46 protein-coding genes, 1 pseudogene and 1 riboswitch (1 of these 48 running past the window's edge) are annotated in these 57,671 nt (G+C 49.6%); of the genes and pseudogenes, 40 read left to right on the plus strand and 7 right to left on the minus strand.

Annotated elements, in window-relative coordinates; genetic code table 11:
• Positions 1–88 precede the first annotated feature (88 nt).
• The 7 genes from fdxA to R2103_RS03520 all read left to right on the plus strand — a co-directional run bounded on the left by fdxA (position 89) and on the right by R2103_RS03520 (position 10,778).
• Positions 89–412 (plus strand): ferredoxin FdxA, encoded by a 324-nt coding sequence (fdxA, locus tag R2103_RS03490; RefSeq protein ID WP_090322684.1) that lies wholly within the window; start codon positions 89–91, stop codon positions 410–412.
• 27 nt (positions 413–439) lie between these two features.
• Positions 440–3,205: a PD-(D/E)XK nuclease family protein gene (locus R2103_RS03495; protein WP_317530145.1), complete on the plus strand. Its 2,766-nt coding sequence runs from the start codon at positions 440–442 to the stop codon at positions 3,203–3,205.
• The gene (locus tag R2103_RS03500) at positions 3,198–6,656 is read left to right on the plus strand and encodes a UvrD-helicase domain-containing protein (protein WP_317530146.1); all 3,459 of its coding nucleotides are present in this window, start codon (positions 3,198–3,200) and stop codon (positions 6,654–6,656) included. The genes R2103_RS03495 and R2103_RS03500 overlap by 8 nt, the downstream gene beginning before the upstream one ends.
• 331 nt (positions 6,657–6,987) lie before the next feature.
• Positions 6,988–7,794 (plus strand): methane monooxygenase/ammonia monooxygenase subunit C, encoded by an 807-nt coding sequence (locus R2103_RS03505; RefSeq protein ID WP_090322878.1) that lies wholly within the window; start codon positions 6,988–6,990, stop codon positions 7,792–7,794.
• 168 nt (positions 7,795–7,962) lie between these two features.
• The gene (locus R2103_RS03510; protein WP_090322876.1) at positions 7,963–8,787 is read left to right on the plus strand and encodes a methane monooxygenase/ammonia monooxygenase subunit A; all 825 of its coding nucleotides are present in this window, start codon (positions 7,963–7,965) and stop codon (positions 8,785–8,787) included.
• Complete coding sequence (locus tag R2103_RS03515; RefSeq protein WP_317530147.1) at positions 8,787–10,049, plus strand: methane monooxygenase/ammonia monooxygenase subunit B; 1,263 nt, start codon at positions 8,787–8,789, stop codon at positions 10,047–10,049. The genes R2103_RS03510 and R2103_RS03515 overlap by 1 nt, the downstream gene beginning before the upstream one ends.
• Positions 10,050–10,397: 348 nt before the next feature.
• Positions 10,398–10,778 carry a rhodanese-like domain-containing protein gene (locus R2103_RS03520; RefSeq protein ID WP_317530148.1) on the plus strand — a complete coding sequence of 127 codons (381 nt, stop codon included), beginning with the start codon at positions 10,398–10,400 and terminating at the stop codon, positions 10,776–10,778.
• Positions 10,779–10,896: 118 nt separating this feature from the next.
• Here the strand turns inward: R2103_RS03520 and R2103_RS03525 are convergent, their stop codons facing one another.
• The 3 genes from R2103_RS03525 to R2103_RS03535 all read right to left on the minus strand — a co-directional run bounded on the left by R2103_RS03525 (position 10,897) and on the right by R2103_RS03535 (position 16,288).
• Positions 10,897–12,456 carry an APC family permease gene (locus tag R2103_RS03525; RefSeq protein WP_317530149.1) on the minus strand — a complete coding sequence of 520 codons (1,560 nt, stop codon included), beginning with the start codon at positions 12,454–12,456 and terminating at the stop codon, positions 10,897–10,899.
• Positions 12,457–12,675: 219 nt separating this feature from the next.
• A complete protein-coding gene (locus tag R2103_RS03530; protein WP_317530150.1) occupies positions 12,676–14,511 on the minus strand; it encodes an Ig-like domain-containing protein in 1,836 nt (611 codons plus the stop codon).
• Between the two features lie 235 nt (positions 14,512–14,746).
• Complete coding sequence (locus R2103_RS03535; protein WP_317530151.1) at positions 14,747–16,288, minus strand: M10 family metallopeptidase; 1,542 nt, start codon at positions 16,286–16,288, stop codon at positions 14,747–14,749.
• 270 nt (positions 16,289–16,558) lie between these two features.
• Between R2103_RS03535 and R2103_RS03540 the strand changes: the two genes are divergently transcribed.
• Complete coding sequence (locus R2103_RS03540) at positions 16,559–17,917, plus strand: cytochrome C (protein ID WP_317530152.1); 1,359 nt, start codon at positions 16,559–16,561, stop codon at positions 17,915–17,917.
• A 107-nt stretch (positions 17,918–18,024) separates the two neighbouring features.
• Here the strand turns inward: R2103_RS03540 and phoB are convergent, their stop codons facing one another.
• The gene (gene phoB, locus R2103_RS03545; protein WP_317530153.1) at positions 18,025–18,753 is read right to left on the minus strand and encodes a phosphate regulon transcriptional regulator PhoB; all 729 of its coding nucleotides are present in this window, start codon (positions 18,751–18,753) and stop codon (positions 18,025–18,027) included.
• Positions 18,754–19,006: 253 nt separating this feature from the next.
• Between phoB and R2103_RS03550 the strand changes: the two genes are divergently transcribed.
• Together R2103_RS03550 and R2103_RS03555 are read left to right on the plus strand one after the other, a co-directional pair.
• Positions 19,007–19,195 carry a hypothetical protein gene (locus R2103_RS03550; protein ID WP_317530154.1) on the plus strand — a complete coding sequence of 63 codons (189 nt, stop codon included), beginning with the start codon at positions 19,007–19,009 and terminating at the stop codon, positions 19,193–19,195.
• Positions 19,196–19,431: 236 nt separating this feature from the next.
• On the plus strand, positions 19,432–20,379 hold the full coding sequence (locus tag R2103_RS03555) for a DUF2971 domain-containing protein (RefSeq protein WP_317530155.1): 948 nt from the start codon (positions 19,432–19,434) through the stop codon (positions 20,377–20,379).
• A gap of 128 nt (positions 20,380–20,507) precedes the next feature.
• On the opposite strand, the gene R2103_RS03560 is transcribed toward R2103_RS03555, so the two are convergent.
• Entirely contained in the window at positions 20,508–20,954 is a 447-nt protein-coding gene (locus R2103_RS03560; RefSeq protein WP_317530156.1) for a phosphate-starvation-inducible PsiE family protein, read from the minus strand.
• A 191-nt stretch (positions 20,955–21,145) separates the two neighbouring features.
• Here R2103_RS03560 and R2103_RS03565 point away from each other — a divergent pair, with 191 nt between their 5' ends.
• The 24 genes and pseudogenes from R2103_RS03565 to R2103_RS03680 all read left to right on the plus strand — a co-directional run bounded on the left by R2103_RS03565 (position 21,146) and on the right by R2103_RS03680 (position 48,858).
• A complete protein-coding gene (locus tag R2103_RS03565) occupies positions 21,146–21,913 on the plus strand; it encodes a DUF3450 domain-containing protein (RefSeq protein WP_317530157.1) in 768 nt (255 codons plus the stop codon).
• Complete coding sequence (locus R2103_RS03570; protein ID WP_317530158.1) at positions 21,910–23,403, plus strand: MotA/TolQ/ExbB proton channel family protein; 1,494 nt, start codon at positions 21,910–21,912, stop codon at positions 23,401–23,403. The genes R2103_RS03565 and R2103_RS03570 overlap by 4 nt, the downstream gene beginning before the upstream one ends.
• 1 nt (position 23,404) lies before the next feature.
• A complete protein-coding gene (locus tag R2103_RS03575) occupies positions 23,405–24,019 on the plus strand; it encodes a MotA/TolQ/ExbB proton channel family protein (RefSeq protein ID WP_317530159.1) in 615 nt (204 codons plus the stop codon).
• Position 24,020: 1 nt separating this feature from the next.
• The gene (locus R2103_RS03580) at positions 24,021–24,425 is read left to right on the plus strand and encodes an ExbD/TolR family protein (protein ID WP_108699429.1); all 405 of its coding nucleotides are present in this window, start codon (positions 24,021–24,023) and stop codon (positions 24,423–24,425) included.
• A gap of 9 nt (positions 24,426–24,434) precedes the next feature.
• Complete coding sequence (locus R2103_RS03585; protein WP_317530160.1) at positions 24,435–25,070, plus strand: energy transducer TonB; 636 nt, start codon at positions 24,435–24,437, stop codon at positions 25,068–25,070.
• 8 nt (positions 25,071–25,078) lie between these two features.
• Positions 25,079–26,251, plus strand: coding sequence for a tetratricopeptide repeat protein (locus R2103_RS03590; protein ID WP_317530161.1), 1,173 nt, complete (start codon positions 25,079–25,081; stop codon positions 26,249–26,251).
• Between the two features lie 152 nt (positions 26,252–26,403).
• Positions 26,404–29,604 (plus strand): TonB-dependent receptor, encoded by a 3,201-nt coding sequence (locus R2103_RS03595; RefSeq protein ID WP_317530162.1) that lies wholly within the window; start codon positions 26,404–26,406, stop codon positions 29,602–29,604.
• A 145-nt stretch (positions 29,605–29,749) separates the two neighbouring features.
• Positions 29,750–30,037 (plus strand): hypothetical protein, encoded by a 288-nt coding sequence (locus R2103_RS03600; protein ID WP_317530163.1) that lies wholly within the window; start codon positions 29,750–29,752, stop codon positions 30,035–30,037.
• 151 nt (positions 30,038–30,188) lie between these two features.
• Positions 30,189–31,790: a hypothetical protein gene (locus R2103_RS03605; RefSeq protein ID WP_317530164.1), complete on the plus strand. Its 1,602-nt coding sequence runs from the start codon at positions 30,189–30,191 to the stop codon at positions 31,788–31,790.
• 300 nt (positions 31,791–32,090) lie between these two features.
• A complete protein-coding gene (gene pstS / locus R2103_RS03610; protein WP_317530165.1) occupies positions 32,091–33,125 on the plus strand; it encodes a phosphate ABC transporter substrate-binding protein PstS in 1,035 nt (344 codons plus the stop codon).
• 131 nt (positions 33,126–33,256) lie between these two features.
• Positions 33,257–34,219: a phosphate ABC transporter permease subunit PstC gene (gene pstC / locus R2103_RS03615; RefSeq protein ID WP_317532050.1), complete on the plus strand. Its 963-nt coding sequence runs from the start codon at positions 33,257–33,259 to the stop codon at positions 34,217–34,219.
• A gap of 9 nt (positions 34,220–34,228) precedes the next feature.
• Positions 34,229–35,068, plus strand: a complete 840-nt coding sequence (gene pstA, locus R2103_RS03620) for a phosphate ABC transporter permease PstA (protein WP_317532051.1) — start codon at positions 34,229–34,231, stop codon at positions 35,066–35,068.
• Positions 35,069–35,082: 14 nt separating this feature from the next.
• Entirely contained in the window at positions 35,083–35,862 is a 780-nt protein-coding gene (gene pstB, locus R2103_RS03625) for a phosphate ABC transporter ATP-binding protein PstB (protein WP_317530166.1), read from the plus strand.
• 132 nt (positions 35,863–35,994) lie between these two features.
• Positions 35,995–36,756: pseudogene (locus R2103_RS03630) on the plus strand (IS5 family transposase).
• Positions 36,757–36,976: 220 nt separating this feature from the next.
• Complete coding sequence (locus R2103_RS03635) at positions 36,977–37,855, plus strand: PEP-CTERM sorting domain-containing protein (protein WP_317530167.1); 879 nt, start codon at positions 36,977–36,979, stop codon at positions 37,853–37,855.
• Positions 37,856–38,123: 268 nt separating this feature from the next.
• Positions 38,124–40,562 carry an ATP-binding protein gene (locus R2103_RS03640; RefSeq protein WP_317532052.1) on the plus strand — a complete coding sequence of 813 codons (2,439 nt, stop codon included), beginning with the start codon at positions 38,124–38,126 and terminating at the stop codon, positions 40,560–40,562.
• 2 nt (positions 40,563–40,564) lie between these two features.
• Positions 40,565–41,722 (plus strand): cation diffusion facilitator family transporter, encoded by a 1,158-nt coding sequence (locus tag R2103_RS03645; RefSeq protein WP_317530168.1) that lies wholly within the window; start codon positions 40,565–40,567, stop codon positions 41,720–41,722.
• Between the two features lie 360 nt (positions 41,723–42,082).
• Complete coding sequence (locus R2103_RS03650; RefSeq protein ID WP_317530169.1) at positions 42,083–43,684, plus strand: diguanylate cyclase; 1,602 nt, start codon at positions 42,083–42,085, stop codon at positions 43,682–43,684.
• 145 nt (positions 43,685–43,829) lie between these two features.
• The gene (locus R2103_RS03655) at positions 43,830–44,429 is read left to right on the plus strand and encodes a hypothetical protein (protein WP_317530170.1); all 600 of its coding nucleotides are present in this window, start codon (positions 43,830–43,832) and stop codon (positions 44,427–44,429) included.
• Positions 44,430–44,509: 80 nt separating this feature from the next.
• Positions 44,510–44,713, plus strand: coding sequence for a YjfB family protein (locus R2103_RS03660; RefSeq protein ID WP_317530171.1), 204 nt, complete (start codon positions 44,510–44,512; stop codon positions 44,711–44,713).
• Positions 44,714–44,917: 204 nt separating this feature from the next.
• Positions 44,918–46,435 (plus strand): sensor histidine kinase, encoded by a 1,518-nt coding sequence (locus R2103_RS03665; protein ID WP_317530172.1) that lies wholly within the window; start codon positions 44,918–44,920, stop codon positions 46,433–46,435.
• 7 nt (positions 46,436–46,442) lie between these two features.
• Complete coding sequence (locus tag R2103_RS03670) at positions 46,443–47,117, plus strand: response regulator transcription factor (protein WP_317530173.1); 675 nt, start codon at positions 46,443–46,445, stop codon at positions 47,115–47,117.
• A 255-nt stretch (positions 47,118–47,372) separates the two neighbouring features.
• On the plus strand, positions 47,373–48,182 hold the full coding sequence (locus R2103_RS03675) for a methane monooxygenase/ammonia monooxygenase subunit C (protein WP_090316992.1): 810 nt from the start codon (positions 47,373–47,375) through the stop codon (positions 48,180–48,182).
• A 121-nt stretch (positions 48,183–48,303) separates the two neighbouring features.
• The gene (locus R2103_RS03680; RefSeq protein ID WP_317530174.1) at positions 48,304–48,858 is read left to right on the plus strand and encodes a hypothetical protein; all 555 of its coding nucleotides are present in this window, start codon (positions 48,304–48,306) and stop codon (positions 48,856–48,858) included.
• Positions 48,859–49,028: 170 nt separating this feature from the next.
• Here R2103_RS03680 and R2103_RS03685 read toward each other — a convergent pair whose 3' ends face one another.
• A complete protein-coding gene (locus R2103_RS03685; protein WP_317530175.1) occupies positions 49,029–49,574 on the minus strand; it encodes a YMGG-like glycine zipper-containing protein in 546 nt (181 codons plus the stop codon).
• A gap of 16 nt (positions 49,575–49,590) precedes the next feature.
• Positions 49,591–49,983, minus strand: a complete 393-nt coding sequence (locus R2103_RS03690) for a hypothetical protein (RefSeq protein WP_317530176.1) — start codon at positions 49,981–49,983, stop codon at positions 49,591–49,593.
• Positions 49,984–50,523: 540 nt separating this feature from the next.
• Here R2103_RS03690 and R2103_RS03695 point away from each other — a divergent pair.
• The 6 genes from R2103_RS03695 to gcvPA form a co-directional block, all read left to right on the plus strand.
• Positions 50,524–51,285 (plus strand): retropepsin-like aspartic protease, encoded by a 762-nt coding sequence (locus R2103_RS03695; RefSeq protein WP_317530177.1) that lies wholly within the window; start codon positions 50,524–50,526, stop codon positions 51,283–51,285.
• 253 nt (positions 51,286–51,538) lie between these two features.
• The gene (locus tag R2103_RS03700; protein WP_317530178.1) at positions 51,539–53,560 is read left to right on the plus strand and encodes a CopD family protein; all 2,022 of its coding nucleotides are present in this window, start codon (positions 51,539–51,541) and stop codon (positions 53,558–53,560) included.
• 19 nt (positions 53,561–53,579) lie between these two features.
• A complete protein-coding gene (locus tag R2103_RS03705) occupies positions 53,580–54,431 on the plus strand; it encodes a hypothetical protein (RefSeq protein WP_317530179.1) in 852 nt (283 codons plus the stop codon).
• A 273-nt stretch (positions 54,432–54,704) separates the two neighbouring features.
• A riboswitch (glycine riboswitch) is annotated at positions 54,705–54,807 on the plus strand.
• 43 nt (positions 54,808–54,850) lie between these two features.
• Positions 54,851–55,942 carry a glycine cleavage system aminomethyltransferase GcvT gene (gcvT, locus tag R2103_RS03710; protein ID WP_317530180.1) on the plus strand — a complete coding sequence of 364 codons (1,092 nt, stop codon included), beginning with the start codon at positions 54,851–54,853 and terminating at the stop codon, positions 55,940–55,942.
• 43 nt (positions 55,943–55,985) lie between these two features.
• Positions 55,986–56,375, plus strand: coding sequence for a glycine cleavage system protein GcvH (gcvH, locus tag R2103_RS03715; RefSeq protein WP_108699098.1), 390 nt, complete (start codon positions 55,986–55,988; stop codon positions 56,373–56,375).
• A gap of 58 nt (positions 56,376–56,433) precedes the next feature.
• A protein-coding gene (gcvPA, locus tag R2103_RS03720; protein WP_317530181.1) for an aminomethyl-transferring glycine dehydrogenase subunit GcvPA crosses the window boundary here: on the plus strand, positions 56,434–57,671 show its 5' portion. 115 nt of this gene lie beyond the right edge of the window; the window shows 1,238 of its 1,353 coding nt (coding positions 1–1,238); it begins with the start codon at positions 56,434–56,436; its stop codon lies beyond the right edge, outside the window.

Consider the following 57,671-nt stretch of genomic DNA (forward strand, 5'->3'; position numbering starts at 1 on the left):
TGAACATCGTTTTCGAGGATGGCGTTGTTTATCAGAATTCTGTTAAAATGCGAAATTCTATAAAAGTGTCAAGCAAGGAAGAGTTGTTATGGCTTATGTAGTAACTGAAAATTGCATTAAATGCAAATATACAGATTGTGTGGATGTGTGCCCGGTGGATTGTTTTCGTGAAGGCCCCAATTTTTTAGTTATCGATCCCGATGAGTGTATCGATTGCACATTGTGTGTCGCGGAATGTCCGGTGGAAGCGATTTATGCGGAAGATGACGTGCCTGATGAACAAGTACATTTCATCGATCTGAATGCGGATTTGTCTAAAAAGTGGCGTCCGATTATCGAGAAAAAAGACCCATTGCCTGACGCGGATGATTGGGCTAGTGTTAAAGATAAGCTGGATCATCTGAAGCGCTAAACAGAAATGGCGGTAATCTGATACCGCATGTCTGATTCCTCGCAATTTCCGAAAGTCCCCCTTACTGAGGTTTTTAAGCGCATCGATGCCGGTGCTACGGTTGTTACACCGAACCGGAGGCTTGCATTAGCGCTTAAAGAGAAATTCGATCAAGACCAAATCGGCCGTAACATGGCGGTTTGGTATTCGGTTGATGTCTTGCCTTTGACTGCTTTGATTGAGCGTATTTACCTTGATGCGCTCTATGCCGCGCAATCGCTCAGATTGCCCTTGTTACTGTCGGCCGCGCAGGAACAGGTGCTATGGGAATCGATCATTCGATCCTCAGTAACTGGAAAAACGTTACTGAGGATTGCACAAACAGCGCAATTGGCTCGGGAAGCCTGGCAACTGGCGCATGCCTGGCAAATCACGGATCATCTGGGTGATGGTTATCCCAATGAGGATGGTAGAGCGTTTCTCGATTGGGCTTCGGCGTATCAGGAAATAACGAAGCGTAATGGGCAGACGGATCGCGCGCGCATTACGGATCTGATTACTGAACAGTATGAATCCTTCGATATAAAAAAACCGCCGTCACTCATTTGTTGTGGCTTTGATATTTTTACGCCGCAACAAAATGCTTTTTTAAGAAAACTGGCCGCAGCCGGTTGTGAGATATCAGTTGCCGCTTTACCGGTGCAATCCCCGCAATCTTGTGGCGCAATGCGCCGTATGGAATATCCCGGCAGCCGTGACGAGATTCATCAGGCGGCTCTGTGGGCGCGATCCAAAATAGCCGGAGCGGATCATGCTGTCCGAGTCGGTATCGTCGTACCGGCATTATCCAGTTATCGCAACATGCTGATGCGTACTTTCGCTACGGTGATGCATCCGGATATCCGTTTTGCTTTGCCAGGTGCAACCCGGCCGGTGGCGCCATTCAATGTGTCTTTGGGTTTGGCGCTAACGGCTTATCCATTAATCGATGGGGCTTTGGTGAGTCTGGCTTTGTTGGATCAGTCGCTAGCGTTTCACCGTGTGAGTCACTGGTTGCGATCCCCTTTTCTGGCAGGCGGCAAAGCCGAGATGGAACAGCGTGCATTGCTGGATGCGCGCATTCGCCGCAATGCCGAGCCGATGATCACGTTGGAACGTCTATTCGCGCTTGCGACACAAGCAGGCGGACAAACGAGCTGTCCGGTTTTACTCCGGTGTTTGTCCGCATTGATGGAATTCCGTCAAACCCAGCTACCCCAATCCGGAAGCCACTCCATTTTTGCTCAAGTTTTCCTGAAAGTTCTGGAGATTGTGGGGTTTCCCGGAGAACGCAGCCTGGATTCCATCGAGTATCAGACAGTCGAGAAATGGCATGCGCTCGTCGCAGATTTTGCCATGCTGGATCATGTTGTTGCTAAAACGAGCTACCCTGAAGCGATTGACCGGTTAAAACGAATCGCGGGCGATACTTTGTTTCAGCCTGAAACACCGGATGTGCCGATCCAGATTCTAGGTGTGCTGGAGGCGGCGGGAATGGAATTTGATCATCTATGGGTCATGGGGTTGTCGGACGAGCAATGGCCATTACGTGCTCGTCCGAATCCGTTTCTGCCGTTGGAATTGCAACGCAACGCACAATTGCCGCTGGGCTCCGTGCAGGAATCATTGGCCTATTGCCGGCGATTGACGCAGGGATGGTTGTCCGCGGCTGGAGAAGTCATTCTGAGTTATCCCAAATTCAGTGACGATCGTGACGGGCACGAATTAAAACCCAGCCCGCTGATTCAATCGATAACGGAAAGTAAACCGGTTTTTCTCGCGCTGGAACAGCATCGCGATCGGATTATTCAATCATGTGAGTTGGAGCGGATCGAGGACGATCAGGCGCTGCCGCTGGATACGGAAGTGGCCGGACAGGGCATCAAAGGCGGTACATCGGTGCTCAAGGATTATGCCGCTTGTCCATTTCGCGCCTGGGCCAGGCACCGCTTGCGTATCGTAAATCTGGAGGTGCCGCATACCGGTTTAAACGCAATGGAACGGGGAGTGCTGGTGCATCAAGTTTTGGCGCACCTTTGGCGGCAATTGAAAACCAAGGAAGCGCTGGAGGCCATGGCTGATTATGATCTCGATGGCATGCTGGAGCGCATTGCCAAAGAAGCTGTTGCGGAGATGCAGCAAGCAAGACCGATGGCGCTTTCAAAGCGTTTTGCGCAGATCGAACAACGGCGCTTGGTGCGTTTGGTGCGCGAATGGTTGAACGAAGAAAAAAAACGGGATCATTTCACCGTGATCGCAACCGAGGAAAAACTTTCCATACAGGTAGGCGATCTGGTCTTGAATGCCCGTCTCGACCGGGTTGACGAATTGACCGGCGGTCAACATATCATCATCGATTACAAGACCAGAAAACAGACGGCTCAAAGCATGATTGGCGAACGTCCGGACGAACCGCAACTGCCTTTGTATCTGGTGATGACAAAAGCGCAGCAGGATGCCGTGGGCGTTGCATTTGCCGCAGTGAAGCGAGGTGAAATGGGGTTCGCGGCGATTGTGCGAGATCCGGAGCTGTTGCCTGGTGTGAAAGCTTTTTCGCAAGTGAATGGATGTAAGCAATTTGCCACATGGGAAGATCTGATTGCAGCGTGGCGGCAGCATTTGACGAATCTGGCGGCGGGTTTCTGCAGTGGCGATGCCAAAGTGGACCCCAAACAGTATCCGGTTACATGCGAATACTGCGACCTGCAATTGTTTTGCCGGATTCACGAGCGGTTTGGCGAGCATGCGATTACGCAGGGTAGTGAAAATGACTGATTCCGTACCTATCCCCGATGTCGATGAACGCCTCTGCGCACTGGATCCAGCCCAATCATTTATCGTGCAAGCACCGGCGGGTTCGGGTAAAACCGCGCTGCTGATTCAACGCTATCTCAAATTGCTGGCTTGTGCCGATGCGCCGGAAGAGATCGTAGCGATTACGTTCACCCGGAAAGCAGCGGCGGAAATGCGTGCGCGGGTTCTGGCCGCGCTGGAAATTGGTGATGAACCTCTCGATACCGGAACTGCGCATGAACAACTGAATCGTGAATTGTCGGTAGCCGTGTTGCAACGGAATCGGCAGGCCGGTTGGCATATCGCCGAGAATCCCGAGCGGTTGCGGATACAGACCATTGATTCGCTGTGCGCGGCATTGACACGGCAAATGCCGATATTGTCGGAATTTGGCGCGCAACCCGAGACCAGCGAGGATGCTGCGGATTATTATTTGGAAGCGGCGCGCGCTACGCTGGCTTCCGTTGAGCAAAATCATACGATTGCACACGACGTTGAGCGCTTGCTCGAGCATTTGGACAACGATATGGCGCGGATTGAAGCATTGCTGGCCGATATGCTGGCGCGGCGCGATCATTGGTTGCGCCATTTGCATGGAAAAGCGCGTGAAGAACTGGAATTGTCGCTGCAAAATTCCCGTAATCATGCATTGCAATTTGTTTTCCGGCTATTCCCAGAGGCGCTGCACAATGAGTTGCTGGCATTATTGCGCTATGCCGCCACGAATCTTAACGCATCCGGCAAATCGCCTGAAACCGAACTTTGTGATCAATTGGATGTATTATCAATAGCAGATGTTGAACATTGGCGGAGCATTGCTGAATTATTGCTGACGCAAAAGGGTGATTGGCGTAAAAGAATTTCCGAGAAAGATGGGTTCCCATCGGGTAATACCAAAGCTGAGAAAGATGAAGCCAAGGCATGGAAAAACCGTCTGCAGAATTTGATCAATTCACTGTCACCATATGACGTTCTGCGCGAAGTATTACACGACATACGTCAACTGCCGCCACCGTATTATTCCGGTAAGCAGTGGGAAATACTGGGTGCGATTACGCGATTGTTACCCTTTTCCGTGGCGCAACTTAAAGTTATTTTTCAAATCAATGGCAAAGTCGATTTTGCCGAAGTGGCGCAGCGTGCATTGCTGGCGCTGGGTGATGCCGAATCGCCAACCGATCTTGCATTGGCATTGGATTACCGCATCAAGCACTTAATGATTGACGAATTTCAGGATATTTCCATCAGTCAGTTTGCCTTGATCGAAAAACTTGTTGCCGGGTGGGAAGCGGGTGATGGGCGTAGTTTTTTTGCCGTCGGCGACCCGATGCAATCCATTTACCGTTTCCGTGAAGCGGAAGTAGGGCTCTTTTTGCAAGCGCGAAATGCAGGGATCGGTACGCTGATTTTGCAACCGCTTACACTCAACGCCAATTTCCGCTCGCAACAAGGCATCATGGATTGGGTCAATGCCACTTTTGCCCACATCATGCCGGAATGCGAAGATATTGCGACGGGCGCGGTGGTGTATACGCCTTCAGTTGCTACACGTGGCATGCTGACGGATCATGCGGTGAATATTTATCCTTTTCTGGAAAGAAATGATGCAGCAGAGGCCCAGCAAGTTGTCGAGATTATCCTGCGCACACGGCATGATCATCCGGACGGAACTATTGCAATATTAGTGCGCAATCGTAGCCATTTGACTGAAATAGTTGAGCAAATCAAAGCAGCCGGTCTGCGCTTTCGTGCTATCGATATCGAATTGTTGCGTCATAAGCCTGTAGTACAGGACTTACTGGCGTTAACCCGCGCTTTAATGAATCCGGCCGATTATGTGGCATGGTTCGCACTGTTGCGTGCACCGTGGTGCGGTCTGATGCTCAGGGATATTTCGGCATTGACTGAGAAAAATCTCAATGTCATGAGCAAAGAAATCACCTTGTGGGGATTGATTTGCGATGAGAACCGTTGGCAGGGTATTTCGGCCGATGCAAGTGTGCGCTTGCGCCGAATCAAGGAAATATTGAGTCCTTGCATGATCAACCGGCGGCGCCAGACATTGCGTGTGACAATCGAAGCAGCTTGGCATGTCTTAGGAGGATCGGAGTACATTAATGCGTCATCAACCGGTAGTGCCGGTGTTGCCAATACTCTGGATGATGCAATGATTTATCTGGATTACCTTGAAAGTCAGGAGGTAGCTGGCGATATCCAGGATCTGGCAAGCTTCGAGAAAGGATTGGTTGCATTGTATGCATCACCTGATCTGGAGGCTGATGAGACTTTGCAGATTATGACAATTCATAAAGCCAAGGGGTTGGAGTTTGATACGGTGATTGTGCCTGGTTTGGGTCGAACCTCCCGTAATCATGACAAACAGCTGTTGAGGTGGATCGAACAACCGCACAGTCAAATCGCAGGAGAAAAGAGCGCGGCGATACCGGATTTATTGCTTGCACCGATTCAGGAAACGGGCTTAGGCGTTGATCCGATCTATACGTGGGTGGAGAAACTGGATCGGGACAAGGCGCAATTTGAAACCGATCGCTTATTGTACGTAGCTGCTACGCGCGCCAAAAAATTTTTACACCTGCTCGGTCATGTCAATGGGGCTTCGGATGATCATGGCAATGCGGCGCCATTGAAACCACTGCAAGGTTCATTGCTGCAGCGGTTGTGGCCGATTGTGCAGCCGATCTATAGCGCTGCGGCAACGGATGATGCCATGTCATTGAATCATCAATCAGAAAATAGAACAAACAATACGATTAGTGCAACCGTCGTCAGCCAGAGTATTTTGCGATTGAAAACAAACTGGGTATTGCCGGATGCGCCGGAATCGGTTACATGGCAAGAATTCCGCGATAAAAAACAAATTCAGGAAGAAATAGAATTTTCTTGGGCTAGCGAAATGGCCAGGCATGTGGGTAATGTGGTGCACCGTTGGCTGCAGAAAATTGCCGAAGATGAAATGTATAACTGGAATGCGGCGCGTATTCAGGGAATGCGTGAACAATTCACATGGAATTTAATTGCGAGCGGGATAAGTGGAGATGATCAGGCCACGGTTTGTGCGGTTGAACGGATTATTCTGGCCTTAACGAATGCAATTCAAGACGAGCGTGGACAATGGATTTTGGGGTCTCAGCCATTCGCACAGAATGAATTGAGAATCAGCGGTATCGTCAACGATAAAGTAATGAGCTGGATAATTGATAGAACATTCTGTGATGCCAACGGTACTCGCTGGATTATAGATTACAAAACAAGCAGTCATGAAGGCTCGGCATTAGCGGATTTCCTTGATCGCGAACAAATGCGTTACCAGCATCAGCTCAATCAATACGCCAAACTGATGCGTCAAATCGATTCACGTCCCATAAAATTGGGAATTTATTTTCCTCTTATGTGCGGTTGGCGCGAGTGGTGAAAATTGACAATAACTTGGCATGACCCCGGTCGAAAGCCAAGAAATTTTTCTAAAATCTTCAGTGTGTGGGGTACTGATAATTAATCCTTGTAGATAAAGGGGAAATGAGAGGGGTAGGGGATTAAATCCCTTGGGGGAGGGAGGAGATTTTATGACAAATGACTTGACTTTGAGGGGTAAGGTCGACTAGCCTGAGAGGTGTGGTTAAATTAAGGGTAGAAAATAGGTTAATTTAACTGCCGAGATAAAAGCAGTACTAATTAATTAGTATTAGAAGTAGAAGAGTAAAAGAACGAGAAGTAGTTTTGATTAACAGTTAGGAGGTAGAAACATGGCAACAACTTACGGCACGTCAAGTGCATCAAGCGCAAGCTATGACATGTCACTGTGGTACGACTCGAAGTACTACAAACTGGGCATGTTAACAATGCTGTTGGTAGCGATATTCTGGATCTGGTACCAAAGAACGTTTGCATACTCACACGGTATGGACTCGATGGAACCGGAATTTGACAAAGTATGGATGGGCCTGTGGCGCGTACACATGACCCTGATGCCTTTGTTTGCGTTAGTAACCTGGGGTTGGATCCTGAAAACCCGTGACACCAAAGAACAACTGGACAACTTAGACACCAAGCTGGAAATCAAACGTTATTTCTACTGGATGATGTGGCTGGGCGTGTATCTGTTTGGTGTTTACTGGGGCGGCAGCTTCTTCACCGAACAAGACGCATCCTGGCACCAAGTGATTATTCGTGACACCAGTTTCACCCCAAGTCACGTAGTCGTGTTCTACGGTTCATTCCCAATGTACATCGTGTGTGGCGTAGCATCATACCTGTACGCGATGACCCGTCTGCCACTGTACAGCCGCGGCACATCGTTCCCATTGGTCATGGCAATTGCTGGCCCATTGATGATTCTGCCAAACGTAGGTTTGAACGAATGGGGTCACGCATTCTGGTTCATGGAAGAACTGTTCAGCGCGCCACTGCACTGGGGCTTTGTGATTCTGGGCTGGGCAGGTTTATTCTCGGGTGGTATTGCAGCACAAATCATCACCCGTTACTCGAACCTGACTGATGTAACCTGGAACGGCTCAAGCAGAGACATTCTGAACAACCGTATCGTTCCTTAATTCTGAATGCAGCACATCCTTCCCGCCTGTGATACGGGCGGAAGGATAAGAAGACTTAAGTTACTATGCAGTAATGAAAACGAGCAATAAGCAGACGACAAAAAGAAGCAAGGGAATCGTCAAGTTTTCATAATTTAATATCACACGAAATGAAGAAGGGAGGGTCTAGTGAGTAGAACAGACGAAATTTTAGCAGCGGCCAAGATGGTGCCGGAAGCGGTCAAGATGTCCAGATACATAGATGCGGTATATTTTCCGATTCTGTGTATATTGCTGGTAGGAACCTATCACATGCACTTCATGCTGTTAGCAGGAGACTGGGATTTCTGGTTGGATTGGAAAGACCGTCAATGGTGGCCTGTAGTAACACCGATTGTAGGTATCATGTACTGTGCAGCACTGATGTATTACCTGTGGGTAAACTATCGCCTGCCATTTGGCGCGACACTCTGTATCGTATGCCTGTTAGTAGGTGAATGGCTGACCCGTTACTGGGGCTTCTACTGGTGGTCACACTATCCGATCAACTTTGTACTGCCATCGACCATGATTCCAGGTGCATTGATGATGGATACAATCATGTTGCTGACCGGTAATTGGCTGATCACAGCACTGTTAGGCGGCGGCTTCTTTGGATTATTCTTCTACCCAGGCAACTGGCCGATATTTGGCCCAACCCACTTACCAGTGGTTGTAGAAGGCGTACTGTTATCAGTAGCTGACTACACAGGTTTCCTGTACGTACGTACCGGTACACCTGAATATGTTCGCCTGATTGAGCAAGGCTCACTGCGCACCTTTGGTGGACACACCACAGTGATTGCAGCGTTCTTCGCAGCGTTCGTATCCATGCTGATGTTCTGCGTATGGTGGTACTTTGGCAAACTGTACTGCACCGCTTTCTACTATGTTAAAGGAGAAAGAGGACGCATCTCAATGAAGAACGACGTAACCGCGTTTGGTGAAAAAGGCTTTGCACAGGGGATTAGATAATGAATATAAGAAGCATATTTAAACTGGGCGTATTAGGCCTGTATGGAGCAGCGATTGGAGCGGCATCGCTGGCGATGACGCTGACGTTAGATGTTAAGACAGCAGCGGCACACGGTGAACGCTCACAAGAACCGTTCCTGCGTATGCGTAGTATTCAATGGTACGACTTGAAATGGCAACCGAAAGTCACCAAAGTCAACGACATTGCGACGATGACTGGTAACTTTCACTTAGCTGAAGACTGGCCACGTGCGGTAGGTAAACCAACCCGCGCCTTCTTTAACGTAGGTAGCCCAAGCCCGGTGTTTGTACGTTTAAGCACCAAACTGAACGGCGAACCAACGTTTATTTCAGGTCCTCTGGAAATTGGCCGTGACTATGCATTTGAAGTCAGACTGAAAGCCCGTATTCCAGGACGTCACCACATGCACGCGATGGTAAACATCAAAGATGCAGGTCCTATTGCAGGTCCAGCCTCATGGATGAACATCTCCGGCAGCTGGGATGACTTTACCAACCCAGTAACCACACTGACTGGTAAAACCATCGACCTGGAAACATTCAACTTCAGCAACGGTATATTCTGGCACATCGTATGGTTAGGCTTAGGCTGCTTCTGGATTGGCTACTTTGTAGCGAAACCGATGTTCCTGCCACGTAGCCGCGTATTGCTGGCGTATGGTGACGAACTGTTAACCTCCCCAACGGACAGAAAAGTAGGTCTGGCAGTTGCAATACTGACCTGCGCGATTGTTTGGGGCGGCTATCGTTACACCGAAAGCGTACACCCATACACAGTACCGATCCAAGCTGGCGAATCGAAAGTAGCACCGTTACCGATTGCACCGAACCCAGTTGCAATCAAAGTAACACATGCTAACTACGACGTACCTGGCCGTGCACTGCGTGTAACGATGGAAATCACCAACAACGGTGACACAGCGGTTAACATTGGTGAATTCACGACAGCGGGCGTACGCTTTGTGAACGAACTGGGTCGCAAACACCTGGATCCTGACTATCCAAGAGAACTGGTAGCAACCGGCTTATCGATGGATGATGACAGAGGCGTTCAACCTGGAGAAACCCGTGAAGTTAAGATGGAAGCCAAAGATGCGTTGTGGGAAGTGCAACGTTTGATGGCACTGTTGGGTGACCCTGAAAGCCGTTTTGGCGGATTGTTGATGACCTGGGATCAAGCAGGCAATCGTTATATCAACAGTATTGCTGGCGCGGTAATTCCAGTCTTTACCAAACTGTAAGAGAAGTTAAGTATCAACACCGGTACACCACTGTCGAAAGACAGCCGGTGTACCGGTTTTTTATTTCCTTTTTTCTGTTTCAGTGCCTTGTATTTTGCACTCATGTCAATGTAGTGCTGTGATCGTCAAAAATCGCGCTTGCGATCGCTCATAGTTTATAGTTGCAACGGATTAAGTTGTTGTGTCCAAATTTCTCGTTGCAAAGTGGCTAGGAGCAAAAGAATCAATCGTTAGTGCGGATTCTAGTATTTCGTCTATCGCGTTTTGACCCGGAATAAGAACTTTGATACATTCATTCACCGAGTAAATTCGGTTACGATTGGGTATATCAATAAAAAAGGGGAGCGCATGCAGCATAATCCAGGATTCTTACAATTAGTGGAACAAGCCAGGCAGCGAGTGAAGGAATGTACTGTAGCCGATGTTCAAGCACGGTTGGCACGTGGCGAACAATTTCATTTTATCGATGTGCGGGAAGATCATGAATTCTGGATCGATCATGCTGCCGGTGCTCGTCATCTTGGAAAAGGGATTATCGAACGTGATATTGAAACTGTGGTACCGGATAAGCAGGCACATATTGTGTTGTATTGCGGAGGCGGTTATCGTTCGATCTTGGTGGCGGATGCATTGCAACAAATGGGGTATGGCAATGTCCAGTCGATGCAAGGAGGGATGAGAGCACTACGCGATGCGGGCTTTCCTCTTGAGAAAGATAAATCGATTTAGAAAGGAAATACACACTGATAGATCTGTAACTGGATAAAAATACTCAGTTAATGTTCTGAGTAAACTGTCCAGCAAAAATATCAACCATGTTTTTTCATCGATGGTATGACAAGTAAGTTTATTTCTTTGCAGTTGTCCTAATGTGAGCAGCGCGGGTATTGAGCACATTTTGTTCTCCGTTATCGGGTACCATGTGCGCTCGCTCAAGCGGTAAAGTTTCTCCGCGAAAAAATTTGGGTTCTCGTAAATTCCACAATACCATGAGCGGAACGCCAAAAAGTAGCGCGACCACACCAATCAAGAATACGGTACCAACTCCCGCAATTGATCCACTCGACCCATAATTCGGATCCATCATGTTCCATGCCTGAATGATGCCCACTGCAATTAGAATGATGGCGGCAATCGAAGGGAGAATGACCTGAGAAATGGTGGTATGCCAATGGTTGAATGCGGTACGGTGAAAATACAGCACACAGGACAACGCAGCCACGGTGTAGTAAGTACATACCGCGATACTGACACTATGGATCGAATCCTTGACGATTGATTCGCTAATGAGACTCAACGTGATATAGATAACCAGCGTCATCAAACCGATCGTCCAGGTGGCAAATTTGGGTGTTTGCGTTGCCTCATTGACGGAAGAGAATTTGCGCGGAATGGCGCGATAGGTCGCCATGGCCAGCGCAGCACGTGCGGCTGGCATGATCGTCGACATGGTGGCTGAAAAAGCCGAGATTGCAATGATCAGCGCCGCAACAAATGCCCCTTTGGCTCCAATCATGCTGGTTGCCAGAACCGTGATGATCGAATCGATATTATCCTTGAAAGTCAGACTCGAATTGTCATGCGCATCAATGCCCGCGTATGCCAGGGCCGCGGTAGCGAAAACGACATAGGTGACAACCGTGATAATCATGGCAATGATACCGCTACGTCCCGCCTGCTCGGCGCTGCCGCTGGTTTCTTCAGACATGGCCAGCGATGCGTCAAATCCCCAAAAAATAAATAATGCCACTAGGAATCCATTCAGGAATGCATGAAACGATGAAATGGCAAACGGATTAAACCATTCGAGTGACAGAGGCTCGGCCGTGTGCACGGCATTGCCTTGCAGAACTTGTATGTACAACACCGCGGCGAGAGCGATAAGTCCGCCGTATTGCGTCATCGTCAGGATCATGGTGGTGCGTGATGATTCCTCGGCGCCGAGTGCAGTCAGATAGGTCGTGCTCAAGATAAATAAGATCGCTACGCCAAAGTGAAACCATAACGGTGTTTCCGCCATATTCAGAATGATGGCCAGTGCATCGACGATGATCTGTGTCGCTGCAACGCCTGCCAGCACGCTTGCCAATAACAACGCCCAGCCGCCAAACCAGCCGAAACGCGGGCCGATCGCTTTGGTTCCCCAGGTAAATACGGTTCCGGAATCGGGCGCGGAAGTGGTCAGGTGCTTATAAGACAGTGCCACAAAGAACATGGGAATCACCGATAAAATAAATACGATCGGTAGCTGATAACCGCTCTGGGAAGCGCCATATCCCAACGCGCCGGTTAACGAGTAGGCCGGTGCGGTAGCGGCGAGCCCGATGGTAACGGCCGCCGATTTGGATACCGATCCTTTTTTTAATCCTTTGGCCTTCAGGCCGTGCATTACGGTTTCTTCGTGCATGTCATTCCTCATGTTTTACCGGAGCGCTGAGAAAGCAAATCTCCCAGGTTCGCGCAGGAAAGTAACAAAGATTGGTAATGAAGTCAAAAGCCGCGTGCGAACACCAAAGCACCCGATTTAACTGGATTTTCGTGCGATGCGCCAGAAAATAAAGCGTCCGAACCCGTAAAAGCGATAAATCACCAGCGCAGTATTTTCTGGACGGACGTTCTGTTTGATCTAGGAGCCTATGATGCCCGATGAACCAACACCTGTCATGGTGATGAAATAAGCATCCGTTGTGGTGAATTCCAGGGCGGTTGTATCATGGATGCCCTCGTAAGGATTACCGGCGGTATCCGTGATGACCCCACTTGCAATCTCGATGTGATAATGAGTATGCGGCAGCAAATTTTCTAACGGGCTGATGACCATATCGCCATACTCATGGAATTTCACTTGATTGGTATCATGAATATCGATAATGCGGGTGTCCGTGTCACTGCTGATCGTAATCTTGCCGTTACCTGCCGTCACTGGTTCGTCAAACTGCAATTGAATACCACTATCGGTGCGAAGAAGCAGTTGTTCACTCCAGAGAAAACTGACGGGCACGAATGGCTCACCGTCGCTTGCCATAAAATTGGTCCCACTCAATGTGGGATTGGATTCAACCGGCGTGAAACTGAGTCCGGATGGATCATCGGAACCTGCAAAAGCATTGCCGCTGCTATCCATAACGACACCAGCCGCTATCCGGATAGTGTAGTGAGTATCGAGAACCCAATCTTGTAATGGTTTGACGAATACCTGACCATAATCATCGAATGCTACTTGGCTGTTGTCGTGAATATCGATTGCACGCGTATCGATGCCATTACTGATGACGATCTCGCCGTTACCGGGTAATACTTTTTCATCGAATTGCAGGACGATGCTGTCATCAACCTTGAGACTGATTTCTTCCATCGGCGCATACAGATTAACCCAGTTAATACTGTTCAACCATGGATTGGATGCAATCGCCTTGAAATTCATGGTATTCGATTCAATCCCATCAAATGCATGACCGGCGTCATCCGTCAGCACGCCCGCAGTCATTTGAACTGTGTATGAGGTGCCTGGAATAAGATCCGCGGATGGTTTAATGGTGATGGCGTTGGAAAAAGAATTGGTAAATGCCACTTGACTGGTATCGGTGATGTCAATCGCGCGGGTATCCGAGCCATTGCTGATTATGATGTAACCACTACCGGCTTTTATTGCTTCATTAAAATAAAAGGTAATGCCGCTATCCACTTTCAATGTTGAGTCGCTTGATAAATAGCTCCACCAGAGTGACGGGGCGGTAGAACTGACAGTAAAATCGAGCGCATTTGAATCAACATTGCCTGCATAGGCATTGCCTGACGTATCGGTAACAGTTCCAGCGGGGATTTGAATGTGATAGTGCGTGTTGGGAATCAAATCAGCTGCCGGGTTGATGGTAACAAAGCCGTCATAATCGCTAAATGTCACTTGGCTTGCATCGGTGATATCGATTGTGCGTGTATCCGAGCCATTGCTGAGAATGATATTGCCGCTGCCCGGGATCATACGCTCGTCAAAATCGAGCCATATATCTTCATCAGCAGTCAACTCAGTGGGTGCGGATAAGTCTGAGTCGAACGGGCTATAGCCGATATTACCGATATTGCTGTAGCGGAGTAATGGCGTGGAGTCCGTAGTATTAAAACTCAATGTGTCAGGATCATCGATACTGGTATTCACATTCCCGGCCATATCCTGGATAACGCCGCTGTCCATCCGGATGCTGTAATGGGTATTCGGAATCAAGTCTTGTGCCGGGTTGATGATGACGGAATTACCGAATAATTTGCTGCTGCTGAAAGTAATCTGGTTGGTGTCATTGACCGCTATTCTGCGGGTATCCGAACCGTTGCTGAGGATAATATCGCCGGTTCCGGCCATCACTTCGTTTTTAAAGTGCAATTCGATACTGTCATCGGCTTTTATCGCCGGTGCATGCATTGGATCGCTGTACGTTACGGATTTTTTTGCTGGTATTGGCGGCATCGGCTGTCCTTTTTGCAAGAGAAATTTGAACGGTGTTCACGGCATAAATGATGGCGCATAGCCAATCATCGCTGCCGGTCATTATCATGGAACATCAGTGCGGACAAATTGCCGATTAACCGTAGAAAAAGCTGGGTTATTGGAAGAAGCTGTTTGGATGTGCGAATGGTTAATGCAAATGGATTCGACGGCAATCCTTTGAGGGTGGGGCCAAGCGGATTGAACTAATTAGCCATCAACCGGTGTACGCCAGTCCGGTTTGCGCGAGTCCTGTCAGATGAATATTTTCCGCATTGATGCCGGTGTCCGCAGCCAGTACCGCGAGTGCGCCGATTGATATTTCGCCTGTGTCGAGCATGTTGATGTAAGGAGATTTTTCGCTGAACGTGGGTGCGGAGCCGAACAAGTTTTGCCACAGCAACGTGACGATGTCATCGTGACTGGTGAGTTTAGTTGCATCGATGGCAAAAGTTGCCAGTTGTTCGTAACTCAATCCTTCGTCGGCTTTAGTCAGACCGATACCGGCGTAATCCTGATTGGCGATGGTGGCAGCGCCGAACACCGCGCCGAGCAGCTTGGCGACTTCTCCGGCGTGGCCGTCCAGATCGAGCGCCACATGCGCGTCGGCAAATTTCATCCGCTCGATGTTTGTCAATGTATCCTGATTGCCGGGATTGGCGTTGTCAGTGAGGGTGTAGCCGCCGGAAGTCTTGTTCAGCGTGAATTGACTGCGCGCTGAGCCGGTTTGCACCGTATCGATTCCGGCGCCGCCATCCAAGGTGTTGCGGCTGCTGTTGCCGATCAGGATATCGTTCCCTTGTCCGGCGATGGCGTTTTCAATCGTGACGTTATTGGCGATCCAGACATTCGGAACCGGCTGGCCGATATTGACACCGTTGAGTTGAACGTAGACCGGCTGACCAATGAACGATCCATCACCCGGATTCAAATCAATCACACTGGAAATTGCACCTTCGTAGTGCATGGTATCGGAAGCACCGCCTGCATCCCAAAGGGTCTCGTGATAGGTATTGGCATCGTTGTAGGTGTAGGTATCATTACCGGCATGGTAACGAGTGTTGGCGCCATATAAATATTGTATCGCCGCGATATCGAGCACCATCGGCGTAGTGGGATGAAAGGAAAATTCGTTACCTTCCACACCTTGCAGATCCGCGTAGGTATAACTCATGATGGTGTGGATAACGCTGTCCTGATTCTTTGGCAGCACCGGTTTGGATGGATCGTCAGGGTCAGTGAAAGGATGCGTGAGACCCAAGGCATGGCCGAGTTCATGTAAAACAGATTCATAGGAGATATTGCCAGGATTCCATTCCTGAAAATTGAGCAAGCCATTGGTATTCATCCAGATATCACCTGCATAGGGACCGGTGCTGGGCAGATAGGCCCAAGCCAGGGTCAACTCATCGGGGTCCGAGGTATAGGCCGCGCGGATGTCGCCCACATTGCTGGGAGTTTCCGCGACTTGAACAAAGTTGAGGTTAGCAACGTTAGCCCATTGTTGCAGCGCGTTGACAAAAGCAGCTTGATCCAACGTGGTTAACGTTGTGAAGTCGCTTCTCCACGGTTCGCCATCACCAAACCGGGAACCGTATCCGCTCGCAAGAGAAGACCAATACAGTGAGCTGTTACTGGCAGGAAAGCTGTATGAGATGGTTGAGCTCAGCCAGCGTGTGCCGCCCGCCAGAGAATCAATCGAATTGTCATGGGTGAGCTTGGTATTAGTGATGCTGCTTGAGAAAAAGGGCGACGGCATAGTGAGTCCTTGCTAATCGGTAAATTGAGGAATCGGCCTTGGTGGTGGTTGCTAATCTAAATTGTTGTTGCCTGCCTGTCTATCTTTAAATACTTCACAATTTTTTTCACGATAATTCACAAAAAGTTAATATACCTGAGAATAAGATGTTTCAGAAAATAACAGGATCAAATGGGATAGTGTGAATTGAGTAGTTGATATTTTAGTTAAGCAAGCGATTTTTTTAAATAATTTTTTATTTCATTTTTCATATATAAATAGGGCTGAATGATGACCGTAACTAAGAGCGCAGTATCGCTGTTTGTTTTCTTTTTGCTATTTTTCCTATTGAGTTCCAGCGCCAATGCGCTACCCAGTTTCGCGCGGCAGACCGGTTTTGCGTGCAGCGCTTGTCACGTGCAATCATTCGGTCCCAACCTGACTTCCGTCGGCAGGAATTTCAAGCTCAACGGCTATACGCAAACCGATGGTAAAAATAACAATATCATTCCACTGAGCGGCATGATCCGCGGTTCCTATACACATACGCAGGAAGCACAAGCCGGTGGCGCCGCGCCGCGTTTCAGCAAGAATGATAATGGCACGATCGATGAAGCGGCTATTTTCCTGGCAGGCCGGTTGACGTCCAAGGTCGGCGCGTTTATCGAGGGAACTTATGATGGTGTGGAAAACATCGGCGTATTGGATAACACCGATATCCGCTTTGCCGATCACGCCGATGTCGCCGGTCAGAAACTGGTATTCGGTTTGACGGCCAATAACAACCCGACCGTGACCGATCTGTGGAATACCACGCCAACCTGGGGATTTCCGTGGAGTTCGTCGCCATTGGCGCCAACGCAATCCGCCGCCAATTTAATTGAATCGCTTGGGTCGCAAGTGATCGGCGCGACGGCGTATATGATGCTGAACGATATGCTGTACGTCGAAGCGGGCGGTTATACCAGTTTGCCGAAAAATGCCCAGAAAGGAATCAGCGTGTTCGATGCGGAACAGGCTAGATTAAACGGCGGCGCGCCTTATTGGCGGATAGCGTTGCAAAAGGACTGGAGCGGTCATTACGGCGCGGTGGGTGCTTATGGGTTGCACGGTGATGTGAACCCGCAACGCATCACGGGCGCGGGCACCGACCGGTACGATGACTTCGGCTTTGATCTGACGTACCAGTATCTCGCCAACCCCGTGCACATTTATGAATTCACCGCGACCTATTTGCGTGAAAACCGCAATATGAACGCCAGTTCCGCACTGGGATTCGCGGATAAACTCAAAAGCAATCTCGACACTGTGCGGATAAGAACTGGATATACGTTCCAGCAAACATACGGCTTGAATCTGTTTTACAACCAAACCACCGGAACGGCCGATACGGTTATCTATAGTTTTGGCGATCCCATCAGCGGCAGCCGCACGGGTAATCCGCTGAGCCAAGCGTTTATCGCCGAAATCAGCTATACCCCGTTCGGTAAAACGAATACTTCTGTGATGAGCACGTTCGTTAACCTGCGCTTAGCAGCGCAATACGTCCACAATTTCAAGTTTAACGGCAGCGTGCACAATTACGACGGCTTGGGCCGCAATGCGGTGAACAACGACGCGTTTTACTTGAATGGCTGGCTGGCTTTCTAAAGCTGAGCTCTGATCGGCCGGCAAGAAACCCGCTTCTGCGGGTTTCTTTTTTTTGGAGATCTTAAGTTGTACGGTGCTGAGAAAAAAGGGTAAATGTGCGATTCGATTTATTCGGCATGCTCTTCTTGATGTTCGACAGAAAACCGGTAGCCGGTGCCGCGCACGGTTTGCACCAGATTTTCTTTTCCCACCGCTTCCAGAATCTTGCGCAGTCTGCGGATATGCACATCGACGGTGCGATCCTCGATAAACACATGATCGCCCCAGACTCGGTCGAGCAATTGCGCGCGGGTGTGCACACGCTCCTTGTACGCCATCAGGAAATGCAACAGGCGGAATTCGGTCGGACCGAGCGCAATTTCCACCGGTTTTGATGGTTCATCACCGGTCTGCACATGAACCCGGTGCGTCGAAGGATCCAGTTTCAATCCGCCGGACTCGATGATGTCGTCGGACATCTCGGGCAAACGGCGGCGCAGCACGGCTTTGATGCGAGCGAGCAATTCCCGGGGTGAGAACGGCTTGGTGACGTAATCATCCGCACCGGCTTCCAGTCCGGCAATTTTGTCGCTTTCCTGCACGCGCGCGGTGAGCATGATGATTGGAATCGCCTTGGTGCGTTCTTCCCGTCTCAATTTACGCGCAAATTCTACCCCGCTCGTATCCGGCAGCATCCAGTCGAGCAAAATCAAATCCGGCAAAACGTTATTGACCATTTTCCTCGCTTGCTCGGCATCGTCCGCGCACAAAACGATATGTCCCGCTTTCTTCAAGTTCAGCGCGATCAGCTCCTGAATTGCATGTTCGTCTTCGACAACGAGTATGGTGACAGCCATCAACCACTCCATCTACAGTTAAGAATGCTGCAATCATATAAAGAAAGCGTTACATTTTTATGACAGGAAGATGAAGGTAATATTATTCAGTGTCTGACTAACCCGCTGTGCGGCCATCGGATTGCGTTGTGCAATTACTGGATGCTCGCCTATCTTGTGATGAAGATGCTGATAAAATAGGATCTTATTATGTGGCAATGATAAAAACAGTCGCCATAGAGATATCGAAAGTGCCAAGAAATACTGGAAAATAATGACTGATAAGCGTACTTACAAAACATTGGATGAAAGCGAAGAAATCTACTACCGCAGTCATCCAGACGAGATTGACGGATATCTCACCACGGCTTTCGAGGAATACGCGAAGGATGGATACGCTGCCGCTTTGCTCGCTCAATTACGCATGATTGCTCGTGCCAAAGGTGTTTCAGCATTAGCGTAGGAAATGGGAATTACGCGAAACGGTATACAAAAAGCGTTATCGGAAAATGGTAATCCTAATTTTGAAGGCATTAATACAATGATGAATGCGACGGGGTATTGTCTTTTCCTCCGCTGCTGTGCAGCTTTTGCTACCAATTACTTTCAACGTCATACATTGTGATCATGCCACCTTTGCGCTTCGCATTTAAGTACAGAAGTGGTGACTCTAGTACGCTAGAGCGAGATCTCGAATCGTTGCGTAACGCCACGTTTTTTGCGGCCCCAAGAGAGACTCTGAATGATCCTTTCGAAGGTCGTTTTGATCGTGGTGCATTAGACGGTCAGCTATCAGCGTTCAAACAGCTGATATCGAGTCATGAATTGGCGAATTCTGCTGCGCTAGATGCTTTTTCTAAAGCGGTGAACGAAGTACTTAGTTTCGTCGACAAGAGTGGCGTTTTTTCTCTCAGCTACAACCCGTTGAATGAGCTGATTTGGGCACACTATGGCGGTTCACACCGAGGCTTTTGCGTAGGCTACGACCTGCAAAAGTTGGCTGAATTTGAACCAAACTTACACTACTGTATTGATGTTCAGTACAACGATGCTGCACCAGTTCTACGATCTGAGCAGCTCATTGGTGCTGTCACGCCAGTAGTTATCCTTCAACAGATCCTTGGTGTGAAGTCCACTCCTTGGCATTACGAGGAAGAAGTACGACTCGTCACATCACCTCCTGGCTTGCATGAGCATGATTTTCGTGCTGTAAAAATAGTGTACTTTGGTCTGCGCTGTCCTGAGTCAACCCGATTGGCTGTTATGGAGACGCTTGCTGGACGGAGTGTTCTCTATGAACAGATTGAAAGCCCTGTTGACTCCTATGCTCTTAGATCGAATCCCATTCCAGATGTATGTGCTTCGGAGTTCAAATACAAGCAGAATCTTGCGCCGATTAGTGAGAGTGCAATTAATCCGGATTTTTTGAGACCAGAACTGAAGCAATATCAGGATTATCTCTACAAAGCGGCGGAGATCGTACGTCGCGAACCATATTGTAAGGAGATTAAGCTTGTCGATTTCAGTCACTCCAAGAGTACACTTGAGCAGCCCGTCATCTTCGTTCAATGTCTTCGTGCGCCGAATAAGTGGAAAAACCATTATTTCACTCTACCGCAGATCGATAGTCAATATGAGAAATTATAAGGTCATTCGGATGAGGAACCCCCCACATTTTCAACCAGCAAGCAAGCCCTTGGAACATTTCAGAGCACCCGTGTGAGTTTCGATGGGATCTCGCCAGATGAAATGCCTGGCTTTTGCTTTTATTTAAATCAATCAATCACATTCGGTGAAAACCGGATAGACACAATTCGCAGCAAAATCAACACGGTGATGACAGCAATGTGCAGGCCGACTTCAACGAAGGTATATTCCTTGTACCACAGGCCGATTAGTTCGCCGATCAGCACTACCAGTGCCACATCCAGAATGAACGTGACTTTGACGCGTCCGACCGACAGGTAGGATTGCAAAATACGGACCAGTTCGAGAATCGCCAGGATCAGTACGATGTCGACGATGATGTGCTCGGCGATTTGCGCCCAGCCGTTCTTGAGAATCTCCGGCAAATTGAACAATAAATTCAGCACGCCCGCAGCAATCCACACGTACAGCGCCAGCATCAAAATACCCACGATGAACTGAATCGTGCGCGTATGCCAATCGCTATCGGTCAATAAAAATACGCTTTTCTCTTTGGCAATCGATTGATTGATCATCTGATTTCTCCTCTTCATTGAATCGCATGGACCGCCATCTTAGCGGCGCAATGTAAAAGTTTCATGACATCCGGGCATTCCCCGGTTTCCTTCTCAGTGACGGCGGCAGCGCTGTATTAAATGACATCGAACTGTCATGAAAGTGAAATATTCAACTTGTAGTATGCACGGGCATTGTAGAAGAGGGATTTATGCGTATTCATTTTAGTAAAAAAATAATCGGGCTGGGCGGTTTGGTGCTGTTGCTATCCGCACCGGCGGCAACGGCGAGCAATTTGGAAAATCTGGCCAAATCGCTGGCTAAGATTCGCGGTGAAGTCGAGACACTGCAAACGCAACTGGACCTGGAGAAGGAAAAACATACCAGCAAAATATCCGCGCTCAATTCGCAATTGGCGGATTTGAGTGTTGAGGAAAGAAGGCAAAAACTGAGTATCGAGAAGCTGCAACATTCGATCGGTAAACTTTCCGAGAGTGCCAAAAAAGCGGAGCAATCCGGCGAAAGCCTGAAACCTGTTCTGCTGGCGTTACTGAGTGATTATAAGCACCATATTCAAAGCGGTTTTCCATTCAAGATGGAAGACCGCATCAAAGCCATTGAGGATCTGGAAAATAATATTGCCAACCGCCTGATCGACCCGAATAAGGCGGTTAACCAAGCCTGGTCTCTCATCGAAGATGAAATTCGCCTGAGCAAGGAAAACGGGATTTATCAGCAAACCATCCCTTTGAATGGAGAGAAAGTGCTGGTGGATATCGCCAAGCTGGGCACGGTATTTCTCTTTTTCCAAACCCGCGACAATCAGAGCGGAATGGCGCGGCGCGCAGAAGATGGCAGCTGGAAATACGAGCTTGTGGATAACACGGCGGACATGGAGCGTATCAAGAATTTGTTTGATTCCTTGAAGAAACAGATACGCCAAGGCTATTTTGAATTACCGAATCCATTGAAGAAATGAAGAAAATTTTATTGATTGCACTACTTCTGCTGGTAGCGGCAGCTTCAGCCAGCGCCAAAGAAGATAAATCGGCGGTATCCGAAAACATATCGGCCGCTGCTCCGGAAGAAAAGCCGGAAGCGGCTTCATCCAAGAAGCCAAGCGCACCGAAACAGGAAGCGGTCAATCTGGAAACCGCTTATAAGCGCGAGTTTGCTTTCCTGGAAGCGCAGAAACGTGAATTGACCGAACGGCTGAAAAGCTATCAAGCCAGCGCAAGCCGAGAGGAACAAGCGCTGAGCGGCAAAATCAGCGCGCTGGAGCGCAACTCGGTGGAGCGTTCGGCAAAAATTGATCAGTTGACGGCCCAGTTATCCGAAGTGGAACGCAAAGAAGCCGTGGTCAGCGAACGCAATGATGCGCTGGAAACGACTTACCTGCAGGCGGAAGCGACCTTGAAGAATCACGGCATCGAAATGCCTTTGGCCATGAAGGAAGCAAAAGGCGATGATCAGGCCAAGATCGGTTTTGTATTCAATCAAGCATTGTCCTTACTTCAGAAGCTTGGCGCCATTCAGGCAAAACCGGGGAAATTTTTTCTCGGTAATGGCAAAGAGGCGGAAGGAACGTTGATTCATCTGGGGAATATCGCGGCTTACGGGGTCAGTCCTGATGGCAGCGGCAGCTTGGCGCCCGCCGGTGGTGGAGCATTCAAGGTGTGGAAAAGCACGGGCGCGGAAAGTGCTATGGGTTTGAGCAAAAACGAGCAACCGGACACGTTACAGCTGTTTTTGTTTGAGTCGCGCACCACCGCCGTCGACGAAGCGCATGAACAGACCTTGCTCGAACACGTCGATTCAGGCGGCCCAATCGGTTGGGTTATTGTAATCCTCGGCCTCATTGGCGGGTTTTTTATCCTGATCCGGATTTATTTACTGCGCTCCAACAGCGCGGATACGAAAAAGCTGTCGGATCAAATCATCCATCAGCTGGCTAAAGGTGATTTGGATGTGGCTAAGAAGCAATGTGAAGACAGCGCATCGTCGGCCATTGGCAGAGTCTTGCTGTATACGCTGCGCCATTTGAAAGACGACCGGGATCACATGGAAGGCATCGTTTATGAAGCAATTTTGCAGGAATCAGGACCGCTGGACCGGCTGGGCCCTGCCATTCTGGTGATTGCCTCGGTGGCTCCGCTCCTGGGGCTGTTGGGAACGGTAACGGGGATGATTGAAACCTTTGATTCCATTACTCAGTTTGGTACCGGCGATCCAAGATTGTTATCCGAAGGGATCGCGATCGCATTAGTGACGACCGAACTAGGTCTCGTTGTCGCCATTCCGACCTTGCTATTAGGCTCTTTATTGTCGACCTGGGCGAGAAATATCAAGCGCGATATGGAACATTCGGCACTCAGAATTGTGAATGTGTTCATGGGAAGCGCGCTCGATCCTGAGGAAGGGGATGCGCCGGGTATCAGTGGCAAAACTTTGCTAGCACAGAATGCTTGAGATGAATGTTCAAGAACTGATTGTTTGGATCAAGGAATTATTTGTTATCGGCGGGGCCGTGATGTTTCCGCTGGTGCTTTGTACCTTGTTGCTTTGGTATGGCGTTGGGTATCGATTCTGGGTCATGAAAGATCCCAAGTGGATGGGGGTGCGCGATATGGTGAAGTTTTATCAGCAGCATCACGAAAAACCAGCCAGAAATATCGTGGCTAAAGCGATCAAGCAAGGGATTGATTTGCAGCAGCAACGCGTCAGAAACCTGCGGCGTCATCTGGATGCGGCTTTTTATGACTATGAGCGGGAGCTGGGCAAATTTGCTTCGCTTACGCGAGTCGTTGTCCTTGTCGCTCCGTTACTGGGCTTATTGGGAACCGTGACGGGAATGATTGAAACCTTCCAATCGCTGTCGACCATGACGTTGCATTCTCAGTCGGGCGGCATTGCCGGCGGTATTGCGGAAGCCTTGTTCACCACCCAGATGGGATTGACCGTAGCGGTTCCCGGCGTATTAGCCAATAGCATTTTGAATCGGCGGCAACAGCAAATTGAACAGGATCTTTCTCAGGTCAAGGATTTGCTGTGTCACCAAACATCCACCACACATGGGAAAGCATGAAATGAGAAACAACGAACCGGCGGAAGCCGAAGCCGTGATCGATATGACGCCAATGATTGATATGGTGTTCATATTGCTGATTTTCTTCATGGTGACAGCGACTTTTGTCAAAGATATGAAACTGGAACTGGAGCGGCCCAAAGCGAGCAGTTCGGTAGTGGCATCCAGCAAGGCGATTCGCCTGTTCATCGATCGCAATGGTGACACCTTTTTGGATGGCGAACCGATCCGTGTGTGGCTGATACAAAGCAAGCTGCGGGATTTGCTGAACACGGCCTCCAGCAAAGTGGTTTTAGTGGTGACGGATGACGGTGTGCCGGCGGGAAAACTGGTTGAGGTGGTAGATCAAGCACGCTTGGCGGGTGCCGAGAGCGTGGGCGTGGCAACTAAAAAAGAAGCAGGATGAGGAGGGCAAATGGAAACGATGAAATTGAAACAACACTTGGCAGGGCTGGTATCCATGCTGTTTGGATTGATGCTGGTTTTCGGTTTGATATTCTGGATGAATCATTATGCGGGAGAGACCGAAAAGAAATCCGCCCAGGAAGTGACCGATATCGCCATGGTTCGGGAAATAAAACCGGAGCCGAAAAAAGAAATCAAGAAATCAGAGCCTAAGAAGCTCTCCAAGCCTACAGCGCCCGCACCCTTTAAGGGATTTGATTCCGCCCTTTCCGGGATCGATATGGGATCGCTAGGTCTGGATGATGGGCAAGGCAGAGGTTTGGACGACGGTTTACTCGGTAAAACCGGCAACGCTGTCATGACCGCCGATCTGGTCGATGTGCCGCCTAAACCGCTGGCGCGCGGCTCTTTCAAATACCCGCCGGCAGCGAAAAAGAACGGCATAAAAGGATATGTCGTTTTGTCGGTGCTGGTTGAAACCGATGGCTCGGTCAATCAGGTGCAAGTGCTCGAATCCAGTCCGTCGGGCATGTTTGATTCGGCGGCGTTGCAGGGCATCCGCGCGTGGCACTTTGAACCGGCCAAGTATAAAGGCGAAACGGTGCGTGTCTGGGCCAAGCAAAAAATCCGCTTCGATTTGTCTTGATGTTTGCCATGAACGATCGATCGAACTGGCCGCTGCATTTTCTGGTTTACGTGGCTATTGCGCTGGGCTGTTACGTGCATTCCGTCCAGGCGGCGGAGAAAAAAGCGCCACCGGCCGACTTTATCGAACTGGCCGCCGTCATGTTAAAAGACGGCCATCACGACCGCGCGTTAATGGCGCTGCAAAGTGTTGACCTGGGAAACAAGAAAACCGATCTGGCGCGTTTCTATACGCTGCAAGGCCTGGCCTATTTGGGATTGAACGATCTCGGCGCGGCTAAGGACAGTTTGCAGCAAGCCGTCAAAAACGGCCAGCAAGATCCGTCGATTTTTATCTATCTGGCGCAAGTCTATTTCGGCCTCAAGGATTACAAAAAAACCATCGATGCAATCGGCAAGGCCGGGAGTCTGGTCAATAAGGATGCTGCATTGATCAGTTTAAAAGCGGAATCCTATTGGCATCTGCAAGACACCGAAGCGGCTATCCATGCGCTGAACGACGGGCAGCGGGTCTTTCCGGCCGATTTACGTTTTCTCAAGCGCAAAGTTTTTTATTTTGTCGAACTGGGGCTTTATCAGGAAGCCGTCAAGCTGGGCAGAGACTATCTGAAGCGATCCAACGCCGGTGCCGCCGATTATGTCGCGTTTGGCAATGCATTGCGGCTGAGCCGCGAGTACCAGGAAGCGATCAACATTCTGGAAATCGCGCGGTTGCAATTTCCGCAGGATGAAATGGTCGCAAAATTGCTGGCACATACCTATCTGGATCATGGAAAACTGAATTCCGCGGCATTCATCCTGGAACAAGCGGCGTTGCTCAATCCGCAACTGCAAGCGGAAGCGGCGGAAGTCTACCGGCGCGCCGGGCGGTTTCATAAGGCCTTGACGTTGAATGAAAGCATTGGTGACCAGAAAGTTAAATTCAAGCAGCGGTTGTCCATTCTGCTGGCATTGAAACAGTTCGAGCGCGCGGCCAATATGGAATCGAGTTTGTACCGCACCGGTTTGCTGGAGGATCAGGATGTTCGCTACGCGCTGGCTTATGCGTTATTTTCCAGCCGCCGCTTTGCCGAAGCCAATAAGCATCTGGATCACCTGAAGAATGCCGAATTGTTCAGAAAAGGCACCGAGCTGCGCCGTTTGATGGAAATTTGCAAAACCGAGCCATGGCAATGTACGTAATGCAATCGCTGGCAACGCTGGAATCATTCCGCGTTGTCTTTCTTTTTATACCGCCTTAACAGCCACTCCGAGACGCTTTCCTTTTCGATTAACTGAGAATTGATCTTCGCATGCAGCCGATGCGCGTGTGGAGAGGGGGCTTGATACGCCAAATGAATACAAAACTAATAAAAATTTTCCGGATTTGCTGTTTCCTCGTAATTGCTTTGATCAATACCTCCGCCTGGGGAAGCGATGAAAAAGCCGAATTCTCAATTCATCTGTTTCAGAATGGATTGCCTATCGCCGATGCCGAGTTGTCGATCAATAGCGAATCGTTCGATAAATCCAGTGCGATCCTGATTTTTGAGGCGACTCCGGCTACCTACACTTGGCGGCCGGGTAGCGATGCGCCGTTGAAAACCAATGCGAGCGGCAGCTTGGCGGGGAAATTGCCGCCCGGGTTTTATCAATTCACCATCAATACAAAAGATCAGGAATTTACTTTCGATCTGCCGCTGCGCCCGGCGGAGAATGCGCAGATTCTCGTCACTTTTTATCCGGGCAAGAAGAAACCGCTGCTGAATATCGAAAGCTCGGTGGCGGGCACGCTGGCCGGATCAGCGGCCGGTGAGGGAAGGCGCGATCAAGGCGAAGGCACGATCTCGGTTCAAGTGATATCGGCGGAAACACAAAAACCCGTCAAGGATGTGCAAGTGTTTCTGAGCGGTTTGAAAGAAAAATTCAGAACCGACGAACAAGGCCAGATCACAACAACGGTTCCCGCCGGGAGTTACAGTGTTTCGTTACTGCACAATGCTTACAGCAGCCAGACGTTGGATGACGTGAGAATTGAGCAGGATCAGAACACGCCTTTAAGTTTTAAATTGACACCGGCGGGTGTCGAATTGGCCGAATATGTGGTGCTCGAACCTCACTTGGCGGGTACGGTGGCTTCGGTGATCGAGGAGCAAAGAACGGCAACCTCCGTGGCCACGGTCTTAGGTGCAGAGCAATTCAGCCGGGCTGGCGACGGCGATGCCGCCAGTGCGCTGCGAAGAGCTTCCGGGTTAACCTTGGTAGGCGGTCAATTCATTTTTATCCGCGGATTGGGCGAGCGTTTTTCCTCAACGCTGGTCAACGGCGCCGCAGTCCCCAGTCCGGATGCGACCCGGCGCGTTGTGCCGCTGGATCTGTTTCCGACCAATATTCTTGAAAGTGTGATGGTGCAGAAAACCTATTCGCCCGATCGTCCCGCGGAATTTGCAGGCGGTACGATAGAAATGCGCACGCGTGGCATTCCCGATGCATTTTTCTTCAACTTAAATCTGCAAACCGGCATGAACGACAATACGACGTTCCAGGATGGTTTGACTTATAAAGGGGGCGGGGCGGATTTTACCAGTTACGACGATGGCGCGCGTGCTCTGCCGGATTCGCTCGCCGATGCGACTAAGGATGGCGTGCCTATCAAACCGGCATCTGTTTTTAATCCCAGCGGATTTACACCCAAACAGATTGAGAAGTTTGGCGAGGATTTATCGGGCGTGTGGGATGTCGACCGGAAAAAACGCGCACCGGATACCGGTATGCAAGCATCGATGGGAGATAGTTTCACATTCGGTGATTTCCGGCTGGGGTATATCGCGGCGGCCGGGTGGAAACGCGAATTCAGGAAACAAAATGAAATCAACCGCGAGTTTGTCGCCGCCGACACCGGCGACGGCAGCTTGAGAAAAGTTCAGGATTTTCGTATGCAGCGCTCGTTGAGCGAGGTGCAGCTGACCGGTTATGCGGGCACGGAACTGCACTACAAAGAGGATCATAAGGTTTTTGCCAAAACGATGTTTCTCCGCCAGGCGTTCGATGAAGCCAGAATTTCTCAAGGATTCACCGATGCGGAGACCAATGATATCCGCAGAACACGGCTGAAGTTCTTTTCCAACCAATTGTTGATGACCCAAGTGGGTGGTGAACATCGATTCGACCGGTTGAAAGATTTGTCGATTAATTGGCTGTATACCAATGCAACCGCCAACCGGGAAGAGCCTAAAACGCGCGATTACCGTTTTGATTCCGATAGGCAAGGCAACTATTTCTTTGCGCAGCGCGCGGATAACAATCAAGTGATGTATGCGGACCTGGTCGATAAGGATCAGAGCTGGCGGGTGGACGGAAAACTGCCGGTGCAACCGTCGTTCAATCACAAGATTACTCTGGGAAGCGGTTTTATTACGCAGCGTAAGACCAGGGATTCAGCTATCCAACGCTTTAATTACTTTCCGGTCGGCCGGGATGGCTTCAGTTCGGCGGTTTTATCGCAATCGTCGCTGGAAAGCATATTGCGGCCGCAGTATATCGGCGCCAACGGATTCCAGTTGCGTGACGTGACGCGCCCCAGCGATAAATACACCGCCTCCCAGGATTTGTTTTCTTATTATGGGAAAATGGATTGGTTGATGTACGACCGGATCAACATTACCGGCGGGTTGCGCTGGGAAGACAATGATCAGAGAGTCAACACTTTCACGCTGAACAATACACCTACAACCGCCCAGCTCAAGCGCGTCGATATGCTGCCATCCGTGGTGGGCACGTTGTTCTTAACCGATAAGCAGCAGCTTCGCGCTGGTTTCAGCCAAACTTTATCAAGACCAGACTTCCGGGAATTGTCGGCAGCGCCTTTTACTGATATCAATACCAATCAGGAAACTGTCGGTAATCCCAATTTGAAGCAAACATCCATTACCAACTGGGATTTGCGCTGGGAATATTACTTATCGCCGACGGAAAATATTTTTGCCGGATTCTTCTGGAAAGATTTAACCAAGCCGATTGAGCTGGTTGCGGTGCCGGGTACCGCCGGTCTCAACACTTATCAGAATACCGATAAAGCGAACATCTATGGGTTTGAGCTGGAGCTACTGAAGAAACTGGATTTTGTCCATCCGGTGTTGCAGAACTTTTATGTTGGCGGCAACTACACGTGGTCGGCATCGAATGTGCAATTGAATGCCGATAATCTGAAAGCGCAAACGACCAACGACCGGCAACTGCAAGGTCATTCCGCGCAGATCGTCAATTTCCAGATCGGCTATGACAATCCGCAGTGGAAAACGCAGGCTACGTTGTTATACAACGTTTCCAGCAAACGTATTATGGCCGCCGGGGTACTGGGCGCGCCGGATAAATACGAACAACCGGTGCATCAATTGGATTTCGTGTTTAGTCAGAATTTATACAGAGGATTGTCGATGCAAGTTTCCATGCAAAATTTGCTCGACTCCGAAATCCGGATTACTCAAGGCGATGAAGTCACCCGGGCATTCCGCCGCGGGCGCTTTTTTAACCTCAGTGTGCGCCTGGCATATTGATAAAGATTCTCAGAACCGGCATTTCATGTGCAGCGGATAAAAGCTTGCGCCAATTCAGCCAGCATTAATTTTCCTCGGGTTAAAGTGGTATCCGGCAGCGGGAAGTTTTCCGCACGGACAAACTACTTTTTACGGGGATTCCATCATGAAAAAATTCTTCCTGGTGTTGGTTGCAATGGCATTGATTGTGTTGCTCAGCGGTTTTCGCGCACCCAACGGCAACATTATTTCCAAAGGCGAGTTAGCGGATAAATTGCTCATTAATATGGGTGAGCCGCATATCCGGATGGATTTGGGGCTGGTGCAGACCAGAGCTTTTGGCGGAATTATGTACATCAAGCGGGAAGTGTGGACCTACAAGATAGACGATTATAGCTATCGCTTCATTATCGAAAACGGACGAATCGTTGCGGATCATTGGACTAGGTTTTAACCGTTCGGATAATGATTCAAACGTTTCTCAAGGAAGTGATGTACTGCTGAGGGTTTGCATGATGACGACATATATTTTCATATGAACGTAATACCCCTGTCATGTTGGCTTGGTAGATTGGCTTACCTAAATAAAATTTTGAGGTAAGTAAATGATGTTCAAATCAGGTTCTATAAAAAAATTAATCGCGGCATCTGTTGCGTTACTGGGCACAGCCGCAATGAACGGGCACGCAGCAACCGCAACGTTTGATCCGGCAAGCGGTATTGTCAATTTACCTGTCGTGGAAGTATTGAGCGGCAGCACATCTTCATTCTACAGTGCGCAATTACAACTGAGCGGTGGCGAGCTGCAATTGATCGCAGCCAGTCCAATCGCAGCGACAACCGGACAGCGTAATGTGTTTGATTCCGATACCAGTGCGGTGCATGTTGCTTCGGTTACCGTCGGCGCGGATGATTTTTATGCTAAGTTAAAATTGGTGTCTGGATCCAATCCATTGCGTTTCACGGTGGATCAGCTGGTCAATAATGCATTCCAAGGCTGTCCAAGTTTCGCGGCGGCGGGTCCCAGTGCCGGTTCCTGTATTTTAAGCGGTGAGATTAAAACCAATGTGACGCTGACAAAAAATATCAACTGGATTCTATCGGGCGGTGTTTATGTCGGTGGCGATAACACGCAAAGCGCAACCCTGACCATTAATCCCGGTACCAAGATTTTTGGTGAAGCGGGCGCGGATTATCTGTTTATCCGGCGCGGTTCCAAAATCATGGCCGAAGGAACACCGGATAATCCGATTGTAATGTCCGGCCCATTGCAACAATCGCCCGGTGAGTGGGGTGGTTTGCTGATCGCGGGCAATGCGCCGATCAACGGTTGTAATGTAGGCGTAACACTTTGTGAGGCACCATTCGAGGCGATTACGTCGGAGTTTTTTGGCGGTAACAATCCAACGGAAAACAGCGGCGTGGTCAAGTATACGCAGATTCTTTTTGCCGGGTTTGCCGTACGTCCGGATGAAGAACTCAATGGCTTGACGCTCATGGGTGTCGGTTCGGGCACATTGATTAATTATGTGCAAGTGCATGCCGGTTTGGACGATGGCGTGGAAATGTTCGGTGGCACGGTACAGATGAAGCATTTGGTGCTGACCGAAAATCGTGACGATGCGTTCGATTGGACCAGCGGTTTCAAAGGCCGGGCGCAATTTGTTCTGGTGAAACAATCGCCTGGTATCGGTGATCGTGGTATTGAAGCGGACAACAATGAGAAAAACCACGACAGTCTGCCGCGCGCGCATCCCATTTTATCCAACTTCACCATTATCGGCCGCAATGATACCGGTGCTACCCAAGGCATCTTGCTACGCCGCGGAACGGCGGGAAATATTTGGAATTCGGTTATTACCGGATCACCGGTTTGTGTGCGCATCGATAGCGCTTCGACCTATGTTAATGCCGGTGCTCCAGGCAGTTTGACGGGTGAATTGACGATGCAGAACTCTTTTGCACAATGCGCCCAGAATTTTGCTAATGGCGACGGTGCCACATTCTCTGTGTCCGATTGGTTCTTGTCCCAATCCGAAAATAAAGCGGAAGATCCTCTGTTGGATGGTTATTTACCCAAAACCGGTTCACCACTGATATTGGGCGGAGCCGCAGTGAGCGATGCTTTCTTTGATGTGGTCGATTATGCCGGCGCGTTCAAGGATGCGAGCCAAGATTGGACCAAGGAATGGACCTTCCCGTTTTAACGGATACCCTTTGGAAATGTTGTCTACACTCCCCTCTATTAGTGTAGACAAAACCGCTTAACCCAAGCACTTTTACTGTTGAAGTGTCACAACGATCCGGGAGATCGGGGGCGTTCTGAATTGGGTTTATGTTTTTCTGCTGTTTTCACTTCTTCTCGTAGCACACCTCCCGGACACTGCCATCGGCAAGTTGTCCGGGAGGTTTTTTTATGCGAAATAGAACTGTCATCATCCTGTCATGCTGGCCGGTTAAGATTTTCATCCGAGACACACGCTATTGATTGATTGGGGGAATATAAGATGAAATTGCAATTCGGGCTGATGCTTGCTTCTGCGGCATTACTTTTTACCACGCATGCAGGTGCCGCCGATATCACCGGCGCAGGCGCGACTTTCCCCTATCCGGTTTACGCCAAATGGGCCGATGCCTATAACAAAGCAACTGGGATCCGGTTAAATTACCAATCCATTGGTTCCGGCGGCGGCATCAAGCAAATCAAAGCCAAGACCGTTGATTTCGGCGCTTCGGATAAGCCGCTGACAGTCGAGGAACTGGAGAAAAACGGTTTGACGCAGTTCCCCACCGTGATTGGCGGCGTGGTACCGGTCATTAACGTGGAAGACATGCAGGCTGGTCAGATCAAATTAACCGGAGCGGTGCTGGCAGATATTTTCCTGGGCAAAATCAAACGCTGGAATGATCCTGCGATTGCCGGTTTAAATGGCGATGTTAAATTGCCGGACAGCAATATTGCCGTGGTGCATCGCGCGGACGGTTCCGGTACTACATTTTTGTTTACCGATTATTTGAGTAAAGTCAGTCCGGAGTGGAAAGAAAAAATCGGCGCCGATGCTTCCGTGGCGTGGCCCATCGGTACCGGTGGCAAAGGTAATGAAGGTGTGGCCAATTTTGTGAGGCAAATCAAGAATTCGATCGGTTATGTCGAAGCGGCCTACGTTAAACAAAGCAAAATGAACTATGTGCAATTGCAGAATCGCGACGGCGCTTATGTCATTCCTGCCGAAGAGAACTTCAAAGCCGCGGCGATCAACACGCAGTGGAGCATGACCACGGGGTTTTACGAGATTCTGACCAATAAGCCCGGACAAGATAGCTGGCCTATTACCGGCGCTACTTTTGTCCTGATGCATCAATCCCAGGAAAACTCCGCGCACGCATTGGAAGTATTGAAATTCTTTGAATGGGCTTATGCGCACGGCGATGAGATGGCGTTGGCGCTCGATTACATTCCATTACCGGACGATATCGTAAAACTGATCGAGGATTCCTGGAGAACCCGGATTAAAGGCAAAGATGGCCGAGCCATTTACTAACCGGCTCAATAGCCCGCGGGAAACTCAAGATCAGAGACGGGATGTTGCTCAATGCCATGCGTAATCACCTTCTGCTAGCGGTTATCACAAAAATAAGCCTTACACGCCTGCAATCAGGCGTGGCAAAAACGATGCCCGCAACCCATACGGCAGCAAAATTGAACCGGCAACGGTTGCTCGATTGGGTATTCCGCAAAGCGGCCTGGTTTTTTACCGCGCTGGTTTTTGTATTGCTGGCGGCCTTGTTGCTTTCTTTGTTGATCGGCAGCTGGCCTGCGATGCAGGCGTTTGGTTTTGATTTTCTATTCAGTACGCAGTGGAATCCGGTCACGGAGAAATTTGGCGCGCTGGTGCCCATCATCGGTACGCTGGTTACGTCACTGATTGCGCTATCAATCGGAGTTCCGGTGAGCTTTGGTATCGCGCTGTTTCTGACCGAGCTTTCCCCTCCCTGGTTGCGCCGCCCCTTGGGAACAGCGATTGAGTTATTGGCCGGTATTCCCAGCATTATTTACGGCATGTGGGGCTTGTTCGTATTCGCGCCGTTTTTTGCGAAACATATACAACCAGGCATGCAGAGCACGCTCGGAGAAATAGCTGGGATCGGTTTTTTGTTTGAAGGCGCTGTGATGGGAATTGGCATGCTGACGGCCGGTATTATCCTGGCGATCATGGTGATCCCTTTTATTGCTTCCGTGATCCGCGATGTATTCGAGGTGGTGCCTTCAATGCTCAAAGAATCCGCCTACGCGCTTGGCGCGACCACGTGGGAAGTGATTTGGCATGTGGTTTTGCCCTATACCAAGAGCGGTGTGGTCGGCGGCATCATGCTCGGTCTGGGCCGCGCCTTGGGCGAGACGATGGCGGTTACTTTTGTGATTGGCAATGCGCACCAGTTGCATGCTTCTCTTTTCATGCCGGGTAATAGCATTGCTTCGGCATTAGCCAATGAGTTTACGGAAGCCGATGGTGACTTGTACACCGCCGCGTTGATCGAACTGGGTCTGATTCTATTTTTGATCACCTTCGTGGTATTGGCTTGTTCCAAAATTCTTTTATTGCGACTGAAAAAACGCGAAGGCGGGACTTCCTAGCGTGACATGATGATTCCGATTTATACCCGCCGCCGCATCGTTAATGCGATCAATCTGACTTTTTCCATGCTGGCGATGGCGTTCGGCTTATTCTGGCTGTTCTGGATTTTGCTGACGCTGTTCGACAAAGGATTGGACGGTATCAGCGTCGTTACTTTTACGCAGATGACGCCGTCGCCCGGCGATACCGGCGGCTTGTTGAATGCGATTGCCGGCAGTTTGGTCATGGTCACGCTCGCTACGCTGATCGGCACACCGATCGGTATCATGGCGGGTACTTACCTGGCCGAATTCGGCCAACATGGCTGGCTCGCTCCGGTTACCCGGTTTGTTAACGATATTTTGCTGTCTGCGCCTTCGATCGTCATCGGCCTTTTTGTTTACACGGTGTATGTCGCCAAGGTGGGGCATTTTTCCGGATGGGCTGGTGCACTGGCGCTTTCGTTGATTGTTATTCCGGTGGTCGTGCGCACCACCGAGGATATGCTGCGGCTCATTCCAAACAGCTTGCGCGAAGCAGCAATCGCGTTGGGCGCGCCGCAATGGAAAGTGATTACGCTGGTTACCTGGCGCGCTTCCAAGGTCGGCATCATGACCGGGATATTGCTGGCGGTTGCGCGAATCAGCGGGGAAACCGCGCCGTTGTTGTTTACCGCGCTCAACAATCAATTCTGGAGCGCGGACATGAACCGTCCCATGGCCAATTTACCCGTCGTTATTTTTCAGTTCGCCATGAGTCCTTACGAATACTGGCAGGAATTGGCCTGGACCGGCGCGTTGTTGATCACGCTGAGTGTGCTCGGGCTGAATGTTGCAGCGCGCATTTTCATGCGTAAGCGCGATTTTTAAAATTAAAAACTCAAATGACTATCAGCTTTTCACCATCCGATGTTTGCAAGATTTCCATCAACGATTTGAATTTTTATTACGATACGTTTCATGCGCTGAAGTCGATCAGCATGCAAATCCGGAAAAATAAAATCACCGCGTTTATCGGTCCTTCCGGTTGCGGGAAATCGACTCTGCTGCGCACCTTAAACCGCATGTATCAACTGTATCCGAGTCAGATCGCCCAAGGGGAGATTGTGGTGGACGGTGTGAATATTCTCGATAGGCAGCAGGATCTGAATATGTTGCGCGCCAAAATGGGCATGGTGTTTCAAAAACCGACGCCGTTTCCGATGTCGATTTTCGATAATGTGGCGTTTGGCGTGAAGCTGTATGAATCGCTGAATCGTTACGATTTGGCCGAACGGGTGGAGTGGGCGTTACAAAAAGCCGCGTTATGGGAAGAAGTCAAAGATAAATTGAATCAGAGCGGCACCAGCCTTTCCGGCGGGCAGCAGCAACGCCTTTGTATCGCCCGCACCATCGCGGTGAAACCCGAAGTGGTGCTGTTCGACGAACCGACTTCCGCGCTCGATCCGATTTCCACGGCGCGGATCGAAGATTTGATCTTCCAACTGAAGGAAGATTACACCATCGCGATAGTGACGCATAACATGCAACAAGCGGCGCGCGTCTCCGACTATACCGCTTACATGTACCTGGGTGAATTGATCGAGTTTGGCGATACCGATTTGATTTTTACGAAACCCAATGAGCGTGCCACGGAAGATTATATTACCGGTAAATTCGGCTAATTTACTTTTGAAGCACGAGCGGTAAGACATGGAAATTTAATCGCTGGTCACAGCTATCGATTTGTGGGCGAAGCAGGGTTACCCGACTAGATTTTACTAGGGCCTGTTAACGCTATTTGATATAATTTGGTGATGGAAATCACCGAAACTCAATATCAACAGATCGAGCACTGCCTGCCGCGTCAGCGTGGCAACGTCAGCCATTCCAATCTGCAAGTTCTCAATGCCATTCTTTACGTTGCCGAGCATGGCTGCAAGTGGCGAGGACTGCCCAAGCGATTCGGCAACTGGCATACCATCTATACCCGCATGAATCGCTGGGCAAAGAGTGGTGTACTGAGCCATGTATTTGGGCAACTTCAGCATCAGCAAATCATCCGTATCCGTATTGAAACTGTTTCGCTGGACAGCACCAGCATCAAAGTCCATCCCGACGGTACGGGTGCGTTAAAAAAAACGGCCCCCAATCCATCGGAAAATCTCGAGGTGGATGGACCACCAAAATTCATCTGGTTGCCGCAGATTCCAGAACAACCATAGGCTTTGCCCTCTCGCCCGGTCACGCCCACGATGCGCCAGAGGGCAGGCAGCTTTTGCTTTCCCTCGGTCCCGTCAATACGCCCACCTACCTGCTGATGGATCGTGCTTATGAGGGCGACCAAACCCGGCAACTGGCACTATTTGGGTTACATCCCGGTTGTTCCGCCCAAAGCAAATCGCTTGTCACCCTGGGAATACAACCGTGCCATGTACAAAAAACGCAACGAGATCGAACGATTGTTCAGAAGGCTCAAGGGATTTCGCCGCATCTTCTCCAGGTTCGATAAGCTCGATGTCGTCTTCATCTCCTTTATCCACTTCGCTCTCATCGTCGAAGCAATCAGATTGTGTTAACAGACCCTAGTACATGTGTACTAATAAAAAGGGAGAAATGCTCTATGTACTTAAGCAGTTACAAAACTATAATGAAGCACGTTGTTAATGCGGTTATGTATCAATTTTGGGTTTGTAGAATTTTTAGAGTGGCATAGAAGCGTATGTGATTAAAGTTGGCTTTGAGCAAGAATATGAATAGTCAGTTTTGTATAGCAGCCTTAAATTTACGGAGTAAGTTATGAAATTCCAATTGAAAAAGAATTACCTTGCACAAGTAGTTGCAATTGCTTTGTGCAGTACATTTGTTACTGCGGCACAAGCTGCGCCCGTTACGATTAGCGGTTTTGGCACTACCTCGGCCAGGATTGACGATGCCGGTTATTTTTCTCCATCCGGCGCGCTCGGTTTGAGCTTTATGGGCAGAGAGTATGTTAACCACGGCACTTTTGCATCCAACTGGTGGTTGAATGCCAATGGTGCTTCGGTTGCAATCGCTGATGAAGTGACTGGAAGTAATCCATTGAGTTCTTCGGCTTTTGCCATCGGTAGCAGTATTGCGGTCGTTACCAATATAGCGGGCGGCGGCGGTGGCTGGAGCATTGTTGAAACGGTAAGTATACCAACGAGCGGTCACGTTGCTGTTAAAGTGCAACTGACCAATAACACCGGTGCTACGGCCAATCATGTGCAGTGGGGTGTTGGCATTGACCCGGATCAAGGCATTCCCGGCGGAGTTGGATTCGGCACGACTAATGCAATTAACGGATTAGGAAATCTTTCTTCCGTAACTGCAAAAAGTTTGGATGGATGGGCATTAACACTGCATAACACGACCAGTGCTTCAGCATTTGCAATAGCACCATATATTGACCCTGTTAACTGCTGCAGTCCGGTTGATCCTGCTGTGATGCTGGCCGCGGCCCAAGGAATCGGCAACTACGGTTTTGCCGATCATTCCATCAATTTGGCTTATGATTTGGGTACTATCGCGAATCATCAATCCGTGAGCTTCGGTTACGAATACGTTATGGCCGTTCCGGAACCTGAAACCTATGCTATGTTGCTGGCAGGTCTCGGTTTGATTGGTTTCTCAGCACGCCGTCGCAGAATGATGTAATCAGCGGTTAATCTGTAATACCAAAAAACCACGGAGAAGTTTTATTTCTCGGTGGTTTTTTGCTTTTCAAGCATGCTGCAATGCTGAATTAAACCTCGTTTCTTCAGAAAAATGCTTCATCTTTTTGTTCCTGGATTTTAATTCGATTCTGAACCGGTATTACCAATCAACCCGCCGGAATGATTGGCTTGCGTTACGCAATGGTTTCTAAATGAGTACAATAGCGGATCGGCGTAATCTCACCGCTGCAACCGTCACTAATCCAAACATGTCAATCAAACCACTAGATTCTTCTCATTTACGCATTACCATCGACCCGGCCTCACTGGGGTTTTCCGATACCTCGGAGTTGTTACAGCAGCCGTTATCCTGGATTGGTCAGGAGCGGGCGGAAGCGGCTGTTCGTTTTGGTCTCGGCATGATGCAGCCGGATTACCATTTGTTTGTGTTGGGAGAGGCGGGGTCGGGGCGTTCTTCTTTATTGCAACAAGCGATGACGGCCGCGGCGGCTGATAGGCCGGTGCCTCCGGATTTGTGTTATCTCTACAATTTCATGTCACCCGAGAAACCGCTGGCTTTGCATTTGCCTGCCGGGCAGGGGCGTTTGTTGCGTCAGGCCATGCTGCAATTGGCGAAATCGCTGCCGTCCGAAATCACGCAATGTTTGAGCGGACAGGATTTCAAGATCAAGAGTGACCGGCTGGAGAAAAAATTCAGAGCCGAAACGAGCCAAGCGTACAAGAAACTCGACAAGTTTGCGGAATCGTTGCATGTCACTATTCATCGGGAAGATGAACAGATTTTGTTCACCTTGCTGGATGAAAAAGGGGAAATTCTGACAGCGGAAAATTTACTGAAACTGCCCAAAGCACACCGGGTTGAAATAGAACAAACGGAACAGGCGTTGCGCGAAGCAATTGCGGTTTATTTCGAAGCATTCCAACGGATCGAGAAGGAAAAAGACGCGGCGTTAGCGGCATTGCAGCGCCTTATCGTGCAACCCTTGCTGAATCTTGCGTTGCAGAAAATTTTAGCGGTGTTGCAAGAAACGCTACATGAGGAGCGGCTCAACACTTTTTTCACGCAGGTGGAAGCGGATATTCTCGACAATCTGGCGTTGTTTGAGACGGATAATGTCGATGAAGAGAAACGACAAACGGAACTAGATCGGATTTTCTCCCGCTATCGGATCAATCTGGTTGTGGATAACGCTGATCTACCGGGAGCGCCGGTCATTATCGAAGATAATCCGTCAGCGTATGCCTTGTTTGGCAGTATCGATTATCAGTTTGAGAACGGCAAACTGAAAACCGATTTTATGCGCATCCGCGCTGGTAGCTTGCTAAAAGCGCATGGCGGTTTTTTGATGTTGCATGTGGATGATTTGCTGACGGATGGTTCATTGTGGGTAAAACTGCGGCGCTTTTTGCGCAGCAAGCGGTTGCAAATTGAAGAACCCGGTTCGGCATGGACTTCCAACTCACCTATATTCCTTGAACCCGAAGCGGTCGACGTGAACGTTAAAGTCATTCTGGTCGGATCAAGGGAAGAATATTACGACTTGCAGGAAATCGATCCTGAATTCATGCGCCGCTTCCGCGTGAAAGTGGATTTTGCCGGGAGTTTTATCGCGAGCATGGAAACTTATCATGCATCGGCTGTGTTCGTTGCGCATGCCTGCGATACGGCAAAATTACCGCATTTTTCCGCAGCTGCGGTCGCGCGCTTATTGGAAGAATCGCACCGGGAAGTGGAGGATCAAAAACGCCAGAGTGCAATTTTTGCCCGCACCGAGATGCTGCTGCTGGAGAGCGCGGCGCTGTGCCATGCCCGTCATGGCAGGTGCGTGGAAGTAGCGGATATTTCCGCCGCGCTGCAAGCACGCAACCTGCGTCATAATTATCCGGATTTGCGCTTACAGGAGGCTATTGTCGAAGGTGAAATTGCCATCGCATTGCAAGGCGAAGCCACCGGTCAGCTCAACGCGCTGACGCAGATTGATTTGGGCGATCATAGTTTTGGTACGGCGGTGCGTCTTACCGCGCGTACTTTTGCCGGTGAGGATGGTGTGTTGAATATCGCCCGCGAAGTGGATATGTCCGGGCCGATTCACGATAAGGGCATGCTGATATTGCAGAATTACCTGACAGGTTTGTTTACCCATCTGGCGCCGTTGGCACTGAGCGCATCGATTGTTTTTGAGCAGGAATATACCGGCATCGAAGGAGATTCCGCTTCCTGCGCGGAATTTTACGCGCTGTTGTCGGCGCTGGCGGAACTGCCGCTGAAACAAAGTATCGCGGTGACCGGCGCATTGAATCAATACGGTGAGGTGCTGCCGGTGGGGGGCATCAATGACAAGATCGAGGGTTATTTCAAGTTGTGTGAGAAAACGGGCTTAACCGGCGAACAGGGTGTGTTGATTCCGTATCAGAACCGGCAGCATTTGATGCTGGATCAGAAAGTGATTGCGGCGGTTGAAAAAGGCCAGTTTGCAATTTACACGATGGAGCATGTCATGCAAGGACTGGAACTGCTCACCGGTTTACCATCGGGTAGCAGTGAATCGGCGCAGATAAACGGCTATTCATACGGTACCGTTCTCGGTCATGCGCAGAAAACATTGTTGGTTTTCCGCCGCGCTTGCCAATCGACGCAACACCCCAGGACCGAACACCGGCGGCTGCCATCCCGGGCGGATAAATAGCCGTGCATTCATCTTCCGATCCGGCCAACCGGCAGCAGCGTTACCGGGAAGTGCGTAAAGTCACGCTCGTCGGATCGGCGGTGGATTTTGTCCTGGGTGTTGCAAAAATCGTTGTCGGGTGGTTTGCCAATTCACAGGCATTGATTGCCGATGGTATCCATTCGTTATCCGATTTGCTGACCGGATTCATCGTGTTGTACGCCGCCAAACACTCGCACAAGAGCGCCGATGAAGTGCATCCCTACGGTTACGGACGGATTGAAACGCTGGCAACGGTCAGTCTCGGTATCGTTTTGAGCGGCGTTGCGATCGGTATTGCCTATGAAGCGGTTAAACGGCTCAACGATCCGGCAGTGGCGTTGGATTTCACCCTATTGGCGCTGTTGATTGCGTTGTTATCGGTGATTTCGAAAGAGTGGATTTATCGCTATACGATGTCCGCAGCGCAGCGTTTGCGTTCGGATCTGTTGATGGCCAGCGCGTGGCATAGCCGCTCCGATGCTTTCTCATCGATTGTGGTATTGATCGGCATTAGCGGTGTGATGCTCGGTTACCCGTATTTGGACGCGGTAGCTGCCGTGGCGGTGGCTGCCATGATCGCCAAGATCGGTTTTGGCTTGGTGCGATCGAGCACGCTGGAATTGATCGATGTCGCGCTGGATCCGGAAAAAGTCAGCGCGATCCGGCAGCACATTCACGCCGTGCATGGCGTGCGCTCGATTCATACGCTGCGGACCCGGAAAAGCGCCGGGAGCGCTTTCGTCGATGTGCATATCCAGGTCGATCCCCGTTTGAGTGTCTCGGAAGGTCATCAAATCGGCGACAGTGTCCGGCGGCGTCTGCTGCAACACGTGGAAGAGGTGACCGACGTGACGGTGCATATCGATCCGGAAAATGACGAAACCGGTTCGCCCTGCAACGATTTGCCTTCACGTGAGGCAGTCATCGCCGGACTCAAAGAGCGTTGGCCGCAATTACCGGCTGCATCGGTTGAAGTGATAACATTGCACTATTTGTCCGGCGCGATCGATGTGGAACTGGATTTGCCAATTGAGATTTTGCGTAGCACTGACGAGGCTAAATATCTGGTGCAGGAACTCAAACAGGCTGTTTCCGCGTTGCCGTATATCAATGCAATACAGGTACGATTTAAGGTTTGATGGGCTTCTGTATTCACTGCATCGTTAGATTAACGCTTGTTTTTTCACTCTAATCGTGACGCTGATACAGGCGTCGTCGATTATACTGGGCTGCAATACAATGATTCAAATGATAAGTATTGTTATTCAGATGATCTGGAGCGGCTTTTCATCACCTTAAATTATCCTCGGAATGTTCTTGCAAAATGAGGCCGGTTCACTGAATATTATAAGCAGGATGTAGAATGACGTTATTGGTTATTAAGGATTACAATTCACCTGGCCTAGGAGGTGAATAAGGCAGAGATAGGGTGAACTATTTGTACCGCGATGAAAAATCATACGATGAGGGGTAGGGGCTAGCAACCGCGCGAAATATCTATGAATCAAGATACAAAAGATACCAATTTGAATCCTTCCGTGATTGCACGTGAAACATTAAAACAACTTGCGATCCTTAAAATTTCCCCGACACCGGATAATTATCACAAACTGTATGATCAGATTGCCGGTAACCCGGAGAATCAAATTTCAGCCATTACCGCGAAATTGCTGACTGAACTGGCGAAGGAATTTCCTCGCCATACGCCCACATTGCTGAATTGCGCCAATAGTCTGGAGCAAGCCGTCAACGAAAAGAACTGGCTAAAGTATAAGACCGCCTTGGTGAAGTTTGCTACCACTGAAAACATAACGATCAATAGCACGACTATATCCGTTCAGGCCAAAGCGCAACCGTCCCAGCCGGATGCTGACACCTTCAAGCAAGACAGTGGGATCAGCGGTTATTCCGGTCAGCTTCTGGATTTACTGGCGCAGATGCTGGAGAACATCATCGCCAAGCAAGTTAATGGCGAAACGCTGGCGGAAGAGGCGCGCTCGTTGGCATCGCAAGTGCGGGAAATTCAGAATAAACCGGAAATGGATCAGTTTATTGTTCATTTCCAGCAGTTTTGCGCCAAACTGGAATTATCCAATCAGTGCGAAGCTAGTTTGCAACAAGGTTTGTTGAAGTTATTGAATCTGCTGATGGACAGTACGGCTGAGTTGCTGTCGGAAGATCAGTGGATTAAAAAGCAGCTGGCCAAACTGAAAGACACGGTATCTATGCCGCTGGATGTGCAGATCATCGCGCAAGCCGAGCAGTATCTGAAAGAAATCATTCAACGGCAGGAAATAATAAAGCAAAGTCTGGGTAAAGCCAGGGTGACGATGCGGCAAATGGTCACTTCGCTGATTTCCAATCTGGAAGAGCTGTCGGATGCCACTGGGGAATATCAGGAGAAACTGGAATATTACTCGGAGAAAATCAATCAGGTTGATGATATCGAGGAGATCAATCAGTTACTTGCGGAAATCATGCAAGAGACCAATAAAGTACAGAAAAACATGATCAATTACCGCAAGGACTTGATTGCCGCCCGGGCGGAAGCCGATAACGCGCAAAATCAGATCAGTCTGCTGGAAACGCAATTGCAGGAAATGGGCGAGAAGGTCCATGAAGATCATTTGACCGGCATACTGAACCGGCGCGGTTTTGATAATGCTTACCAGCGCGAGGCATCGTGCGCGGCGCGCACCCAATCGCCGTTATGTTTTGCCTTGCTGGATATCGATAACTTCAAGTTATTGAATGATACGCATGGCCATCACGTGGGCGATAATGCTTTGCGCCATTTGGTGGAAGCGGTCAAGGAAACGGTGCGGCTGGAAGATGTCGTGTCGCGTTACGGCGGTGAGGAATTTGCCATCCTGTTGCCCAATACCGCGCTCAAAGAGGCGATTCTGACTATATCCAGAATACGCCGCTATATGACCAAGAAATTCTTCCTGCATGACAATAACCGTTTATTAATTACCTTCAGCGGCGGCGTGGCGCAGTATCATCCGGGAGAATCGCAGGAAGATCTTTTCAAGCGTGCCGACGGCGCTTTATATCGCGCCAAGAAGAATGGCAAGAATCAGATTATCGCCGCTGACTAGGCACATGTCCGTATAAGAAAGCAGTATGACCGGAGTCGGTCCATAACCGCAAAACAGGCGGACTAGGTGCATCGAAGAGTTGCTGTATGCCAACCGGTATTGACTGATATAATTTCCTCCTTTTCACACCGAGTCCATAAAAGCCATGTCAACCCCATCAAAATTCTCAGTCCGCAAGTTTCAGTTTGCACTTTTGATTGCGGTGATCTCCGCTTTTATTGTATTTGGTTTGCTGTACCGCACCAGTTCACAAGGAGATTTTTCCGATACGTATCCCAAAGGTTTCCGCGGCGGCGCCTGCACGATAGAATCGGAGGCGCTCATTATCGGCTATTCAGGCTACTATCTTCCTGAAGGTTATCAGTCGCCGGACGATCTCCGGTCGCCGCATGTGCCTGTGCAGTGCGGGAAAATACCGGAACCGGCATCGCTCAATATTTCAATTGACCTGTTGTATCCTGAATCGGCGCGCGATTTTTCCTTGGCGTTGCGTCTGGTGAAGCTTGAAATCGATGAAAAAGAACACCAGCAAGAGCATGAAGTGATGTCGACATCCGCGCAGCAGCATCCATCGGGAGTGATTACCACCGCATTCAAATTGGGTGAGATGGGGCAATATATTTTGTATTTGGAAGGGAAAAATACTGAGAATGCTGATCTGCAAGTGAAAATTCCTTTGCAAGTCGGTTTGGATTGGAAAAATCATCTTAAAAACGCTTTATCGCCCTTGCTGAAAAAAGACTGACCACCGGCAGTGTGCTGCGTACTCCTAAAATATCTGATCAGTTTGCCGCTAATGGTTTTAAACATGAAGAGGAGAATACGATGGATGTGAACGGTATAGCGGCTGTGGCGACATCAATGGCTGAATTCAGCGCAAACCAGGCAGTCGGAATAGCGGTACTAAAGAAAGCGATAGATTCAAATGCTGCGGGTGCGCTTGCTTTGATTGAGGCGATCCCCGGCGCAAATCAAGCCCCGGCGAGTCTGCCGCAGCATTTGGGACAGAATGTCAATACTACAGCCTGAATCGATAGGTTTGATGGCTTCCGCAGCGCTACGTTGTTAGCGCTGTTTTATTATGGGCGGCTTGTTTTTCTGACGGACGGCATGCTCATCACTATTCCCAAAATGCTTCCAAAGTGATATTTTTATTTCGCACCAATACGTTTGGTAGCGTTGTTTTTTTCTTTTGCTTAATGTTAATTAACCGGCTTATCAGCTTGGCTACGTATGAACTATAGACCTAATTTCAATCTGGCAACTTTTGATTCACTCGAATCGCAGCAAAGGCGGCTGTCTTTACTGTGCAAAACCGCGGAGATCGGTGAGTGGTCTTATGTCTTCTCTACGGATTTTACCGTCTGGTCGGATTATCTCTATGATTTTTACGAATTAGATAAGGATTTTGAATGCACTGAGCTGTTGCAAAGTACACAGCTCTACCAAGGTTCCGAAAAAGAAAAAATGCAAGCTCTGATTGCGCATGTCACTGCCACGAAAAAAGAACGCAGCGATGATTTCATGATTGTCATGCAGGATGGCCGGGTCAAATGGCATACCACCACGATTCACCCGATACTGGATGCGTATGGCGAGATCACCGGTTTATACGGTATTTTGCAAAATATTACCGCGCGGAAGAACAGTGAGCTGGATCTGCAACGAATGGCCTATGTGGCAGAGAAAACCAACGGTATCGTGATGATTACCGATCCCGAAAAGAAGATTATCTGGATCAATAACAGTTTTGAGGAAATCCTGGGATACCGGTCGGAAGAGGTCATAGGGCTTGATCCGGCTGCTTTTCTACAAGGTGAAGAAACATCAATCGAGACTATCCGCGAGATTACCCGTTCACTCCGCAGCAGCGGAACCTTTTCCGGTGAAATTCTGAATTACACCAAAAGCGGTGAAAGAATATGGCTTTATCTCAATATTGCCGCGGTATACGATGACGCCGGAAAATTGATCAATTACGTTGCGGTAGAAAATGACATCACGGTGATCAAAACGGCCGAGCACCGGCTGCAAAAAGCCATGGAAAAAGAGCGTGAACTGAACCGCTTTAAAACCCAGTTTGTCAGTCTGGCGTCACACCAATTCCGCACGCCGCTCGCGACCATCCGTTCCAGCATCGATCTGCTGGATCTGAGAATGGAATCGGCCGGACTGAGTACTGCCTTTATCGAGTTTTTTCAGAAACACAAAGCCATTATGGCGGAAGAAACAACCCGCATGACCGAGTTGATGGAAAACATTCTGGATATCGGGCGGATCGACGAGGGCAAGATTGAGCTGACCAAGAAGCATCTTCCTTTCCGGCAATTCATGGATGCATTTGTGCGATCAAATGTTGAACCCAACGAGCAGCAAAGGAAACTGGACTACTATTTTGACGCACCCGACTGTATCGTCAATATAGATGAAATTGTGCTGCGAAATGTTTTACGCAATATTGTGTCGAACGCCTTTAAGTATTCCGAAGGAAAGCAAGCCCCGGAAATGACCGTGAAACTGCAAGACGATGTCTATTTGATTACCGTTAAAGATCATGGCATCGGCATTCCGGAAAAGGATCAAGCGTTTCTGTTTCAGTCGTTTTTCCGCGCGTCCAATGCCAAGGTATATCCGGGGAGCGGGCTCGGTTTGATGATTGCGAAGAAACTGATCACATTGCACGGCGGGGATATTAGTCTTGAAAGCCGGGCCGGTAGCGGTTGCACGATCACCATTCAATTGCCGGTATAAACATACGATGAATAATCCGCTGATTCTCGTGGTGGAAGATGAAAATGCATTGCGCGAAAACATTACCGCCATTATTGCGCATTACGGATTCCAGGTAATCAGCGCACCATCGGGTGAAGCCGGTGTGAAAATGGCAGTGGAATCGAATCCGGACATTATTATCTGCGACATCATGCTACCGGGAATCGACGGTTTTGAAGTGTTGGCACAAATCAAGCAAGCCCAGCAATCAACGACTCACGCCTTTATTTTTCTTACCGCAAAGTCAACACGCTCGGATACCCGTGCAGGTATGAACATGGGTGCGGATGATTACCTCACCAAGCCGTTCACGAAAGAGGAATTGTTAAACAGCATCAAAGCCCGGATGGAGAAGTTAGCGCAAATACGGCAGAGTCAGCCGGAAAAGGATGCGTTGATCGAGGCATCGCTGGAAAAAATAACGAGTCTTACCAAAGCGGAACGTAAGGTGCTCAACAAGATAGCCGAGGGCTTCACGACACCGCAGATTGCCGAGAAACTGTTTGTGAGCAAAAAGACGATTGAGAATCATCGCGTCAATATTTCCCGTAAACTCGATCTGAGCGGCCCGAATAGCCTGATCAATTTTGCGTTGCGATTAAGAGCGCAAAAATCGACTATTCATTTTCCCGATAATGTGCCTGCGGCACCCTCCCATTGAACTCCTGAACACAGCAATTTTTGTCCTATCACAGCGGATAAATTTCGCTGCTTTGCTTTAAGAAACCCCTCCTGCCGTACTGCAAAACCACACGGCGATCATTGAAAATGAGTGGATCCACTCATTGTAAAAGCCTGATGATCAGTTATTCTTAATTGCGTAAAAAAGGCTACGAAAGCAATAACAGCAGTTCGTGATTGCGACTTCGATAGCCGTGTTACGCAGTGTTAATTAACTTAATCAATGGAGGATATGATGGCAACAACTTATGGCACGAGTAGCAGTGCATCAAGTGCTGACTATGATATGTCGCTGTGGTATGACTCAAAATACTACAAACTGGGTATGTTAACCATGCTGCTGGTTGCGATATTCTGGATCTGGTACCAAAGAACGTTTGCATACTCACACGGTATGGACTCGATGGAACCGGAATTTGACAAAGTATGGATGGGCCTGTGGCGTGTTCACATGACCCTGATGCCTTTGTTTGCGTTAGTAACCTGGGGTTGGATATTGAAAACCCGTGATACCAAAGAGCAACTGGACAATCTCGATCCGAAACTGGAAGTGAAACGCTACTTCTACTGGATGATGTGGCTGGGCGTGTATCTGTTTGGTGTTTACTGGGGCGGCAGCTTCTTCACCGAACAAGACGCATCCTGGCACCAAGTGATTATTCGTGACACCAGCTTTACCCCAAGTCACGTGGTGGTGTTCTATGGTTCATTCCCGATGTACATCGTATGTGGCGTAGCATCATACCTGTACGCGATGACCCGTCTGCCACTGTACAGCCGCGGCACATCGTTCCCACTGGTGATGGCGATTGCCGGGCCGCTGATGATTCTGCCAAACGTAGGTTTGAACGAATGGGGTCACGCATTCTGGTTCATGGAAGAACTGTTTAGCGCGCCACTGCACTGGGGCTTTGTGATTCTGGGCTGGGCAGGTTTATTCTCGGGTGGTATTGCAGCACAAATCATCACCCGTTACTCGAACCTGACCGATGTGATCTGGAATGGTCAAAGTAAAGAAATTCTGAACAACCGGATCGTTCCTTGATCCAACCTGAGTACTAGGTAGTTAGTGCAACCTCTCCCGCGGCTCTGCTTAGAGCAGACTGCGGGAGTAAAAAAACAAGCTGTAGTTCACCGGTGTGGATCAAAAAGTAGAGGAGGTTTATATGATCAAACAAGTTATAAGAATATGGGCTTCAGCAGCGCTACTATCGGTAGCGCTTTATTCCGGCTTAGCGGCTGCGCATGGAAAAGTAAATTTGGAAGCCGATATTTGTATGCGCAATGTGTCCGGCAGTATGGTGCATCTGAGCACTTATCAGCCACAGTATGATCCGGAAGCTGAGTACTGTACCGAGATTCCTAAAGAAGGTGAAACGTTGTGGGTGCTGGATTTAGTCGATCAAGCGCTACGTGACATGCCGATTGTCGTTAAAATCGTCAGAGGAACCGGTCAAGCTTTAAGCGATACCGTAACAACCCTGTATTCTACCAATCATTCCAATGGCACCATTAAAGGGGAATTCAATCTGGATCCAGGACAATATACGCTATTCGTTACGGGTGAAGGCGTGCCGCCATTGCACTATGAATATCCGTTACGGATACAGGTAACCAATTATCAAGACCTGTTCTTGAAATCTATACCTTATATCATCACGTTTTTGTTGATTGCATTTTTTACCGACAAATTGTTGAAACGGCGTCAACTGGAGAGTTGATAGCAGCCTTCGATATTATTCCGTTCGATAGAAAGCTTTACAACCATAGATGCACCGATTTTGTACTGAACCGGGAAGTTCGCCTTAGCAGCAATCACAGCACCATAGGGAGAAAAGATCAGTGGCTTGTCAGGAGGTCGATGACAAGCCACTGATTGTAAACGGTAGAGCTAACGTGGCGGCGGTGGCGGTGGACTGCCTGCCGGAGGTGGCGGAGGAATGAACTGATCGGATCGTGTAACCGGTTTCCTGTTCATAGTATTACCGCCCGATGGATTAGCAGTGATTCTCCCGTCGACGGGAACACGATGTCCCATGGCGTACATGCACTGAACATAACTGTTGTCATAGCGCTGCTGGCTGGAATAGCCCGAAGCTGACGCCGTATTTGATCCCAATAAACTTCCGAATAACAGACCGATTCCGGCGCCGACCGCTGCGCCGTGACCACCTCCCAATGCCGCACCGGCAGCGGCACCAAGCCCGGCACCTAGAGTTGCGCTCTGCATACCACTCATCCGCGATGCTTGCCGGGGTGTGTTGCCGTCGACCTGTTCGTAAGCATACTGCTTGCATACCAATTCATCCGAACGAAACTGATCGAAGTTTTTTCCGGAACCCGGTAACGCCATTACGCTGGGGCCGGTTGGCAGATGAACGCAAGCCGTCAACCAGACGGCCATCGTGACGATCATTAAATTTCTCAGGATTAACATGTTGTGCCTCTTTGCGTTAGGGTGCCGGTGATTGCGGGGCGACTGGTATCCAGCCGCCCGGGCAATTTTTAACAGTGGGATAATAGCCTTCGGGATTCCGGCAGTAGTGCCAATACCCCGCTTGCGGTTGAGCTGCACTCGATTGTTCGCGCTGAATATAGACGGGCGGCGTTACCGATACTACCGGGCTGGGTGAGTACCGGTAACGAGGCGGGGCGAAGTAAGGCCCAGGGAAAGCATAAGAACCGTAAGGATAGAAGCCGGGACCGTAGAAACCGGAATTGAATCCGCCGATATTGATGCCGAAATTGAAATGACCATGCCTGTGGCCGTGACCATGATGACCGTGTCCATGTCCTCCGCGCGCCAAAACGGCATCGTGCGCCGTCAGTGCCAGCAAACCAATCATCCAATATATCCAGCCGAGATTTTTCATATCTATGTTTCGCACGTTCTTTTGGGGAATAGTATGGATTGCGAGCTGAATGAATCCTGAATACTCAAGATTCTCGTTGCCACGAGGAAGTCCGGAAAAACCGCACCGCTTATTTTCTCAAGTTGAAGTACCCGCATCCGTAGAAATATCAGTTCTGATTGATAGAACTTCCTTCGAATAAACCGGGTACTGCCGATTTCTCCCGCCTACGGATATGGTTACACGAAAAATTAAATGAGCATCCAGGATCGAGATTATTTGCACCGGAAACGCGTTAAAGAAAAAACACAGTCTACGGAACAAAAAGCCGCGCCAAGCCATTCTACGCAGTGGCCGTGGAAAACGGTGATCCGGGATATTTTTTGTTGGACTGTTCTGGCTCTGACCTTACTCACTGTCTTTCAGTATTTTCAATAGTTCAATCAGCCTTATGCCCAACCCGCGAGCAATTCCCTGGTTACGATCACCGGACCAACCGGCTGTGGAGCATTGCCGCAACATGGAGCTGCTTATTTGATCGATCCATCGGTGATGAAACGCACTGATGTGCTGTATGCCGGACTGGAAATCCAAAATAACTACGATCATCCCATGGTGGCGGTATTATGGGATTCCGCAGGCGTTCAGCAGCAGCTCGCGCTATCGATCCATGCAGGCAATAGTCTTCAGTTTAGCGTGCCGGTTGGAAAATACGGGATGCAAGTTCTGGTCGGATCGGATTGGTGTAATTTGAAAAAAGGGTTTACCGACGGCGCTATCGTTTCCGTCGCTGGCGGAATCTCGATTGATGCCGGTTCCACGACATCGATGCAATTCAGCGGCTCCGGTCTGCGGCCAATTCAATTGGCGCTCGCTTATAGCCAATCGCAACCGGCCAGTGCACCAGAGGTTGAACAGTCCGCTGAGGTCATCGGTTCCGGAAAAATGGAGCTGAAACAGACACGGGATGGCCATTATTTCAGCCCGGGAACCGTCAACGGTGCTCCTGTGGTGTTTATGGTCGACACGGGCGCAACCGTCGTGTCGATTTCTGCCGGGATCGCGGCCCGGGCTGGCATCCGGGAATGTGCGCCGCGCCAGGTGCTAACCGCGAACGGTCAAGTCAACGCATGTGTTGCAACAGTAGCGGAAGTCACATTCGGATCATTCCGGCTCACGCAAGTCGATGTGATGGTGATGCCCAATATGCCCGGAGACGCGTTGCTGGGCATGAATGTGCTGCGGAATTTCCGTATCGAGCAAGCCGGTAAAGTCATGCGTATCTCCACGCCATAGAATGTTCAGATATTGCAGGCCGCCCTCACAGCGCGATATAAGATGGTAGTTGCTGAATAATTTCAGCCCGGCCAACCGTTTGGGATACTGGAGCAGAGTGTTAAGCTAGGCTGCAACATTTTTGTACAGTAAAATACGCTGCAAAATTTACCTGAGCGAGGAGATTTCAGAATCATCCGTCAAACTGGATGTCAGACTGAAACCCGCGGCGCCGGCGTTGTCAAAGTAACCATAACCATCCTATCGTAAAACCATGATTGAAATCATTGCTGCATTTGCCCGGTGGTCGCAACTGACCGCCAACTTGATCCTGTTTGGAAGCTGTGTTTTTCTCGCCATTATCTGGCAGCGTAAAGACATTCTTGAAACGCCCTGGATAACGCGGTTGGAGAAGATATTTCCATGGCTGGCGGGTGTGATCGTCGCCGGACTCATCGGTATTTTGGCGACCACCGCCAGCGATGCCACCGGCGATGTCGCCAATGCATGGAATCCCGCTGTCTGGCTGGATGTCGTGCAACAAACGCAAATCGGTCATATCTGGGCGGCGCGTGCGCTGCTGGCTATACTATTATTGGGTGCGGTACTAAAGATTCAGCCGGTTGACCGGGTGCGCGGGCACTATGCCGTGTGGGCGTTTCTGGCGGCGTTGCCAATCATTGCCGGTACTTTGATGAGCCATTCCAGCGCCGATGAAATGTCATTTACAGCCATCGCGCCGTATGCCATTCATATTTTGCTGGCGGGAATCTGGGTTGGTGCGTTACCGGCCTTTTTGCTGATTTTGTTGAATCTGCGCAAGGAAATGGGTTTTACCGCGATGCAAACGGCCGTTGGCTACCTGAAAAAATTCTCCGCGATCGCTTTACCCGTCATGCTTTTGCTGATGATTACCGGCGTGATCGTCACAGACCGGCTGGTAGATGAAAAATACTATGCCTTGGTCGCCAGCGCCTATGGCTGGCTGCTGAATTTCAAACTGACCATTCTGGCCATTATTCTGGTGATCGCCTACCAAGCGCGCAATCGCTGGCTACCGCTGCTGGAACGGAGCGAAAACGAACAAAGCCGTGACAGCACCGCGCATTTGACGCAATGGGTGCGCATCGAGTTCGTGCTGGCACTGCTACTGGTGCTGTTCGCCACCGTTTTGGCGAACACATTGCCAGCCAAGCATGCGATGGTCGAAAACTGGCCGTACCCGTTCCGTTTTTCGATCGATGCGACCTGGGATCAACCGAATGTGCAGGATAAAGTGTGGTCGGGCATTGTGCTGTTTGTGGTTGCGCTTGGCACGATTTGGCTCGGCATCCGGTTGCACTGGAGCCGCGTGGTGAAGATTCTGGTGCCCGGCGTGCTAGGCATCAGCTCGATGGCGCTGGCGCTGCCGCCACTGGCCGTCGAAGCGTTTCCGGAAACGTATAAAAAACCGACGGTACCGATCGATGCGATTTCGATCGTCGCCGGTGCGCATTTGTACGCGGAAAATTGTGTCAACTGCCACGGCCCGCAAGGCAAAGGAACCAAACCTTCCCCCGATCCCGATGTGCGCGATCCAACCGACTTGCTCACCCAGGAACATACTGCGAAATACACGGTGGGCAACGTTTTTCACCAGTTATCGTCCGGCATCCCGGGCACCGAAATGCCGGGATACGCAGACAAGCTGTCGGAAGAAGAACGCTGGGATCTGATCAATTTCCTGCACGCGATGTCGCGCGGTTTTGATGCCCGCTTGCTCGGCAGCATGATCGTACCGGAAACCCCCGCGATCGCCTCGCCCGTGTTCAATTATTCCGCCAGCGATGGCTCCAGTGGCAATCTCAAGGATTTCCGTCTGCAGAAAAATGTGCTGATGGTGTTATTCGCCTGGCCACAAGCGAAAGAGCGCTTTTTCCAGCTGGCAGCATCGTATGACCGGATCCGCGATCTCAACACCGAAATACTGGCGGTGCCAATTCATCCGCTGACCGATGAACAATTGCAGCAGATCACCGAAATCGCGCCATTCCCGATCGTCACCGAGGGCTGGCAGGAAATCAAGGATGCCTACTGGTGGTACCGGCGCGTCCGGGTCGTACCGGATCTATCGGGCAAAGGCATGTTCCCGCAACACATGGAATTCGTCACCGATCGCTTCGGCTACCTGCGTGCCCGCTGGGTAGCGCAGTTTGAAGGATTCGGCTGGCAAAATGTCGGCGCCTTGACGCTGCAATTGACACAACTCAACCAGGAAGGCGAAATCATGCCGCCACCGGGGGAACATGCGCATTAATGATTAACAGGAGCTTAAGATGAGCAATCCGAAAATGCAAAATTCTAGGTGTGACAATTTAGTACAGAAATTCATGTTATTAGGGGTTGTTGCTATATCATGTATTGTTTTATCAAATAGTTGGGCTGCTAACTTGGAGGCGGATGCATTAGAAAAATTTGAGATTGAGGGCATTTCAATCAATACGCCACTGGGAGAGATCACGGAGCTTTTACAAGCGAGAGATTACGTGCAGGTTAGTGAGTTTCTGTATACAAAACAGAAGTATGTGCAAAATGGTCGTAGTGCCGTATTTCGTGTAGAAATCGATGATAACCCGGCCTTCCGACAAATTACCTACTATAGAGGGATGAGCGGAGGGAGGAACAAAAGTCCCACAACGCGTGATGCATCAATTCCAGATTCCGATATCAATATGGCGCGGCAGCTATATCAGTATGTTTGTGTTGACCAGCGGAGAGCATCAACCTCAGAAGATTTTGAGAGCTACTCTAATAGATTATTGGCAACAATTAAAGAGCAGGGAGCTATTAGATCTAAACATTTGGAAGCTATCCAAGAGATTAATGACAGTAGTAACCCTTTAACGCATATAGTTGGTTTATTTACAATTCCATTTATTACGGCTAAAGCTGATAATGCCGCTAGTATAGGACAAGCTAGTGCTCAGGAGCTTGCAGCAATTAACCAGCTTATGCAATCATCTGCTAAGATTTTGGCTGAAATCCAAAGACAAAGGGCTTGTATTCCATTTTCATTAGCCAATATAAGTTTTGGTCGTGCGCAATGGATTCAAATAGATAATCGTTTTTCTGCCATATTGAATGTAACAGATACAAATGCCACGATTGGAATAAAGTACATTAAGTAGTGATAACTCAAAGGGCTGTTGATCTGTCACAGGAGCACCTCATTTACTTGTTCGTTTTACCAATCTGTTTTGTTGATGAATAGCTACTTAATTCGCTAGAAAATTCACTGCAATCGCTTGTATAAACCCTTGTTCGTCAGGTATAGTTCGCACTTTGCTAAAACAATCCAAGCAGGAGAGTGCGCTATATTTCTTAGCGCCGCCGAAGGCGTAACCCCCCCGGAATCGCTCAGGCAGGATCAAACCCCGGTTTGTTCCTCGAGAACCGCTTGCGACAGGCAATCTGGAGAGTGCCGGGAAATCTTTTCCGGCCACCGAAGGGGCACACGGATTCAATTCTGTCAATCTCTCAGGTAAAAAGGACAGAGGGGCACGAAGTCATTCACTTTGAATGGCTCTATATTTTTGGGAGAAAAACCGTGCTGAAAATGACACCCCTGAATCAAACCCACCGCGATATGAATGCCAAAATGGTGGATTTTGGCGGCTGGGATATGCCGTTGCATTACGGCTCACAGTTAGACGAACACCATAAAGTGCGCCAGGATGCGGGCATGTTTGATGTTTCTCACATGCTGCCGGTCGATATCAAAGGCGATAATGTGCGCGGTTTTCTGCGCCAGCTGGTCGCGAATAACGTCGATAAACTGACTGTTCCGGGCAAAGCGCTGTATTCCTGTATGCTGACCCCGCAGGCCGGCATTATCGACGATCTGATCATTTACTTTTTATCCGAAATCTGGTTCCGTATTGTGGTCAACGCGGGCACAGCCGATAAGGATGTGGCTTGGATGCTCAAACAACGCGATGCGCTGGCGCCTCATTTGGAAATTACTCCGCGGCGCGATATGGCCATGGTGGCGGTTCAAGGCCCCAATGCCCGTGCCAAAGTCTGGCAAGTGATCCCCGGTTCGCAAGCGGTGACGGAAGAATTGAAGCAGTTTCAGTCCGCGGTCGTGGGGCAATATTTCATTGCCCGTACCGGCTATACCGGTGAAGATGGTTTTGAAATTATCCTGCCTGCCGCCGACGCGCCGGTTTTCTGGAAAGCGTTGCATGCCGCCGGTGTTGCTCCGGCCGGGTTGGGTGCGCGCGATACGTTGCGGCTTGAGGCCGGAATGAATTTATACGGTCAGGATATGGACGAAACCAAGCATCCATTGGAATCCGGTCTGGCCTGGACGGTTGATCTGAAAAGCGAGCGCGATTTCATTGGCAAGCAGGTATTGCTGGATACTGCCGTGACGCACCAATTGGTTGGATTGGTATTGATCGATCGCGGTGTATTGCGTAGCCACCAAGAGGTTGTCGGTCAGAAAGACGGTGCCGAATACAAAGGTGAAATCACCAGCGGCGGTTTTTCCCCCACGATGAATCAATCGATTGCTTTGGCGCGCGTGCCGGTGCAAATAGCCGTCGGCGATGAGGTCGATGTGATCGTTCGGGATAAGAAGCTGCGTGCCAAGGTGGTAAAATACCCGTTCGTGCGTAACGGAAAAGTGCTGGTTTAATAAAAACTGTAACAAAAATATTACTTTTATCTGGAGTGAAAAAATGAGTATTCCAACCAATTTGAAATATAGTAAATCCCATGAGTGGGTGAGATCTGAGGCCGACGGCACGGTAACTGTTGGGATTACCCATCACGCGCAGGAATTGCTCGGCGATATGGTGTTTATCGAATTGCCGGATGTCGGACGCAAACTCAAACAAAAAGAAGAATGTGCCGTGGCGGAATCCGTCAAAGCGGCTGCCGATGTGTATTCACCGATTTCCGGTGAAGTGACCGAGGTGAATGCTCCGCTGGTCGATGAGCCGGGAAAAATCAACGAAGACGCGTTTTCTGCCTGGCTGTTCAAAATGAAACCTAGTAATCCTGCCGAGATCGACGGATTGCTGGATGCAGCGGCTTACACCGAATTGGTGGAAAACGAAGATCACTAAGATTGGTTGCGTTTTTCGCTTTTTAATTTCTCATTACTTTAAGTTTTCAAGATAAATCATGCCGTTTATTCCACATACCGAAGAAGATATTGCCGAGATGCTTGCCAGCATAGGCGCGAAGTCAATTGAAGATCTGTTTGACGAGATTCCCGATGAACTCGTCAGCGGCGAGCTCACCGGTGTTCCATCCGGACTCAGCGAGCTGGAAATCACGCGTTTGATGATGGAACGCGCGAACCAGGATGGTTTCTACCAAAATTATATCGGCGCCGGTGCGTATGAGCATCACATTCCGGCTGCTGTATGGCAGATCACCACGCGCGGCGAATTTTATTCTTCGTATACGCCATATCAGGCGGAAGCCAGTCAGGGTACATTGCAACTGTTGTATGAATATCAGTCGATGATGGCCTCGCTGACTGGCATGGATGTCTCCAATGCCAGTATGTACGACGGCGCCACGGCGCTGGCGGAAGCGGCTTTGATGGCGGTGCGTTCGCATAAAACATCGCGCCGTATCCTGATTCCTAAAACCGTGCATCCGGTTTATCGCCAAGTGGTGCGCGCGATTGTCAGCAATCAGAAAATTGAAGTGGTCGAGCTACCGTTCGATACCAAAACCGGTCAAGTTGATCCGGCATCGCTGGCGAAAACGGATTTTGGCGACTTTGCCGCATTGGTGATTCCACAGCCGAATTTCTTCGGTGTGCTGGAACAAGTCGATGCGCTGACCGATTGGGCGCAGAGCAAAGGTGCACTTGCTATCGGCGTTGTCAATCCGACCGCACTGGCGCTATTGACGCCACCCGGCGAGTGGGGCAGCAAAGGTGCTGATATTGCCGTGGGCGAAGGCCAGCCGTTGGGCATTCCGCTCTCCAGCGGCGGCCCGTACTTTGGTTTTATGGCGTGTAAGAATGAACTGGTGCGCCAAATGCCGGGCCGTATCATCGGCCGCACTACCGATTTGGATGGTAAAGAAGGGTTTGTACTGACCTTGCAAGCACGCGAACAACATATCCGCCGCTCCAAAGCGACTTCCAATATTTGTACCAACCAAGGTTTGATGGTGACCGCTGCCACGATTTACATGTCGTTGACCGGCCCGGAAGGACTGCGCCGCATTGCTGCGCAATCGCACGCCAATACACTGAATCTGGTTGAACAATTGGAAAAAACCGTTGGCGTGAAAAGAACATTCAGCGGACCGACATTCCACGAAACCGTGCTGACTCTGCCAAAGCCGACCGCGGAGGTGTTAGCCAAGCTGAAACAGAAAGGTATCTTGGGCGGATTTGA

It is taken from the genome of Nitrosomonas sp. Is24, from assembly GCF_033063335.1.
Taxonomy (GTDB): Bacteria; Pseudomonadota; Gammaproteobacteria; order Burkholderiales; family Nitrosomonadaceae; genus Nitrosomonas.

Bases quoted from the DNA above. Each gene is read 5' to 3' on its own strand.
- fdxA (WP_090322684.1), top strand. From the start codon at position 89: ATGGCTTATGTAGTAACTGAAAATTGCATTAAATGCAAATATACAGAT.
- R2103_RS03495 (WP_317530145.1), top strand. From the start codon at position 440: ATGTCTGATTCCTCGCAATTTCCGAAAGTCCCCCTTACTGAGGTTTTT.
- R2103_RS03500 (WP_317530146.1), top strand. From the start codon at position 3,198: ATGACTGATTCCGTACCTATCCCCGATGTCGATGAACGCCTCTGCGCA.
- R2103_RS03505 (WP_090322878.1), top strand. From the start codon at position 6,988: ATGGCAACAACTTACGGCACGTCAAGTGCATCAAGCGCAAGCTATGAC.
- R2103_RS03515 (WP_317530147.1), top strand. From the start codon at position 8,787: ATGAATATAAGAAGCATATTTAAACTGGGCGTATTAGGCCTGTATGGA.
- R2103_RS03520 (WP_317530148.1), top strand. From the start codon at position 10,398: ATGCAGCATAATCCAGGATTCTTACAATTAGTGGAACAAGCCAGGCAG.
- R2103_RS03525 (WP_317530149.1), bottom strand. From the start codon at position 12,456: ATGCACGAAGAAACCGTAATGCACGGCCTGAAGGCCAAAGGATTAAAA.
- R2103_RS03530 (WP_317530150.1), bottom strand. From the start codon at position 14,511: ATGCCGCCAATACCAGCAAAAAAATCCGTAACGTACAGCGATCCAATG.
- R2103_RS03535 (WP_317530151.1), bottom strand. From the start codon at position 16,288: ATGCCGTCGCCCTTTTTCTCAAGCAGCATCACTAATACCAAGCTCACC.
- R2103_RS03540 (WP_317530152.1), top strand. From the start codon at position 16,559: ATGACCGTAACTAAGAGCGCAGTATCGCTGTTTGTTTTCTTTTTGCTA.
- phoB (WP_317530153.1), bottom strand. From the start codon at position 18,753: ATGGCTGTCACCATACTCGTTGTCGAAGACGAACATGCAATTCAGGAG.
- R2103_RS03550 (WP_317530154.1), top strand. From the start codon at position 19,007: ATGACTGATAAGCGTACTTACAAAACATTGGATGAAAGCGAAGAAATC.
- R2103_RS03560 (WP_317530156.1), bottom strand. From the start codon at position 20,954: ATGATCAATCAATCGATTGCCAAAGAGAAAAGCGTATTTTTATTGACC.
- R2103_RS03565 (WP_317530157.1), top strand. From the start codon at position 21,146: ATGCGTATTCATTTTAGTAAAAAAATAATCGGGCTGGGCGGTTTGGTG.
- R2103_RS03570 (WP_317530158.1), top strand. From the start codon at position 21,910: ATGAAGAAAATTTTATTGATTGCACTACTTCTGCTGGTAGCGGCAGCT.
- R2103_RS03575 (WP_317530159.1), top strand. From the start codon at position 23,405: ATGAATGTTCAAGAACTGATTGTTTGGATCAAGGAATTATTTGTTATC.
- R2103_RS03580 (WP_108699429.1), top strand. From the start codon at position 24,021: ATGAGAAACAACGAACCGGCGGAAGCCGAAGCCGTGATCGATATGACG.
- R2103_RS03585 (WP_317530160.1), top strand. From the start codon at position 24,435: ATGGAAACGATGAAATTGAAACAACACTTGGCAGGGCTGGTATCCATG.
- R2103_RS03590 (WP_317530161.1), top strand. From the start codon at position 25,079: ATGAACGATCGATCGAACTGGCCGCTGCATTTTCTGGTTTACGTGGCT.
- R2103_RS03595 (WP_317530162.1), top strand. From the start codon at position 26,404: ATGAATACAAAACTAATAAAAATTTTCCGGATTTGCTGTTTCCTCGTA.
- R2103_RS03600 (WP_317530163.1), top strand. From the start codon at position 29,750: ATGAAAAAATTCTTCCTGGTGTTGGTTGCAATGGCATTGATTGTGTTG.
- R2103_RS03605 (WP_317530164.1), top strand. From the start codon at position 30,189: ATGATGTTCAAATCAGGTTCTATAAAAAAATTAATCGCGGCATCTGTT.
- pstS (WP_317530165.1), top strand. From the start codon at position 32,091: ATGAAATTGCAATTCGGGCTGATGCTTGCTTCTGCGGCATTACTTTTT.
- pstC (WP_317532050.1), top strand. From the start codon at position 33,257: ATGCCCGCAACCCATACGGCAGCAAAATTGAACCGGCAACGGTTGCTC.
- pstA (WP_317532051.1), top strand. From the start codon at position 34,229: ATGATTCCGATTTATACCCGCCGCCGCATCGTTAATGCGATCAATCTG.
- pstB (WP_317530166.1), top strand. From the start codon at position 35,083: ATGACTATCAGCTTTTCACCATCCGATGTTTGCAAGATTTCCATCAAC.
- R2103_RS03635 (WP_317530167.1), top strand. From the start codon at position 36,977: ATGAAATTCCAATTGAAAAAGAATTACCTTGCACAAGTAGTTGCAATT.
- R2103_RS03640 (WP_317532052.1), top strand. From the start codon at position 38,124: ATGTCAATCAAACCACTAGATTCTTCTCATTTACGCATTACCATCGAC.
- R2103_RS03650 (WP_317530169.1), top strand. From the start codon at position 42,083: ATGAATCAAGATACAAAAGATACCAATTTGAATCCTTCCGTGATTGCA.
- R2103_RS03655 (WP_317530170.1), top strand. From the start codon at position 43,830: ATGTCAACCCCATCAAAATTCTCAGTCCGCAAGTTTCAGTTTGCACTT.
- R2103_RS03660 (WP_317530171.1), top strand. From the start codon at position 44,510: ATGGATGTGAACGGTATAGCGGCTGTGGCGACATCAATGGCTGAATTC.
- R2103_RS03665 (WP_317530172.1), top strand. From the start codon at position 44,918: ATGAACTATAGACCTAATTTCAATCTGGCAACTTTTGATTCACTCGAA.
- R2103_RS03670 (WP_317530173.1), top strand. From the start codon at position 46,443: ATGAATAATCCGCTGATTCTCGTGGTGGAAGATGAAAATGCATTGCGC.
- R2103_RS03675 (WP_090316992.1), top strand. From the start codon at position 47,373: ATGGCAACAACTTATGGCACGAGTAGCAGTGCATCAAGTGCTGACTAT.
- R2103_RS03680 (WP_317530174.1), top strand. From the start codon at position 48,304: ATGATCAAACAAGTTATAAGAATATGGGCTTCAGCAGCGCTACTATCG.
- R2103_RS03685 (WP_317530175.1), bottom strand. From the start codon at position 49,574: ATGTTAATCCTGAGAAATTTAATGATCGTCACGATGGCCGTCTGGTTG.
- R2103_RS03690 (WP_317530176.1), bottom strand. From the start codon at position 49,983: ATGATTGGTTTGCTGGCACTGACGGCGCACGATGCCGTTTTGGCGCGC.
- R2103_RS03700 (WP_317530178.1), top strand. From the start codon at position 51,539: ATGATTGAAATCATTGCTGCATTTGCCCGGTGGTCGCAACTGACCGCC.
- R2103_RS03705 (WP_317530179.1), top strand. From the start codon at position 53,580: ATGAGCAATCCGAAAATGCAAAATTCTAGGTGTGACAATTTAGTACAG.
- gcvH (WP_108699098.1), top strand. From the start codon at position 55,986: ATGAGTATTCCAACCAATTTGAAATATAGTAAATCCCATGAGTGGGTG.